Consider the following 54,499-nt stretch of genomic DNA (forward strand, 5'->3'; position numbering starts at 1 on the left):
CACGACACGGGCCCGATCGCCCTGCGCTACCCGCGCGGCGAGGGGGTGGGCGTGGACCTGCCCGAGCGCGGGGTCGCGCTGCCGATCGGCAAGGGCCGGATGGTGCGGGCGCCCGAGGGGGCGCGGGTGGCGCTGCTGGCGCTGGGCACACGGATGGCGGAGGCGCTGAAGGCGGCCGACGCGCTGGAGGCGGAGGGCATCGCCGTGAGCGTGGCGGATGCGCGCTTCGCCAAGCCCCTGGACGAGGCCCTGATCCTCGATCTCGCCGGCCGCCACGAGGTCCTGGTGACCCTGGAGGAGGGCTCGGTGGGAGGCTTCGGCGCCATGGTGCTGCATCTGCTCGCCGAGCGGGGCGCGCTGGATGCCGGCCGGGTCCGGGTGCGCACGCTGACGCTGCCCGACACCTACCAGGACCACAACACGCCGGACGCCATGTACGCCGAGGCCGGCCTCGACGCCGCCGGCATCCTGAAAACCGTCAAGGCCGCCCTCCCAGAGCGGAAGGCGCGCGGCGCCAAGCTCGTCAGCGTCGCCCAGAAGTAGGCCTGTCCGGAGATCCCGCGGAGCCGACGGCTCCGCGGGATCGGCCCGATGTCTACTTGATCACCGCGCAGGCGATGCGGGCGCCGGCGCCGCCGATCGGCTGGGTGGAGTGATCGTCCTCGTTGGCGTGGATGATCAGGGCCGAGCCGTCCCCATCCTTCAGGGCGCCCTCGCCCGTCAGCGGCGTCTCGCTCGACACCTCCGCGTTCACCGAACCGTCCGCATTGGCGAAGACGTTGGGCAGGTCGCCCTCGTCCGGGCCCTCGGCGTTGAGCAGGCCGTGCTTGCTCTGGTCGTGGTTCACATGGGCCTTCGACTTCTCGAACTTCGCGGTGTCCGAGCAGTCGCCCACGGCGTGGAAGTGGATGCCGTGCCAGCCGGGGGGGAGGCCGCCGGGCTGGATCGTCACGCGCATGACCAGGGCGCTCGCGCCGTCGCGAATCACGATCTTGCCGATGGGCTCGCCCTTTCCGTTCTGGATGGGGCTCTCGAAGGTCTGCGGGGCCGCGGGGGGCGCCGCCGGAGCCTCGGGCGCCGCCGGGGCGGTCTGCGCGAGGGCGGAATGGGTGGCGAGGGCCGTGCTCGCGGCAAGCGCGAGGACCGACAGAACGCGTCTCATGGAATGGCTCTCCTCTCCACGCCGGGTCGATTGTGGAGCGTCAACGAACATGGTCCCGGGACGATCCACGGCAATGCCGCGTCCGTCCCGGACCTTTCCCACGGGCGACCGCCGGACGCCAGCCGCCGGAGCCCGGAATGGCTCCCCGCACGGTCGGCGCAAGGCCTCGATCCCAGACCTTCGAAGCAATCGCCGGACAGGCGCGGTGTCATGCCCGGCAAGAATCGCCGTGCGTGGACGAACCCGTAAGAATTCCCTAAGGTTCCGGCAGATGAAGCCGAGGCTCGACCGTGATTCGCAGGGTGCGCTCGGCGAGACGGGACACGGCACGGGGTTCGGCGTGGACTGCTCGTTGGAGGTCGTCATGACGTTCGCCGCCCCTCGCCGCCTCGGGGTCGCCGCCTTCGCGCTCGGCCTCCTGCCCGTCCTCGCGCTCCTGCCCGCCTCGGCCGAGACCGCGCCGGCCGGCCGGTCCTGGACCGATCCGCCCCCGCGCGAGTCTCACGAGATCAAGGCAGGCGAGGTTCCGGGACGCGAGACTAAAGACAAGGTCGAGGCCCCAGCCGTGTCCGGCGCGCCGGGTCCCGCGGCCGCGCCGCGCCGGTCGGTCGCCACTGCGGCCCGCTCACGCAAGGTGGCCGCCCGTCCGGCTCCGCGCCGGGTGGCGGTGATCCGGCCCGCCGCTCCGCGCCGGCCCATCGTGGCGGCCCTGCCCCGCACCCGCCTCACGACACCCGCCCCCCGCCCTGCGATCCGTTCGGTGACGATGCGGCCGGCCGTCGCGCCGCCGATGTCCCGCTACGGCTACGCCGTCGAGGCGGCTCCGGATCCCTCCGGCGTGTTCGTCGGCGGGCGGATGTTCGAGGACGACCGGGCGGCCCGGGTGCGTCGGGCCCAGGAGGCCGGGTACATCGTGGTCCGGTCCCGTACCGTCGAGTTTCCGGACGGCCGCCGCCTGCGCACCTACCAGCCCCTCGACGAGGAGGCCGACGATTAGCGCGCAAACGAAAGCCCCCGCCGGGCGCACCGGCGGGGGCTTCTGGACGGGTGATCCGGCGGGGTTTCGATCAGCGCAGGCGGCCGGGGCGGGCCGGCTCGAACACGATGCGGCGGTGGAACGCGCACCAGCTCTTGCCGTCGGGCGCCGGCGCGCCGCAGCAGACCGCGCGGTCGTTCGGCTCGCCGATGATGAACTTGCACACGAAGGCGCCGGACTGCGCGAACGGAACCCGCAATTCGGCGGAGGGCTCGGCGATCGCGTCGGCCTCGCCGACCTGTGACATGCGGACAAGCTGGTTCATGGATCGAATGGCTCGCGGACTGGTTTTTCGCGGGCGAGGGCCCACGGAAAGTTTCGGGTGAGAAGCGCGTCGTGTCCTGGCAGGCCTTCGCCTCACAGGAACCCGGCACGACACCGCGGACATTCGTGAGGCAAAACGTCGACACCGCGGGCATCGAAAGCGCGGCCGAACCAGACGCGACAGCGTCATGCTGCTGTTATATCTGGGGTTTGACCCTTGGGAAACAAGGCATCGCGCATGGGTGTGCTGCAACGCACAGACGGTTGGGCCGTCCAAACCGCCGTTGGCGGGCCGCGCGCGCGGTCCGCGTCAGGCGCTTCAAGGGGATAAGCCCTGGTTTCTTGAGGTCGCGCGGCCTCGGGTGTAGTCGGGGCGCAGGCTCACCCGGTTCGCCACGGCCGCAAGGAACCCCATGCGCGTCTTCGTGACCGGCACCGCCGGCTTTATCGGCTACCACCTCGCGCGGCGCCTCCTCGAGGAGGGGCATACCGTCACGGGTTTCGACGGCTTCAGCGACTATTACGATGTCGGCCTGAAACGGGCGCGCCACGCCGACCTCGCCGGCAATCCCGATTTCACCCCCGTCGAGGCCCGCCTGGAGACGCCGGGTGCGCTGCTGGCGGCGGTCGGTCGGGCGCGGCCCGAGATCGTCGTGCATCTCGCGGCCCAGGCCGGTGTGCGCCACAGCCTGGAGAATCCCGGCGCCTACGTGGAGGCCAATCTCGTCGGCACGGCGAACCTCGTCGAGGCGGTGCGGGCGCACCCGGTGCGCCACCTCCTGTTCGCCTCCACGAGCTCGGCCTATGGCGGCAACACCGCCCTGCCGTTCCGCGAGACCGACCCCGCGGTGACGCCGCTGACGCTCTATGCCGCCTCCAAGCTCGCGGGCGAGGCGATGATGCATGCCTACAGCCACCTGTTCGGCATTCCGACCACGGCCTTCCGGTTCTTCACGGTCTACGGCCCCTGGGGCCGGCCCGACATGGCGCTGTTCCTGTTCACGCGGAAGATCCTGGCGGGCGAGCCGATCGCGGTCTTCGCCGGGGGCGCGGCCGAGCGTGACTTCACCTATGTCGATGACCTCGTCGCTGCGATCCGCGGATTGATGGACCGGCCCCCGCCCCGTCCCGGCGACGGAGAAGGCCCGGCCTGCCCCGGCGACACCCTGAGCCCGGTGGCGCCGTTCCGCCTCGTCAATATCGGGGGCGGCCGCCCGGTCCGGGTCGACGCGATGATTGACGCGCTGGAACGCGCCCTCGGCGCCCGCGCCGAGCGCATCCTCCAACCCCTGCCCCCCGGCGACGTGCCCCGCACCGAGGCGAGCACCGACCTCCTGCGGGCGCTGATCGGTGGGGTGCCCGAAACGCCGCTTAGGCTCGGCATTCCCGCCTTCGTGGCGTGGTACCGGGGCTATTACGGGGCTTGATCCGCAAGGCCCCGCTCCGGTGACCCCCTGCCCCAAGACTAATCCCCCTCCGTTCCGACCGAAGCATGTCCCCCCGATGATCTCCAGATCCTTCCCGCCCCGGCGCGCCCGCCGAGACGGCCCGTTCCACGGCGTCCCGGGTGGCCGGCGATGATGGCCCTGCGCTCCACCGCCCTGGCGGCGGCCGGGCTCTTCGCCTTCCTGCTGTTCTGGGAGGCGATGCCGCGCCTCGGCCTCATCAATCCGGCCTTCCTGCCGCCGCCGAGCACGATCCCGGCGGCCTTCCTTAACGAGGTCCGCCTCGGCGTCTGGGGCGAGGCGGTCCTGTCGAGCCTCAGCCACTACGTGACCGGACTCGGGGTCGGCGCGGGCGCGGGCATCGCCCTCGGCCTCCTCAGCGGCATGTTCCGCTGGTTCGAGGCGGCGACCGCCTGGATCGTGCGGCTGCTGCGGCCGATCCCCGGCCTCGCCTGGGTGCCGTTCGCCATCATCTGGTTCGGCGTCCAGCCCGAGGCCGCCGTCTTCATCATCGCCATCGGCGTGTTCTGGATCGTGTTCTTCGCCACCCAAGGGGCGGTGCGCGGCGTCGACCGCGACCTCGTCGAGGTGGCCCAGGCCTTCGGCTTCGGCTCGCCCTGGGCACGGCTCACCAAGATCCTTCTCCCGGCCGCGACGCCCGGCATCCTCGTCGGCCTGCGCACGGCGCTCGGCCAGGCCTGGATGGCGGTGGTGGCCGCCGAGATCTTCGGCGTGCCCGGCGTCGGCGCCCGGATGATGCAGGCCTCGAGCCTGCTCTCCACCGACATCGTCGTCGTCTACATGCTCACCATGGCCGCCCTCTACGGCCTGTTCGACACGGCCTTCGTCGCCCTCCAGGGGTGGCTCCTACGGTGGCGCGCCTGACGATGTCCGAGCCGATCATTTCCATCACGGCCTTGAACCTCGCCTACGAGCGCGCCGGCACCCGGAACGTCATCCTGGCGGATCTCGACCTCGCGGTGGCGCGCGGCGAGTTCCTCGTCATCGTCGGCGAATCCGGGGTCGGCAAGTCCACCGTCCTGCGGGTGCTGATCGGGCTGGCCAAGCCGAGCTCGGGCAATGTGCAGCTTCGCGCCCGCCCGGATTGCCGCACGCCGATGGCCCTGGTGTTCCAGGACGCACGGCTGCTGCCCTGGCGCCGGGTCATCGCCAACGTCGCCTTCGGCCTCGAGGGCAGCGGCCTCTCGAAGGCCGAGCGCCTGGCCAAGGCGCAAGGCATGCTCGACCTCGTGGGCTTGAGCGATCTCGGCCAGCGCTGGCCGCACCAGCTCTCCGGCGGCCAGCGCCAGCGCGTCGCCATCGCGCGGGCGCTCGCGGTCGATCCGGACGTGCTCCTCATGGACGAGCCGTTCTCGGCGCTGGACAGCTTCACCCGCGAGGGTCTGCAGGACGAATTGCAGCGCATCCAGGCGGCGACGGGCAAGACCATCCTGTTCGTGACCCACGACATCGACGAGGCCGTGACGCTCGCCGACCGGGTCGTCGTGCTCGCCGGCAGCCCCGGCCGGCTGGCGGCCGAGATGCCGATCACGGTGCCCCGGCCCCGGCGGCGGCGCGACGCCGCCCTCCAGGAAGCCGCCCGGCAATTGCGGATGGAGCTGTCGAACCGCTCTGCGGAACTCTGAAGGCCGGGGCCGGAACGGATCGCGGCCGGCTGCCGAAAGGGTCGCGGCTGCGGCCGTTGCCATCGCTCGTGCGGGGCTCTACCCCGCTGGTACCCCCGTTCGATTCGAGGATCAGGCCGATGCGCCGTCGCACCCGCTCGCTGATCGGCACCATCGTGATGCTGGCCTTCATCATCGTCTACGCGCCGCTGGCCATGGCGCTGGCCGACAGCCGGATCTCGCAGACGCCGGCCCCCGTGCAGGCGGTGCTCTACGCCCTGCTGGGCATCGCCTGGATCTTCCCCCTGATGCCGCTGATCAGCTGGATGGGCCGGAACGACGGCAGCGACGATGCCGCGAACGGGCCGCCGCAGCCGCGCTGAGGCCGGGGCGCGTGGAATTCCGGGCGCGGCGTCGGTTTTTTGCCGCACTCGGGCGCCAGAACCGCCCCCTGTCATTCGTTCAGAGGCCGTCGTCCCGCTCAATGCCATCCCTGCGCACGCATCTGCTTCTGCTCGGCCTCGTGATCCCGGCTCTGGTCCACCTCGCCTCGGGATCGCCGGCGCAGGCCCAGGGCGCGCCCCGCTCGGTCTCGGATTGCGAGCGCCTGAAGAACGACCTCGCCTACAACCAGTGCCTCGCCATGTTCGGGCCGGCCGCCCGGAACGTCGCCAGCGGTGCCTCCACCAGTACGGCCTCGGCCGATGTCGCCAACGCCCTCGCGGCGATTCCGCAGAGCATCGCGGCGAGTGCGGCGGCCACGGGGGCGGCCATCGCCTCCATCGGGCGGCGCGGACGGCGCGGGCGTTACGCGCGCCACGGCCGCCAGAGCGCCAGCTTCGCCATCGCGGGCAGCGAGAGCCGTTCGTATCGCCGGCACCGCCGTCGGCGCTGAAGCGCCTTACGCGACCGGTCGGCGCTGAAGCGCCTTACCCGACGTTGAGCCTGCGGCCCCGGTTCCACGCCAGGAACGGCACGCCCGAGAGCAGGGCCGCGAGCGCGGCCTCCGTCTGGTGGTGGCCGTTCACCGAGACTCGCGGCAGTGCGTGCAGGTGGTCCGCATGGGGGCCGAAGAGGTGCCCGGGCCGGGTCGTCACAGCCGTGGCGAAGCCGAGTTCGCGGGCGAGGGCGAAGTCGCGCGGGCCGGCCGAGGTCGGGTCGCCCACCGGGTAGGACAGGTGCGTGACCGGGCGCCCGAGTTCGGCCGCGATCCGCGCCCGCCCCGCCTCGATCTCCCGGCGCGCGGCCGTCGCGCCGTGCTTGGCCAGCATCGGGTGGCTGATCGTGTGGGCACCGAAGGTCACGAGCGGGTCGCGGCCGAGGTCCCGCAAGTCTGACCATCCCAGGCAGAGGTCGCCGGCCATGCGCCCGGGCGCGAAGCCGGCCTGCGCGCAGAGATCCGCGATCACCGCCAGGAGGCGCTCCTCCGCCCCGGCCCGGAGGGCGCGGTAGACCGCCTCGAAAGCGCTCGATTTTTCGGCGGCGTCCCGGGCCGGCAGGTCGAGGCCGGCCTCGGGTACCCGCACCCGGTGGAGGCGGGCGATCGCCGCCTCCAGTTCCAGCCACCACAGCCGGCCCCGCCCGTCCGCGAAGTCGCTGGTCACGAACAGCGTCCAGGGCGCCCCGTGACGCCGCAGGATGGGGGCCGCATGCTCGACATTGTCGCGGTAGCCGTCGTCGAAGGTCAGCACGACGAACGGGCGGCCCCCGCCCGCGAGGCGTTCCGGCAGGGCGTCGAGGCCGATGATCTCGAATCCGCGCCGCCGCACCATCGCCAGGGTCCGGTCGAGGAAGTCCGGGGTGATCGCCAGCAGCGTGTTGGGCGCGTAGGCGCCGGGCGCGTCGGGGCGCACGTGGTGGAAGGTTAGGATCAGGCCGCGTCCGCGCGCCAGCGGCCCCAGCCAGAGGTCCGCCCGGGTCGCCGCGATGGCGCGAAAGCCCGCGGCGAAGAGGCGGTGCCGGCGGCTCAAGGACGGAGTTGTGTCGCCCGACATGAAGAATCCTTCCGCGCACGGCCGCAGAAAAGCACGGCAACCGGCAAGGTTTCGTTACCCACGCGCGCAGAGAGACCGGGACCGTCGCCCCCGCGTCACCCGGCGATTAAGGGGTCGGACGGCAGGAAGGACGGACAGGGTCGGCCGGGTGATTCGCTGGCCGCGAGGGAGCATGGCATGGCTGTTCTTGCCCACGAGGGAGTCGGAAGCGGAGTGACGCACGCGCGGCTGCAGGGCGGCTTCAGCGCCGAGGTGTTCGGCGACCTGGCCGCCGTCGAGGCGCTGTGGCGCGGGATGGAGGCGGATGCCGCGGTGATGGCGACGCCCTACCAGCGCTTCGATTGGGTTTCGGCCTTCGCCGCCGCACGGCCCGGCGCCAGCCTCCAGATCTTCGTCCTGCGCGATGCGGGCGGGCGCCCGCGGGTGCTGCTCCCCCTCGCGGTCGCCCGCGAGGGCGGAGTGCGGGTGGCCCGCGTTGTCGGCTGCAAGCACGCCAACTATCACATGCCGCTCTTCGCCTCACGCGAGGCGGCCGCGATGCGGCCGGAGGACCTCGTCGAGCACCTGCGGGTCTTCGGCTGCGGCGCCGGCATCGACGTCTTCGCCCTTGCGCATCAGCCGCGCTTCTGGGACGGGGCCGTCAACCCGCTCGGAGCCCGGGCCGAACGCGCGGCGAGCGACGCCTACGGCCTGATCCTCGGTCCCGACCCGGACGCGACGGTGAGGCGCGTGTTCAGCGGCGATGCGCGCAAGAAGCTGCGCTCGAAGGAGAAGAAGCTCGTCGAGGCCTTCGGGCCCGTGGCCTGCCGGCGCGCCGGCACGGCCGAGGAGGTCGGGCATTACCTGTCCGCCTTCTACGAGCAGAAGGCGCAGCGCTTCGCCGCCATGGGCGTCGCCAACCCCTATGCCGATCCCCTGATCCGGGCGTTCCTGGCGCGCGGCACCGCGCTCGCCGAGGGCACCGATCCCGCCATCGAGGTGACGGCCCTGGTGGCGACCCGGACCGACCGGGTCTTCGCGGTCTTCGCCGGCGCCGTCGATGACCAGCGTTACAGCGGCATGATGACGTCCTTCGACGCCGACCCGGTGGTCAGCCGGTCGAGCCCCGGCGACATCCTGCTGCATCACCTCATCGCCGACCAGACCGCCCGGGGGCGGCGCGCCTTCGACCTCGGCGTCGGCGAGGCCCGCTACAAGGCCAGCATCTGCGACGAGACCATCGAGCTGGGGGAGACCACCATTCCGGTGACCCTGCGCGGCCATCTGTTCGCCCTGCGGGCGGTGGGAACCGCCCGGCTCAAGCGCCGGATCAAGCGCGATCCGCGCCTGATGGCCCTGGCGCGGCGCCTGCGCCGCCGGGCCGTCGCACCGGCGGCCGAGTAGCGGGGGGGCGTCCCCCCGGGATCAGGCCGCCGAGAGGCGCAGGGGCATCGCCTCCGCGTCGTCGAAGTCCGGCCGCGCCGGGGCCCGCACGCCAGCCGCGCGGTCCTGGGCGACCAGGATCTGGCCGGCGCCGGAGGCTTCGGCGAGGCCGTAGAGGTCCACGAGGTCGACATCCTCCGGTTCGCGGTCCGAGGCGATCACGACGCTGCCCATCTGCGGACCCGCCGCCGCCAGGATCTCGCGGGCGAGGCGGGTCTGCGGCGTACCGAGGCGGCACACGACCCAGTCATAGGCCTGGGCCAGGGCGTCGAGGGTGATGGCCAGGGCCTGCGGCTCCTCCGCCAGGATCGCGGCATCGAGGAAGCCCCGCGGGATCGCGTGAAGGCGCGAGCCCGGGATCGACTGGATCACGTCGAGGAAGGCGGCTTCCCCCGCCACGAGGTCGGTGAGGCCGTACGCGTCCTCCGCGCAGGCGGGACCGTTGAGGTCCACCACCACGGCGCTGTCGCGGGCCGCGAGGGTTCCGCCGAGGCTCACCGCGAGGCCGGCGCCCTCGCCGCGGGGCGCGAGGGTCTCGATGATGAGCACGGTGCGTCCCGCGCCCATGGCGGGGGTCGCTCCGGAGCGCAGGCGCCCGATGAGTTGGTCGAGGTCGTAGGGGTCGGCCGGCTGGCCGCCGCGCGCAGGGCTTCGGCGGCGGCCGGCCTCGTATTCGGCGGCGGGCTTCGGGGGGACCGGGGCACGGAACGGCGCCGGGCTCGCGGCCGGGCGCGGATCCTCGGCGGCCGGCGCTTCGGCGTGGCGCGCCAGGGCCAGGGAGGCCTCCGGAAAGGCGAAGGGGCCGGACACCGTCGGCTGCCCCTCGGGGAGCGCGTCCGTCTCCTCCTGCGTGCGCCGGCGCCGGCCCGAACCGTCGGGATCCCGCAGGAGGTGGTGCCCGATGACGCCGCCGATCGAGAACAGAAGCCCGAGCACCGCCGCCAGGACGATGATGGGCAGCTTCTTCGGGAAGGAGGGCGTCTCCGGCGTGATGGCGCGCGAGACCACCCGGGCATCGGCCGGGGTCGCGCTCTCGGCGTCGCGGGCCGAGGCTTCGCGGTAGCGCGAGAGGTAGGATTCGAGCTGCTCGCGCTGGGCCTTGGCCTCGCGCTCCAGGGCCCGCAACTGGACCTCGCTGACATTGCCCTTGGAGACCACGTCGCGCTGGGCGTCGACCGCCGCGCTCAGGCTCTCGACCCGGGCCTCGGCGATGCGGGCGTCGTTCTCCAGTGTGCGGACCACCCGCTCGGCGGTCGCCTTGATCTGGGCGTCGAGGTCCGAGATCTGCGCGGTCAGTTCCTTGATGCGCGGATGGGCCGGCAGCAGGGTGCGGGATTCGAGCGCGAGCTGGTTGCGCAGGGTGATGCGCTGCTCGACCGTGCGACGGATGATCTCGTTGTTGGCGACATCCGGGATCTCGAAGGCGCGGCCGTCCTTGATCATCTCCTTGATCAGCTTGGCCCGGCCGGCGAGATCCGCCTTGGCGGTACGGGCCTGGGAGAGCTGGGTCGACAATTCGCCGAGCTGCTGGGCGCCCAGCGGCTGCCCGGCTGCGCCCCCGGTGGCGATCAGTCCGTTCCGGGCCCGGTAGGCCTCGACCTTGGCCTCGGCCTCGCCCACGCGGGTGCGCAGGGTCTCGATGTTGCCGCCGAGCCAGGTGGAGGCGTAGCGCGCGGTGTCGGTGCGCGCCGCGTCGAGGGAGGCGATGTAGAGTTCGGCGATGGTGTTGGCCGCCTGCGCGGCGAGGTGCGGGTCCTTCGAGCGGAACTCCACGGTGAGGATGCGCGACTTGCCCGCCGGGAACACCGTCAGGCGGTCGAAGTAGGTCTCCAGCATCCGCTCCTCGGGCGGCCGCTCCATCGGGTTTTTGGCCAGCCCGATCATCATCAGGGCGCGCTGGAGCGGGCCGAGGCCGGCGACGCTGGGATCGAACTCGGCGTTGCCGGCCAGCGACAGGCGGCGGATCGCCTCCCGCGCGAGGTCGCGGGACATCACAACCTGCACCTGGCTCGCCACTGCCTGCTCGTCGATGGGCTGGACCTGCTCGCCGCGCTCCTGGGCGCTGCGGGTGAAGGAGGTGTCGCGGCTCTCCAGCAGGATCTTCGCTTCGCCCGTGTAGCGCGGCGACACGACCTGCACGAAGGCGATGGCGCCGATGGTGACGAGGGCGGTGGGAATCACGATCCAGCGCCAGGAGCGGCGCAGCACGCCGGCGAGCTGCGACAGCCCGAGCCCCTCGCCCATGGCGGAAGGGGCGTCGGCGACGGGCTGGAACGGCGAAGAGCGGGGCATGGCTCGATCTTTACGCAAGGCAAGGGCGGCGACCGCGAGGCGGCCGGCTCGTCCACGAATAGAGCGCGTTAAGATTGACCGGACGTTAAGACGAGGGCTCGCGAGATCATGGTCCACGGCCCGTCAGTGTTCGTTAACCATATCACCTTAGGACGCGGTGGATAGATTCCTCACGGCGGCAGTGGTGATGAACCGGCGATCACTCCTCTTAGCACTCTCGTCGAGCCTGGCGCTCGGCGGCTGCCTGCGGCCCGACTTCCGGACCGACCAGCTCGACGCCACCGGCACCGGCTCGATCGGCGCGCGCTACACCCTCTCGGCCGGCGACCGCCTCCGGGTCATCGTCTTCGGCCAGGACAACCTCTCGAACATCTACGCCGTGGACGGGGCCGGCAACATCGCCATGCCCCTCATCGGCCTCGTGAAGGTCGGCGGCCAGCCCACCAGCCAGGCCGCGCGGACCATCGAGGCCAAGCTCTCCGCCGGCTTCGTGCGCGAGCCCCACGTCACCGTCGAGGTCGATGCCTACCGGCCGTTCTACATCCTGGGCGAGGTCACGACCTCGGGCCAGTACCCCTACGTCAACGGCATGGCCGTCGAGACCGCGGTGGCGATCGCGGCCGGGTTCGGTCCCCGCGCGGCCCGCGACTACGCGGTGCTGACCCGCGAGGGCAAGGACGGCCTCGTCTCCGGCATCGTGCCGATGACCTATCCGGTACGCCCGGGCGACACCATCGTGATCAAGGAACGGTTCTTCTGAGTCGCTGAACCCCGGTCTCCCTGAGGTCCGCTGGACGAGAAGAGCTTCGTCGTGCTGGAGCGGCGCTGGATGGTCGAGCGCAGCTTCGGCCGGCTCGGCGATGGGGGCGGCTTGTACTGCGAGCGCGCCAGTCGCCGCGACCCCGCAACGGCATGTCTCGGGCGCATCGCCAGTCCCATGACATGTAACGCCCCCGACAATTCCAGGTGAGACCAGGACTTCGAGCAGGCTCCGAGGCTAGGCTCCCCCCGCGTCTTCATGCAGATCGACTGTCTCAGAAATCGGGGCGTGAGGTTCGTTCGCCGTAACCGGGAATGATCGGTATAAGTCGAACGCTCTCAGCAAAACCGCTGGATTTCACCCGACGAGGATCAATAATCGGCCTGCCGAATCGCCAGGGAGGTCTCGATGTCGACGAAGAGCATCAAGGACATTCAAAATGCATTGATCGCCGCGGGTTACGATGTCGGTGTGCACGGTGCCGATGGCGATTTCGGCCGAGACACGATCGGAGCCGTCAAGGCCTTTCAGCGCGCAAAGGGTCTCGACGGTTCAGGTGTGGTTGGTGCCAAGACGCTGGCGCTACTTTTTCCAGGCGAACAGGCGCGCGTGGATTCGATACCTCCTTGGTACGCCAACTTGATGGCCAAGCGGGGCTTGCACGAAAATCTCGACAATAAAGAATTGACGGATTACCTGAAAAGTGACGGCCAAGCATTGGGTGATCCAAGCAAGCTTCCCTGGTGCGGAGACGCAGTTCAGACGGCCATCGCCCTGACACTGCCAGATGAAATCCTGCCTTCAAACCCCTACTGGGCCTTGAATTGGGTCAAATTCGGTGTCGCTCTGAGCGAGCCCTCGCTGGGAGCTGTTCTTGTGTTCCAGCGACCGGGTGGTGGTCACGTCGGCTTCTATGCTGGCGAGAATGCCAAGAACTACTTCGTTCTCGGCGGAAATCAGAAGAACAGCATATCCATTGCCCCTGTGGCGAAGGCACAATGCAAAGGCATCCGCTGGCCGCGGACGGTTCCACTGCCTCGCAGCGGCAAAATTGAAGTTACATCGGCGCAGGAAGCCCTCGACAATCACGCGATGGTCTGACCAAACATCACGCCATACGATATCGGATAACGCGCGCATCGATCGCGGTGCTGCGCTTCTCGTCTCGGAGGGGCGGGCTCGAGGTTTGCCCTGCCCTCCCTTCGAGGAAGCGGAGGCCGCCACGCACGCGGCGACACTTCGAATGAGAGCGTCGCGGCGCGTCTTCACGGGCGCGACAGCATGCGGGCTTTCAGGATCGCGGGCCCTCTGGCGTGGAATCCAGCCTGCCGTGTCCGCACGCGATGCGGGCAATCCTCCCGCGGACATTAGGGATCGCCTAACCGCGATGCGAACTATCGGCGCGTTCGGGGCATCCCGCCGGCGACCGGCGCAACCCGCTTAACGGTCCTCCCACCTCTCCGGGCCAGTGTCCCGCAACGGCCGAGCGTTCCGACCGCCCGTCCAGCGTTGCGTGGAGAAGCCCGTCGTGCCTGCGTCCGCCCTCGAACCCGCCGTGCCCGGTCCCGTCCCCCCGCTGGCTGCCTCCGGCGGCCTGCCGCCCCAGCGCATCCTGCACGTATTCCGCGCGCCCGTGGGCGGGCTCTTCCGTCACGTCGTCGATCTCGCCCGCCTTCAGGCGGCGGCGGGCCACCGGGTGGGCCTCGTCTGCGACGCCAATACCGGGGGCGAGCGCGCCGACCGGGCCCTGGCCGACCTCGCGCCCTGCCTCGCCCTGGGCATCACCCGGCTGCCGATGCGGCGCAACCCGCATCCCTCCGATCTCCTGGCCTTGCGGGCCATCGCCCGCCGCGCCGCTACGGTCGAGGCCGACGTGCTGCACGGCCACGGCGCCAAGGGCGGCGTCTACGCTCGCCTCGCCCCAGTGCGGGGGTGCGCGCCGATCCGGGCCTATACGCCGCACGGCGGCAGCTACAATTACAAGCCCGGCACCCTGCGCCACCGCTTCTACATGGGCATCGAGCGCGGCCTCGCCCTGCGCACGGACGTGTTCCTGTTCGAGAGCGAGTACGTCGCCGGCCGCCACCGGGCCTATGCGGGCGATCCCCGCCGCATCACCCGCATCGTCCACAACGGGATCGGCGAGGCGGAATTCGACCCCATCGTTCCGGCAGAAGACCGCTACGACCTGCTCTATATCGGCGAGCTGCGCGACGCGAAGGGGGTGCCCTTCCTCCTCGACGCCCTCCTGCGCCTGCGGGCCGAGGGACGTGCCCTGCGCCTCCTCATGGTCGGGTCGGGCCCCGACGCCGACATCCTCGCTGACCGCGTGGTGGCGATGGGGCTCGGCGACGCGGTGGCCTTCGAGCCGCCCCAGTCCATCCGGGCGGTGCTCGCCCGCGGGCGGATGATGGTTGTGCCCTCGCTCGCCGAATCCCTCCCCTACGTGGTGCTGGAGGCCGCCGCCGCCCGCCATCCCCTGGTGGCCACCAATGTGGGCGGCATCCCCGAGATCTTCGGGCCCGCCGCCGGGCAACTGGTGCCGCCCCGAGACGGGAAGGCCCTGGCGGCCGCCATCGCGCGGGTCCTCGACGAGGAGCCCGAGGCCTGCCGCCTGCGCTTCGAGGGGCTCGCCGCCTCGGTCAAGGCGCGCTTCTCGATGACCCGGATGGGGTCCGACGTGCTGTCGGGCTACGCCTCGGCCCTGCGGGCCAGGGCCGAGGCCGCCCGCCCGGCGATCGCCCCCACGGCCCCGTAATCCCGCCCCTTCGCAACTCCAACCTCGCGCGCCCAGAAGAATTCGGAAAGCTGCCATGAGCGCCTTCGACGTCCGTGATCTCCTGGAGGCGGCCGGCCGCTCCGGCGGCCACCGTCCCGGTTCCGACCATCCGGGCGGCCGCGTCGCCGCCCTGCCGGCGATGCCCCCCGCCGAGGCCCTGGCGCCCCCGAGCCCGCCGGCCTTCCTGTCGCCGGTGGTGCTGGCGGGCTGCGTCCGCGTCGTCGAGTTCGGCCTGATCGCGGCCATCGGCGTCGGCGTCCATGCGGCGCAGCTCACCGGGATCGTGCCCCTGTCGCCCCGCTACCTCACGGCCACCCTCGGAATCGCGGCGCTGGCGGTGCTGCTGCTCCAGGCCGCCGGGGCCTACCGGATGACCGCCTTCCGCGCGCTCACCAACGGGGCCTTCCGGCTGCTCGGCGCCTGGTGCCTGGCCTTCCTGCTGGTGGCCACCGTCATGGTCTTCGCCAAGGTCGCGGATCACTACTCGCGCATCTGGCTGGCGACCTTCTTCGCCGGGGGCCTCGTCGCCCTGGCGCTGGAGCGTTTCGCCCTCGTCGCCCTGGTGGGCGCGCAGATGCAGAAGGGGCATTTCGACCGGCGCACGGCCATCGTCGGTGGCGGCCCGGTGGCGGAGGAGCTCATCCGTGCCCTCGACGCGCAGGCGGAATCCGGCGTCCGCATCGTCGGGGTGTTCGACGATCGCGGCGACACGCGCTCCGACACGGTGGTGGCCGGCTACCCGAAGCTCGGCAGCGTGAACGACCTCGTCGCCTATGCGCGGACCACGCGGCTCGACCTCATCATCTTCACGATCCCGATCACCGCCGAGGACCGCATCCTGCAGATGCTGGCCAAGCTCTGGGTGCTGCCGATCGACATCCGCCTCTCGGCCCAGGCCTCGAAGCTGCGCCTGCGTCCGCGCGCCTATTCCTACCTCGGGAGCGTCCCCGTCCTCGACGTGTTCGACAAGCCGATGGCCGACTGGGACATCATCGCCAAGAGCCTGTTCGACCGCGTGGTCGGCCTGGCGATGCTCGTGGCCCTCGCCCCCGTCATGCTCGGGGTGGCGCTCGCCGTGCGCCTCACCTCCCTCGGCCCGGTCCTGTTCCGGCAGAAGCGCTACGGCTTCAACAACGAGCTGATCGAGGTCTACAAGTTCCGCTCGATGTACGTGAACCAGAGCGATGCGGGCGCCGCCAAGCTGGTGACGCGCGACGATCCCCGCGTGACGCCGGTGGGCCGCTTCATCCGCCGCACCTCCCTCGACGAGCTGCCGCAGCTCTTCAACGTCATCAAGGGCGAACTCTCCCTCGTCGGCCCCCGCCCCCACGCCCTCCAGGCCAAGGCCGCCAACACCCTCTACGACCAGGTGGTCGACGGCTACTTCGCCCGGCACAAGGTCAAGCCCGGCATCACCGGCTGGGCCCAGGTCAACGGCTGGCGCGGCGAGACGGACACCAGCGACAAGATCCAGAAGCGCGTCGAGCACGACCTGCACTACATCGAGAACTGGTCGATCCTGCTCGACATCAAGATTATGCTCGCGACCCCGGTCTCGCTGTTCCGCACCAAGAACGCGTATTGAGGGCGCGGGCCGGCGGGGTGGGGCGCCCCGCCGCCTCGAGCCCGACGCCGATCGGTTTCAACGAAGAAGGCCGCGCTCCGTGAGGAGCGCGGCCTTCGTGGTTTTCGCGCGGCGATGGCGCGGTGCGGTTCGCGGGTGCGCGCGCCGCGCCGGCGCAAGCGCCCTACGGCAGGGCGCCGGCCTTCTTCTTGGCCTCCGTCATCGTGTCCTCGCAGCCCTTCATGTCGCCGCCCTTGTCCTGGGCGCGGGCCTTCTTGATCAGGTCGCGGGCTTCCGCGACGCCGCCGGCGCTCGCCGTGGTCGACGGATCGGTCGGCTTGCCCTTCGGCGCGTGGTCGAGGGCCTTGTCGGAGTGCGAGGAGGTCGGGCCGCCGGGCGGCTCCTTGCCCGTCACCTGCTCGGCGCCGGCACTGTCGAGGCGGCGCTCGATGGTGGCGATCTGCTCGGAGCAGGAGGAGGCGAGGGCCGGCCCGGCGGCGCCGAGGAGGACGAGGGCGGCCGGCAGGACGAGGGTGATCCGCATGGATGGAACGCTCCGTTCGGGGGGCCGCCCCCGATGGGCGGCCTTACTTCAGCAGGGTCGCCAGGGAAGCGCCGGCCGGCGACGAGAGTTCCTTCGCGTCGATGGTCCCCTCGGCATCCGGGTCTGCGGCCTTAAAGCGCGCTGCCACCACGGCGAGGTATTCCTTCTTGTCGAGGGTGCCGTCGCCGTCCGGGTCGGCGGCCTTGAGCTCGGCGGCGGTGAGGAGGCCGTTCAGCTCCTTGGCATCGAGGGTGCCGTCCTTGTCCGGGTCGAGCATGTCGAACTTCTTCGCGGCGGCCGCCTGCGCCTCGGCCAGATCGATGGTGCCATCCTTGTCGGGATCGAAGGCGGAGACGTCGGCCGCGAGGACGGGGGCGGTGAAGCCAAGCAGGACGGCGAGGATCGCGGCGGCGGACAGGCGAGACGACATACTGGACACTCCGAAGATCAGTTTGAAGAACCATCGGGTTCTTCAGGAGAGAGTCGTGACATAGGCGAGTCTGCCCGAGTCACGGCGAGTCGAGTCGGCGACTCGACTTGTCACTCACTAGAAGAATCGGGAGAATCCGGCAACCCCTATCGGGATAATTCGGGATCTATGCCGGGTAATAGCCGCACGGTCACCGATTCGTGAGGTCCGGGCGCGGTTCCACCTGGAGGATGCCCGGTCCGCCAACGAAGAACGGCGCGGATCCGGGGATCCGCGCCGTTCAGGTCTTTGCGAGGGAGCGCGTTCAGTACTTGCGGATGACCGGCTCGGCCATCGGCACCGGGTCCGCCCCGAAGGAGTAGCGCAGGCCGCCGTAGATCGAGAGCGGCTGAGCCAGCGTCGTGGTGCGCACGTCGCTCACGGGATAGCGGTTGGCGACGAGGCCCGGCTCGAAGAACGTGCCGAAGGTCGTGTAGCGGTTGTTGGTCAGGTTGGTGACGAGGCCGAAGACCTGCAGCTTGGGCGTGATCTGGTAGCTCGTGTTGAGGCCGAGCACGTAATAGGCCGGCAGCTTGCGGTTCAGGTTCGACTCGTCGCCCCGGTAGTAGGACGAGGAGAAGGCCTGCAGGTTCATGCCGACCCGCCAGCCCGGCAGGACCATGTACTCGAAGCCGACCTTGAACTGGTGATCGGGGATCAGCGGGACCTTCTTACCGGGTGTCACCAGGATCTCGCCGGGATTGCCGTCGGCGTCGGGCACGGAGAAGGGGTTGTTCGGGGAGGACAGGGTGCCGGTGAAGCGGAAGGTCGCGTCGATCAGGGCGTAGTTGGCGTAGACCGAGAGGTCGCCGCGGGTGAACTCGCCGCCGACCTCGACGCCCTGGCGCCGGGTCGCCGGCACGTTGACGAAGTAGCCGCGGGCCGCGTTGCCGGGGGTCGCGAGCTGCAGGATGTCGTTGGCGAGGTCGTTGCGGAAGGCCGAGACCTTGTAGGTGAGCAGGCCGCCGTCATAGAAATTCGGGATCGCGCCGCGGATGCCGACCTCGTAGTTCTGGGCGGTGACCTGCTTCAGCGGCGGGTCGGCGACCAGGGAGTTCGGCAGCAGGCAGGGGCGGTCGGGGTTCGCGCAGGCCAGTTCGAGCGGCGTCGGCGCGCGGTTCGACTCCGAGTAGCTGCCGTAGAGCGAGAAGTTCGGGGTGAACCGGTAGGTCAGGCCCGCCAGCGGGTTGATCTTGGTGAAGTAGTGCGTCCCGTTCACGTCGGGCGAGAAACCGGTCTGGTCCTGCGTCGAGACGCGGGCGAAGTTCAGCCGGGCGCCTGCCGTCAGCGAGAGCTGGTCGGTGAGGTCGATCGTGTCGGTGGTGTAGAGGCCCATGTAGAGGTTCGAGCCGAGCACCGCGCTCGGCGCGATGCCGAGCGCCCCGTCCGTGCGCAGCTGCGAGGTGCCGAGGCCCGGGATGAACCCGTAGTTCGGGTTGTTCGGATCGATGGTGACCGAGAGGTCCGGATTGATCACCCCGAGGGTGCTCGACGACTTGTAGCTGTAATCCGCGACATCGATGCTGCCGCCGACGACGAAGCTGTTGTTGAACCCGAAGACGCGGTCGCGGTTGGCCGCCTGCAGCGAGCCGCCGTAGCCGGTCGCCTCCGTCTTCGTCGTGTCGAGGGTGCCGTAGGGCACGCCGGCGGTGCGGGGGATCAGCTGGCCGTTGGCGCCGCGCAGGCGCAACTGGTCGAAGTTGACGTTGGGGAAGCCGTCGTCGTCGAAGCGCAGCACGTCGGGCGTCGAGCATTGCCGGCCGCAGCGCTCGAACTCGGCGTCGTTGCCGTCGATGTATTGCTGGCTGAAGCGGCGGAAATAGGCGTTTCCGGCGAGATCCCAGGTCGGCGAGATGTCGACCCGTCCCGTCACCTGCAGGGTGCCGAGCTGGGTGGTGGTGGTCTGCGGGTAGGTGAAGATCGCCCGCGGATCGAGGTGGGTGAAGTCGACCGGCGTCGCGGCGGCGGCGCCGAAGAAGGTCCGGGCGAAGTTGCCGATGATGTGGAATTCGGAATCGAGGGTGCGGTAGCCGAGGTCGGTGTAGACGCGCCCGATCGTGGTCGGCGACTGGTAGCGCCAGCCGCGGTCGTTGAGCCCGTCGCCGTTGAAGTAGAAGCTCCAGGGTCCGATGACCTTGCCGTATTCGAGGCCCCCCGCGATGCGCCCGTCCGACCCGCCGAGGAGCGTGACGTCGGTGCCCTGCCAGGTGAAGCCGTTCTTCATCTGGATGTTGATCGCGCCGCCGAGCGCGTTGAGGCCGAAGACCGGGTTGCTGGTGACCACGTCGATCCGCTGGATGGCGGAGGGCGGGATCAGGTCGAGGTTGACGGTGTCGCCGAAGGCCTCGTTGATGCGCACGCCGTTCTGGTAGACCGCCAGCCCCTGCGGCACGCCGGTGACCGGCGAGGCCTGGAAGCCGCGATAGTTGATGTCGACGCGGTTGTTGTTGCCCTGCGAGTCAGAGAGGTTGAGCCCGGGCGTTTTGCGCGCGAGCGTGGCCACGGCGTTGAACGTGCCGCGGTCGACGTCGAGGTCGGCCGCCGTCACCGTCTCGACGGTGCTGGGGATCTTGTAGAGGGGCTGGGCGCCGCCGCGCAGGCGCGGCTCGGACACCACCGGCAACTGCCCGGCCGGCGCCTGCGCGGCGGAGATGCCGGAGAGGGAATCGCCCACCGCGCCCACGGGCGTCGTCGCCACGACGCTGAGTTCGTCGAGCCGCACCGACGCCTGGCCGCCCGCGCCCTGCGCCCAGGCCGTGCCGGGCACCAGCGCCACCGATAGGAGCAGGCTGCCTCGCAGCGTCCGCTTCGTCATCCCCAGACCCTCGATCGAATTCGTGTCCATGCCCCTTGCCGAGGCTTCGAACACACTTCTGAGAGGATCGCGGGGGAAGGACAATCGGCGCCTCGAGCCGATTCCGCCTTTTTGCGGCCTCAAACTCCGCTTGGCCCGGTTGCGTGGCCCTCCGGACACATTTCTGCGTCTGATTTCAAAGATTTAGGGAGAGTTCAGCAAGACGCCCGGGATAAAGTGGCAATCCGGCGATCGGTCTCCGGAATCAGAGGCGGGCCTGGATGCGTCGGGCGATCTCGCCGAGGCGCTGCTCCAGCAGGGTCGGGACCTCGCAGACATAGGTCAGGGACTGGCTGCGCTCCTGGAAGATGCGACGGTCCCAGGTAAACTTGGTCTCCAGCTCCGAGGCGTCCTTGGGGATGTCGCGGGCATCCTGGGCGCTCGGCGCATCCTTGGTGGCGCTGATCTGGTCGGCCTCCTCGCGGATGCGCTCGGCCATGCGGCGCTGGCCCTGCGCGTAGCGGCCGATGCCGGCGACGACCTTGTTGCGCTCGCCGTTGATGACCTCGAACACGCCGGCGAAGACCCGGGTGAGGCGCTTGTCCTTGTCGGCTCCGGCCTTGTCGGCGAACGCGTCCAGCAGGGGATCGACCTCCGCCAGGGGCGTGCGGCGCGAGGCGATCTTCTGGGCCAGGGCCGCGGCCTCGAAATCGTCGCCCCAGGGGCCGGCGGCCTCGAGGTCCGGCCCGGTCCAGACCGTCCCGGGGCTGAGCGTCGAGACCTTGCGCTGGACGCAGGGCCAGTCCGGATCGGATTTCGGCTGGGCCAGGACCGGGCCGGTGCCGAGGGTCAGGAGAGCGAGGCCCGTGAGGGCCCGGAGGGTCAGCGTGCGAGAGGTCATCAGGAATTGTCTCCGGCCGGGCCGCCGCGCCGGGCCATGATGCCACGGCCGGGATCGTAGGCCACGACGGCGAGGGTGAAGAAGGCGAGCGTGGTGCCCACGACCACCGCGCAGGCGATCGGCTCGAACTGCCCGTAGAGGGCGAAGCGCACGAGCTGCACCGCGTGGGAGAAGGGGTTGGCCTGGCAGATCCAGTACAGGGTCTCGGAAGATTCGCGGATGCGCCAGAGCGGGTAGAGCGCCGAGGACGCGAAGAACATCGGGAAGATCACGAAGTTCATCACGCTGGCGAAGTTCTCGAGCTGCTTGACCATGGAGGAGAGCAGCAGGCCGATGGCGCCGAGCATCAGCCCCGAGGCGATGAAGGCCGGCAGCGCCGCCACGTAGCCTATGGCCGGGATGTCGAGCTCCCAGAACCACGCGATCGCGAGGAAGGCGTAGGCCTGGACCACCGAGACGGTGACGCCGGCGATGAGCTTGGCCAGCAGCAGCAGCCAGCGCGGATAGGGGCTCGTCAGCAGCACCTTCATCGAGCCGACCTCGCGGTCGTAGACCATCGAGAGCGAGGATTGCATGCCGTTGAAGAGCTGGATCATCACGGCGAGACCCGGCACCACGTAGACCTCGTAGAGCACGTAGGTCTGGTAGGGCGGCTCGATCGAGACGCCGAGCGTGTTGCGGAAGCCCGCCGCGAAGATGAACAGCCAAACCAGGGGCCGGACCAGGGCCGAGAAGAAGCGTTCCTTCTGGTTGAAGAAGCGCAGCAATTCGCGCCGCACGATGCCGCCGAGGCAGATCAGGTAGCCGACCGCGTCGAGGCGCCCGAGATGGGGCGCGGAGCGTTCCGCTAAGCCGGGTGTCGCCGGAGCCGAAAGGGTGGGCGGTGTCGTCACGGGAGGCGTCATCGGGCAAACCGCTCGGTCTGGAAGGACGCGACGCGCTCCCTCTCCTGGAAGGAGAGGGTTGGGGTGAGGTGCGTGACCTCTCCGGAGATGGACCACACCTCACCCTGTCCCTCTCCTTCCAGGAGAGGGAACCCGCGCTCGATGAAATGCGATGAGCGATCAAACATCATGCGGCCTGCCGTGCGGGTTCGGCGACGAGGCGGCGGAAGGCCGCCTCCAGGGTCTCGTCGCCCTGCGCGATGGAGCCGGCGGTGCCGCGGGCGACGATGCGGCCCCGGTGCAGCACCACCGCGTCGTCGGACGCGTCGATCTCCTCGAAGATATGGGTGGCCCAGAGCACCGACAGTCCCTCCTCCCGCACCAGGGCGCGGACGATGGCGACGATGTCGGCGCGCGATTCGAGATCGAGGCCGACGGTGGGCTCGTCGAGGAGGAGAAGACGGGGCTCGTGCACCAGGGAGCGGGCGATCTCGATGCGCCGGGACTGGCCGCCCGACAGGGTGCGGACCTTGTCGTCGCGCCGGTCGGCGAGGCCGACGCGGTCGAGGAGCGCGGCGATCCGCGCCTTGGCGGCCTTGCGGGGAATGCCGTGCAGGCTGGCGTGGTAGAGGAGGTTCTGCGCGACGGTGAGGTCGGTGTCGAGGGTGCGGGCCTGGAACACCACGCCCAGGCGGGCGAGCGCCCGGCTCGGCTCCCGGTCCAGCGCGTGGCCGAGGATCGAGACCCGCCCGTCCTGGTTCGAGTAGAGGCGGGTGATCACCGAGAACAGGGTCGTCTTGCCGGCCCCGTTCGGCCCGAGGAGCGCGGTGAAGCGCCCGCGCGCCACGCTCAAAGAGACATCGGACAGGGCCGCGCGCGCGCCGAAGCGGTGGCTGACCTGCGCGACCTCGAGGGCGGGGCTGGTGCCCATGCCGGGGTTCGTCACTTGAGGGCCCGCTTGGCGTCGCCGACCGCGTCCAGGCACTCGTCGAACTCGCCCTCCCCCAGCTCGCGCTCGGCCACCCGCAGGGCTTTCTTCAGCTTGGGCTGGACCGCCTCCGGAGCGGGCTTGGCGAGTTCGGCTCGGATCATCGCGATGCCCTCCACGCAGGCGGCCTTGTCGTCCGCGCGGGCGGCGACGCTCCCGAGGGCGAGGAGGACGGAAAGGGCGAGAATCGTTGGAGCGCGCATCGACGGAAATCCTACTTCACGATGAACTTACTTCACGATGAACTTGCCGGTCATGCCCTTGGCTTCCAGGCCGCGGGCTGACCAGGGATACTCGCCGGGCTTGATCGCCACGAACTCGATGGCGATCTCGCCCGGGTCGTCGAATTCGAGATGGTCCGGCGGCCCGCTGCCGTGGATCTCCAGGTGCTGGATCACGATCTGGTTGAACCAGATGTTGCGGAAGAACTCGGTGGCGTAGAACTTGTACTCCTGCCGGCCCTTGGCGACGATGCGCAGGCGGTAGGCCTTGCCTGATTCGAGCTCGATCTCCCGGTTCTCGACGACGAAGTCGTTGCCCTCCTCGTTGCCGAGGACGAGGTCCGGCAGATTCTGGCGCTTCTTCGTCAGGTCGAGGGCCAGGGCCGGAATCGCAGACCCGGTGGCGAGGATCGCCGCCAGGGCGAGGGCGGTGCACCGCATCGTCCGCTTCATTCGTCGTCCTCCCGTTTGCCGCCTCGTGGCGGTCATCGCTTTGATTCTCGCGGGGCTCTCCTCCCCCTGGTGGGGAGGAGTTGGAGGTGGGGGCGGCTGGGTGACCCTCCGGCCCCTGAGGCCAGCGGCGCTACCCCCACTCCTAACCTCTCCCCACAAGGGGGAGAGGGACGCCAGCTTCCGGAAACGTGGATGAGCCAATCCGGAAGTGTTTCCGAGGGGAAGCTCTCTAGTTCGGTGACACCGCGACCCCCCAGGGCAGCAGCCCGACGGGGATACTCTTGACCACCTTCTCGGCCGCCACGTCCACGACCGAGATGTCGTTCGAGGAGCCGTTGGTGGAGAACAGCAGCTTCTGGTCCGGGGTGAAGGCGAGCTGCCAGACGCGTTGGCCCACGGGGAGATACTTCTCCACCGCGTGGGTCTTGGCATCGATCACCGCGATGCGGTTGGCGGGTCCCAGGGCCACGAAGGCCTTGGCGCCGTCCCGGGTGATGCGGATGCCCACGGGCTGGATCGCCTCGTCGTTCACGCCCGGGATCTTGAAGGTGATCTTCTTGACGACCCGGCGGGCGGCGACGTCGATGACGCTGATGGTGCCGCCGACCTCGGCCGAGACCCACAGGAACTTCCCGTCCGCCGTGAACTCCGCGAAGCGCGGGCGGGCGTCGACGAGGACGTTGTCGATCACCGCGAACGTCGTGGTGTCGATGAAGTGGGCCATGTTGGTGGTCTCGGAGGTGTTCACCAGGATCTTGCCGTCCGGCGACAGGCCCATGCCCTCGGGCTCGACGCCCACCGGCACCTCGGCCATGACCTTGTTCTTCTCGACGTCGATGACGGTGACCTGGCTGTCGTCCTCGTTGGCGACGTAGAGCAGGTTGCCTTGCGGGCCGAGGATGAACTGCTCCGGATCGGGACCGGAGCGGAGCGAGCGCACGACCTTGCCGGTGGCGGTGTCGAGCACGTCGATGCGGTCGTCGTCGCTGGCGCAGACGAACAGTTCCTTGCCGTCCTTGCTGGTGGTGACGCCGCGTGGGCGCCGGCCCACCTTCCAGGTGCCGGTCACGGCCATCGTCTCGGTGTCGATGACGCTGACCGAGTTGCCCTTCTCGTTGGTGACGTAGACCGTGTAGGCCTGGGCCGGACCGGCCAACGACAGGCTGGCCAATGACGTGCCTGCCAGCAGCGCCAGGCCCAGGATCGTTCCGGACGCGTCTGCCCTGAAGCCGCGGCTCATGGGGTTCCTCCTCGGGGCCATCGCTGTGTCGTGCGCGATTGATTGGGCGTTACTATAGTGCAGCCCCCTCTCACGGGGAGCTTGGGATCGCAAGCGGGCGGGGGACCGCGTTGCCGCAGGTAGCCCGGACCGCGAGGGACCCGGACGGCCCTGGGCTCGCGTGAACGTGACGGGATCAGTCGGGAAACTTGCAGGCGGTCTCCGGCAGGTCGATGCCGAGGGTGTCCAGCGGCGTGCGCTGGTGCGTGAACCCCTGTTCCGGGGCCACCGAGACCATGGCTTTCGGCTGCACCACGATGATGGGCTGGCGCAGCTGGTGGTCCCAGGGCCGGTAGGTCAGGGAGACGCCCTTGTAGGCCGGCAGGCTGAAGGCCGGGTCCGCGAAGTAGGGGCGAAGCACCGCCGGGTCGGCGGTCTTCTTCTGGGTCGCCGCTTCCCCCACCGAGCGCACGGCCGCCCAGGCCTGGTAGTCGAGGGGCCGCATCAGCCGGCCCGATTGCCGCCGGAAGCGGTTCTGCGCCTGGGCCGCGCCCCAGGTCTCCAGCATCGGGTGCCAGGTGGTGGCGATCAGCCCCTGCGTGCCGGCCACGGGCCGCGGGTCGACGGTGCGGAACGGAACGTAGTCGCCCCAGTCGCCGGCCTCGTCGGCCACCACCGCGATGTCGTAGTCGAGCCCACGGGTGAAGACCATCGCCTCGGAGCGGGTGGGCGTGTCGCCCCGCGCCTTGGCCAGCGGCCCGAAGGTCCAGGGCTTCTCGGCGTTGATCTTCAGGTTGAACTTCTTGGCCGAGGTCTTGAAGGCGTCGGCGTAGAGCCGGTCGTTCTCCTGAGGGCCGACGATGAGGAACATCTTGCGCCAGCGCATGAGGGTGAAGAACTGCGCCAGGGCGTCCGTCTGCATCGCCCGGCTCGGCAGGACGTGGAAGACGTTGGACCGGCAATCGGCCCCGCGCAGGCGGTCGTCGGGGGCGGCGATGTTGAAGATCGTGACGCCCTGCCCCTTCAGCGCGTCCGCGATCGCGAGCAGTTCGGCCGCCGGCAACGCCACCACGAGGTAGCGGATGCCCCGCCCCGCGAGGTCCCGCGCCGCATCCACCGCGCTCGCCTGCGCATCGAGGGCGACTTCATTCAGGACGTAGGTCTGCTTGGTGAAGCGGCCGGTGTTGTTGTTGTCCTTGACCGCCATCCGGGCGCCGGCGACGCCCTCGTCCTCCGGTACCGCCTCGGCGTCGTAGGAGGAGGGCGCGGGCTCGGGCCGGTAGATCAGGCCGATCTGCGTCTCGCTCGGGGGAATCGCCGACGCGACCGCGGAGGATGCCGGTTCCTGAGCCGAGGCCGGGGCGAGACCGTACAGCCCGAGGCTGAGGGCGAGCGGGGCGAGGAGGAGGCGTGCGGGGCTGAGCATGTGGGGGTGAGGCTAACAACATTGCGCCGCCGCGCTCAATCGCGGATTGCTAAGCGGTTCCTAAGGGCGCCCGGCGGACACCTTGACCGCATCCCCGCGACGGCGCGGCGGCATTTGCGCACCGGCCCGATTCCGGGCAGATCTCGGGGAACTGATGAAGCCGGCGGGATCGTGCGGGCATCCGGCGCGTTCCCGTGGTCCCTCCTGGTCCCGCCTCCAGCGGAGAACTTCGCCCATGGCCCCGTCTCCGGTCCGCTCAGCGCTCGGGCTCGCCGCCCTCCTCGCCGCCGGCACCCTCGCGGGCCCCGCCCGGGCAGCACCCGAGAAGGCTGCGATCTTCGGGGTCGAGCTGTTCGATCCTGGCGTGGTCGGCGGCCGCAAGGCCCGGCCGGATGAGGTCCGGCGCCTCGGCCTCGTCACGGACGAGCTGCGCAAGGCGCTGGCCGACAGCGTCGAGCCCGTGGACGTCGCCCCCCAGGCGGCCGAGATCGCCAAGCAGGCGCCCCTCTACAAGTGCGACGGCTGCGCCGCCGCCATCGCCAAGACCCTCGGGGCCGACCTCGCAGTGAGCGGCTACGTCGAGAAGGGCTCCAACCAGATCTTCAACCTCACCGTCACCATCGCGGAGGCCGCCACCGGCAAGGTCATCCGGGGCGGGCGCGTGGTGATCCGCGCCGACACCGACGACACCTGGGCGCACGCCATGCGCTGGGTGGTGAAGAACCGCCTCCTCACCGAGCCCCTGCCGAACCGGTCCTGACCGGCCGGCGTTTCTCCGGGCGGGGGTTTCCCTTATCCCCGCCCATGCGCTAGGCCCGCGTTCCGGCCGACTGCCTCCGCCTCTGGCCGAACTTGCCCCGGCCGCGCCATCACGGGCGCGGCGCTTCCCGACCCGGGCGTCGTCGATGGTCTCCCCCGAGGCCCCGAGCAACCGAAACCCGCGCTGATGTCCCTGCCCCGCGTGTCCCGACCCTTCGATCTGCGGTCCCTCGACGGCGACGCCTCCGCCCCGCGGCTCCTCGTGAGCGTGCGGGACGCGGATGAGGCGGCCCTCGCCGCCCGGGCCGGGACCGACCTCGTCGATGCCAAGGATCCCGATCGCGGTGCGCTGGGCGCCCTCCCCGCCGGGACCGTCCGCGCCATCGTGGCGCTCGTGGATGGCCGGACCCTGACGAGCGCCGTGGCGGGCGAGCCGGACCGGTCGTCCCTGGTTCCTGCCATCGCCGACATGGCGGAGACCGGCGTCGACGTCGTGAAGGTGGCGGTGCGCGGCGATTGGTCCGAGGATGACCTCGCCCGGGCCGCGGCCGCCGCCTCCGGCCGCCTGATCGCTGTGCTGTTCGCGGAAGCCGGCGACGCCCCCGGCCTCGTGCCGCGCCTGCGCCGGGCCGGCTTCTTCGGCGCCATGATCGACACCGCCGGCAAGGACGGGCGCCGGCTCACCGACCATCTGCCCCGGCCGGTGCTGGCGGCCTTCACCCGCACCTGCCGCGACCACGGCCTGGTCTCGGGTCTCGCCGGCTCCCTGGCGCTCGCCGACATCGCCGAACTTGCGCCTCTCGGCCCGCACTATCTCGGGTTCCGCGGCGGCCTCTGCGTGGCCGGCGACCGCCGCCAGGGCCTCGATTCCTCCCGGGTCGCCGAGGCCGTGCGCCTGATCCGGGCCTCGGCCCGGCGGGACGCCGCATGATGCACCATCCGGTCGCCGCAACCGTGGTGAAGCTCGGCGGCAGCCTCGTCGCCGATGCGCCCCGGCTCCGGGCCTGCCTCGCGCGCCTCGCCGGGGGCGCCGAGGGCCCCTGCGTCGTCGTTCCCGGCGGCGGACCCCTCGCCGAGGCGGTGCGGACGGCCCAGGCCGCCCTCGGCTTCTCCGACGCCCTCGCCCACCGCCTCGCCCTCGACGCCATGGGCCGCATGGCCGCGATTCTGTCGGACCTGGAGCCGCGCCTCGTACCCGCCCGGGACCCGGAGGCCATCGCCGCTGTCCTGGCGTCCGGCCGGGTCTCGGTCTGGAACCCGGTCGCCCTGCGGGACGGCCATCCCGACATCCCCGAGACCTGGGACGTCACCTCCGACAGCCTCGCCCTCTGGCTCGCCGCCGCGATCGGCGCGCCGCGCTGCCTCCTGGTGAAGTCCGCCGACCGGCCGGCGGGGACGGACTGGGCGGATCTCGCCCGGAGCGGCCTCGTCGACGCGGCCTTCCCGGCCTTCGCGGCGCGCTATGCCGGCCGCATCGAGATCCTTGGTCCCGGCGCCGCTTATCCGCCCGGCCTCGATTCTGCGCGGGCCGCCGCATGAGCGCGCCCGAGCATCTGGTCTTCATCACCGGCCGCATGGCCAAGGCGCGCCTGGAGAAGGTCGCCGCCACCCTGCCGCCGGAGCGCTTCGCCTGGAGCATCGCGGATGCCGGCGTGAAGGTCGCCGCCCTGATGACGGAGGAGATCATCCGGCGCCGGGTGACGATTCCGGACGGCGCGACCCGCATCGTCCTGCCCGGGCGGTGTCGCGCCAACCCGGAGGCCCTGGCCGCGCATTTCGGCCTGCCGGTGGAGCGCGGCCCCGACGAGATCGTCGACCTGCCGGCCTATCTCGGCCTCGCCGGCCGCACGGTCGATCTCTCCCGCCACGACCTGCGCATCTTCTCCGAGATCGTCGACGCCTCGAAGATGACGCCCGACCAGATCCTGGCCAAGGGCCTCGACCTCGCCCGGCGCGGGGCGGACGTGATCGACCTCGGCGGCCTGCCGGACACCGATTTCCCGCATCTCGAGGACTGCGTGCGCCTCCTGAAGGGCGCCGGACTCAAGGTCAGCGTCGATTCCTTCTCCCTCGACGAGTTGACCCGTGGGGCCCGGGCGGGGGCCGACTACCTGCTGAGCCTCAACGAGCAGACCCTGGACTTGGCCTTCGAGACCGACGCGGTGCCGGTGCTGGTGCCGGTGCGCCCCGACGACCTGCCTTCCCTCGACCGCGCCATTGAACAGATGGAGAAGGCGGGACGCCCATACATGGCCGATCCGATCTTGGAGCCAATCCATTTCGGCTTCGTGGACTCGATCACCCGCTACCACGAGACGCGCAAGCGCTGGCCCGGCATCGAGATGATGATGGGCACCGGCAACCTCACCGAGCTCACCGAGGCCGACAGCCTCGGCGTCACCGCCCTGCTGGTCGGCATGTGCTCGGAACTCGCCATCCGCAACGTGCTCATCGTCCAGGTCTCGAACCACACCCGCCGGACCGTGGAGGAGCACGACGCCGCCCGCCGGGTGATGTTCGCCGCGAAAGCCGATTCGGCCCTGCCCAAGGGCTATGGTCGGAGCCTGCTGGCCCTCCACGACAAGCGGCCCTATGTGCAGACCCCGGACGAGGTCGCGGCCCAGGCGGCCGAGGTGAAGGACCCGAATTACCGCATCGCGGTGGCGCAGGACGGCATCCACCTCTTCAACCGCGACCTCCACGCGATCGGCACCGATGCGATGGCCTTCTTCTCCGACCTCCAGAGGACCGGCAACGTGGCGAGCGACGGCGCCCACGCCTTCTATCTCGGTGGCGAGCTGACCAAGGCCGAGACCGCCTGGCGTCTCGGCAAGCGCTACGTGCAGGACGAGGCTCTGGTCTGGGGGGCGGCGGCCGATGCCGAGGCGGAGGACACCACCGCCTTCAAGAAGGCCGGGCACACGAAGCATTCCGGCCCCGCCGCCGCCGCGATCGCGGCCCGCGACGCGATACCGCCCGAGGCCGGCGCGGCGGCCCCCGAGACGACGGGCCCTGGCGAGACCCGGGCCGCCGACGCGATCTCGGAGACGCCCGCCGAGGGCGGCGGCCGCATCGTCTGCGGCAAGTTCGTCCTCGACGAACCCGCTCCGGCGGACCGGTCCGCCTCCGCAGGGAAGGCCTGATCCCGTGCCGCTGATCCTCGAGACCGTCGTCACCACCACCGCCCGCGACGGGGCGCTACACCTCGTGCCGTTCGGGCTGATCCAGGACGGCGCGGACTGGATCCTGGCGCCGTTCCGGCCCTCCCCCACCATCCTCAACCTCGCCGACAATCCGGTCTTCGCCGCCTCCAGCCCCAGCGACGTCCGGGTGATCGCCGGCGCCGTCACGGGGCGGCGCGACTGGGCGACCCTGCCCTGCGAGCGGATCGCCGGGCGACGCCTCGCCGAGAGCTTCGGCCATGCCGAATTCGAGGTGGCGGCGATCGAGGACGATCCCGTGCGACCCCGTTACCGGGGACGGATGGTCCACGCGGCGGCGCACATGCCTTTCATCGGCTACAACAGGGCGCAGGCGGCGGTGCTGGAGGCGGCGATCCTCTCCACCCGCCTGCACATGCTGGAGCCCGACAAGATCCTGACCGAGATGCGCTATCACGCCATCGCGATCGCTAAGACCGCCGGGCCCGCCGAGCGCGAGGCCTGGGACTGGATCGAGGACAAGGTCGCCGCGGCGCTGGGCCGCGACGACCGCATCCTCGAAGCTTCCCCCCCAGCACCGTAGAATGTGCATTCCCGAGGAGACGAAGACCCGATGAAGTTTCTTACCCTGACGACCGTGGCGGCCTTCGCCCTGGTGTCGTTCGGCGCCCAGGCGCACGGCCCGACCCGCAAGAAGGTCGAGGAGACCGTCGAGATCAACGCGGCCCCGGACAAGGTCTGGGCCGTGATCGGCAACTTCCAGGACATGAGCTGGCTGCCCCCGGTGGAGAAGACCGAGGGCAAGGGCGGCAACGAGATCAAGGCCACCCGCACGCTGACCCTCAAGGGCGGCGCCACGGTGGACGAGGAGCTGTACAAGTACTCCGCCGAGAAGATGAGCTACTCGTACCGGATCACCAAGGTCGACGTGAAGACCCTGCCGGTGAACGACTACTCCTCCACGATCAAGGTCGAGGATGCCGGCGGCGGCAAGTCCAAGGTCGCCTGGGACGGCGCCTTCTACCGCGGCTACATGAACAACGATCCGCCGCCCGAGCTGAACGACGAGGCCTCCCAGAAGGCCGTGCGCGGCCTCTACCGCACGGGCCTCGACGCCCTGAAGGCCAAGATCGAGAAGAGCGGTTCTTGATCGCTCGCCACCTGAGAACGGGGACGGGCCGGCGTTTCGCCGGCCCTCTCCTCCTGGGGCTGACGCTGCTCTGCGTCCCGGTGTCGGCCCGCGCCGACGAGGCCCTCGTCACCGCGCAGGGTGCCAACACCCTGGCGATCGTCGACCTCGAGGCCGGCACGGTGGCCGCGCAGGTGCCGATCGACGGCGCGCCCGCCGGCATCGCCCTCTCGCCCGACCGCCGGACCGCGTTCGTCACCCGCCCCGAGGGCCCGGGCCTCGCCGTGGTCGACCTCGCCACCCGCACGGTCACCGGCACCCTCGCGCTGCCCGGCGGGCCGCTGGGCATCGCGGTCAACCCGAAATCCGGCGCGGTCTACGTCGCCGACTGGTACGGCAGCCGCATCTTCGTGGTCTCGCCCGATGGCACGCGCCTCGACACCGAGATCCAGGTCGGCGCCTCGCCCTCCGGCATCGCCGTGACCCCCGACGGCTCCACGATCCTGGTGGCCAACCGCGAGGGCGATTCGGTCTCGGTGGTGGATGTCGCGAGCGCGACCGAGACGCAGAAGATACCGGTCGGCCGGCACCCGTTCGGCATCACCCTCGATGCCGAGGGCACCCGCGCCTACACCGCCAACGTGACCTCGAACGACGTTTCGGTGATCGATGTGCCCGGCCGGCACGAGATCGGCCGGGTGACCACGGGGGAGCGCCCCTACGTGGTGGCTCTGGCCGGGCCGCGCGGCTTCGTCACCGACCAGTACTCGGGCACCGTCACGGTGTTCAACCTGAAGACCCTCACCAACGTCGCGGCGATCGAGGTCGGCGACCACCCGGAGGGCATCGCCGCCTCCCGCGACGGCCGCACCCTCACGGTGGCGAACTGGGGCTCCAACACCTTGAGCGTGATCGACGCGACGACGTTGAAGGTGACGAACGAGATCAAGGTCCCGGACGGGCCTCGCGCATTCGGGGATTTCCTCCGGTAGGACGCAGGCCTCAGGCCGCCGCGGGCGGCTCCGGGGCGTCGGGCTCCTCCGGCGAGTTCAGGATGTCCTCCAACTCGTCCACCAGCATGTCGATCTGGTCCTGTGTCGCCAGCACCCGCAGGGTCTGGCCGGACTCGGTGGCGATTGCCAGCTCGATGCCGCCGCCGGAGCGGGTGGCGAGGATGCGGGCGAGTTTCTGCGGCAAGCTCATGCGCGGGGCCTCTCTACCAAGACTTTAGGATGGATCGGCGGCCAAGAGCGCCACCGCGACGGCGGGGCCGCAGGTGGAGGCCCAGTCGGCCCCGTCCTCTGCGATGTGGCCCGCGAGGAGGTCCGTGAGCGCGAGGGCCGGCCGTCCGAGGCGGGCGGCCAGGCGCTCGGCGAGGAAGCGGCCGGCGCCGCACACCACCACGGGCGCGTCCTCCGGCAGCATCCGGCGGGAGAGCACCAGGGCGGCCGCATCGTGAAGCAGCCGGAGCTGCCGTTCCGCGAAATGCGCCGCCAGGGCGTGCCACTCGGCGGCGCTGCCCTCGTCGCGGTCGCGGCCGATGATGCGGGCGAGGCGGGTTTCGCTCTCGGGAATCGACTTGCCCTTGAGGTCGACGCTGTGCTGCTGGTCCGCGCCCTCCGGCAGATCGCCGAGGATGCGGTGGATGTCGGCCGCCGTGGCGAAGGTCTCGGCCATCAGCCCCGTCCGGCGGCCCCGGAACGGGGCGTGGTCGGCGAGCGCCACGAGGTGCGAGCGCACCACGCCGGTATAGACGAGCTCCCCCGTCTCCAGGCGCTCGGCGTCGCTGTAGCCGGCCGCCACCGGTGCGCCGCCCGCGATGGGGATGAGGTCGGCCGTGGTGGAACCGACATCGACGAGGAGCCCGTCGGCGACGTGGCGGCCGATCAGTGCGGCGGTGGCGTGCCAGTTCGCCGAGGCGATGTCGGCGGCGTGCGCGGCGGCCGCTTCGGGCGCGAGGAGGCCGGAGCGGCCGCCATAGATCCGCACCCGGCCGGCGAAATGCGCCGCGGCCCAGGCGGAGATCTGCCGCACGCCGTCTGTGCGGCCGGCAAAGCAGTCGGTGAGTTCCCCCGTCATGGTGACGACGTGGTCGGCCGTCCCGCGCGCCCAGTCGGGCAGCTGCGCCAGGGTCTCGTCGAGGGCGGGAAGGCCGCGCCAGAGGCGGCACGGCGCCTGGACCACGGCGGCCACGCGGCCGTCGCGGACCAGGGCCGCCTTGACATGGACCCCGCCGAGATCCCAGCCGATCACCGGCGTGTCAGGGGATGCGGCAGGGTATCCAGAGTCGGGAGATCCAGATGGCGCTGTCACGGGCGGGCCTGAACGTGGGAGGAAGCTGGATGGCGGACGAATTCGAGATCATCCCGGTGATCGACCTGCGCCACGGAGCCGTGGTGCGGGCCCGGGCCGGGGACCGCGCCTCCTATGCCCCGATCGTCACGCCCTTGGCAAAGGGATCGGCACCGGCGGACGTGGCCCGCGGGCTCCTGGGCGCCGTGCCGGCCCGGATTCTCTACGTGGCCGACCTCGACGCGATCATCGACGGGGCGCCGCCCGACACGGCGAGCCTCGACGCCATCGCGGCGGCCTGCCCCGGCACCAGCCTCTGGGTCGATGCGGGATTCGCCGACGCGGCCGGGCTCGAAGCCTTCCTCGCGGCCGGGCTCGGGCGGCCGGTGATCGGCAGCGAGAGCCAGGCGGATGCCGGCCTAGTGCGCGCCCTGGGGGACCGGGCGGTGTTCTCCCTCGACACGCGGGACGGCGAGCGGCTCGGACCCGCCGCGTTGCACGAAACGCCGGCCCACTGGCCGCGCGACGTCATCGTGATGACGCTGGGGCGGATCGGCGTCGGGGCCGGGCCGGACCTCGATCGCCTGGCGGCGGTGGCGTCCTCAAGCCCGGCGACGCGCCTCTACGCGGCGGGCGGGGTGCGGGGTCCGGCGGACATCGCGGCCTTGCGGCGCCATGGCGTGGCCGGCGCACTCGTGGCCTCCGCGATCCATGACGGGACGCTGCGCGGCTGAGAGCCTGCGCAAAAAAGAGGGGCGGCCCGAAGGCCGCCCCGTATCGAGTTCATCGTCCGAGGAAGATGGAAGCCAGTCGCTGGAGCAGGCCCCGCGGTGCGGGCGGAGGCGCGCTCTGCCCAGGACTGTCCCCGATCTAAGCGTTCGACGCGAAGGGGTGCGAGGCGGAGTTGCGCTGCTCGGTGACGACAGCGGCGGTGGGCTCGCCCTTGACGGCGCGCTCGATGGAGAGCTTCACGGCGTCGTAGTTGTACTTCTGGATCTTGGCGTCGTCGGCCGCTTCCCAGTGGATGAACACGCCGACCAGGATGAACAGGTCGTCGGCCTCGTCGGCGGGGATCGTGCCCTCGGCCACGCAATCCTGCACGGCCTTGGCGACACCGTGCTGGGCAGGGCCGAACATCTGGACGGCCTGACGGGCGTCGTTGATGGTGACCTTGTTGAACATCAGGGTGTTCGGCTTGCAGGGCAGGTTCGGCGCGATGACCGCGAGCAGGCTGGTGAAGCCGTGCTTGTTGTTCACGAGGCCGTTGCAGAACGCGGCTTCGGCCGGCGAACCGCGCGGTCCGATGATGAGATCGATGTGGGCGACCTCGTTGCCATCGCCGACGAGCGCTTCGCCGACCAGAACCTTGTTGATCTTCGCCATGTGGGGTTTCTCCCAGAGTCTTGAAAAGACGTGACCGCCCCCGAGCTTCAGGTGCGGCCGGCAGCTATCCTTGTTCACGGCGTCCAGTCCATCGAGGGACCGGACCGGTTAGCCCGGATCGCGGCGCGGACCCTACTCTGGGGCCTTGCCCGGAACAACCCTGTGCGTGACCTGGAGTTTGGCAATTTATTCATCGCCGGCCGGAACCTCCGTTTGAGGCCGTGAAATCATCGCCGGCTCGATTCAGGCTTCGGCCTCGAGGAGGCGAGCGAGGAACAGGGTGGCCACCGTGAAGTCCGCGCTGGTGCCGGGGTTGAGGCGGGCCGCCTTCCAGGCCCGGTCCCGGTCGAGCAGGGCGTCCACGGGAGCCGCGGCGAGGTCGAGGGCGAGCAGTGTCTCCGCCTCGGCGCGCAGGGCCTCCGCCTGCGCCGCGCCGTGCTTGCGCGCCACGTGGCTGTCCGGCACCCGGGCGAGATAGGCGAGGTAGAGGGCGGTGGTGCACCAGGGCGGCGCCAGGCCCCGCGCCCGGGCCGCCGCCAGGGCCGGCAGGCCGATGGCGAACAGGTCGGCGAATCCGGTGACGTAGGCCCGCGCGATGGCGTCGCGCGGGGCGGCCTCCGCCATGGCGGCCCCGAGGGAGGTGGGGGCCGCCGAATCGGTGACGTCGTGGCGCTCGGCCCGGCCGAGGCCGCCCGGATTGGCCCGGCGGATCGCCGCGAAGACGTCGCGGGCGTCCTGCGCGTCGAAGCCGTTGAGCACCGCCGCGAGGGCGGGGCGCAGGGGCAGGCCCGCCTCGGCCGCCCGGGCGAGGGGGGCGCAGAGGAGCAGGATGCCGAGGTTGGTATTCTGGCCGACCCGATCCATCGTCGCCTCGACCGCCCGGAGCACCCGTTGGCCGACCGGCGCGCCGGTCTCGGCGAGGGCGGGGGCCGAGATCTCTGCGCTCGCCACGAAATCCGCCACCGCCATGCGGTGGCCGTCCGCGAAGGCGTGGACGTTGCCGGGCTTGAGGGCGTCGAGCTCGTCGAGGCAGCTCGCCCGGTAGGCGGCGGCGATGACCTCGGACGCTCTCATCCGAGCGCCGCGACGAGGCGGGGCGGACGGGCGGCCCGCACCGCGTTGAGGAAACCGCGGGCGACGGCGAGCGCGATGTCGACGTCGGTGACTTGCTGCAACCCGGACCAGGCCGGCATCGAGTTCACCTCCAGCACGAGGTAGCCCCCCTGCCCGTCCTCGACGAGGTCGATGCCCGAATAATCGACGCCGACCGCGGCGGCCGCCCGCTCGGCGAGTTCCGCGGCGGCCGGCGGCATCACCCAGGCCAGGGGGCGGCCCCCGCGATGGACGTTGGTGATCCAGCCGTCGCCCTCGCGGATCATGCCCGCGATGGCGCGGCCCTCGCAGACGAAGACCCGGTAGTCGCGCCAGAGGCCGTCTGTGCGGGCGATGTAGCGCTGGAGGTAGTAGACCCGGGACACCGCCTCCTCGTCGGGCAGGTCCTCCGGGCGCTCGATCAGCTGGAGGCCCTCCCCCTGCGAGCCGAAGAGCGGCTTCAGCACCAGGGGACGCCCGGGCCGGGCCTCCCGCGCCACGATGTCGGCGGCGGCCTCGCGCTTCGAGAGCACGTAGGTTTCCGGGGTCGGCAGGCCAACGCGGTCGATGAGCAGGCTCGTCATCGCCTTGTCGACGGAGCGCTCGATGGCGCCGGGGGAATTCCAAACGATGGTGCCGGCAGAGACCAGGGCGTGCAGCACGCCGAGGCGCATGGTGGTCGCCTCGAAGGTGCCGCCCGCGATGGTGCGGAGCAGAACGCCGTCCGGCAGGGTCGCGAAGCCGGGCACCCGCAGGGGCTCGGGCCCCCCCGTCACCACCGCGACGTCGGCCATCGAGAACAGCACCGGCTCGGCGCCGAGCTGTTCGAGGGCGGCCTTCAGGCGCGCCTTGTGCCAGTTGCCGTTGTCGGCCGCGAGCCCGATCCGCATGGTCTTCAGCAAACCTCGACGTGAATTTCTTCTCCCCTCCGTGGGGGAAGGTGGCCCGCGAGCCAAGTCGGATGAGGGGAGCACCGTATCCGGAGAGGTCGTTCCCTCTCCCGCCTGCTCCGCAGGCACCCTCCCCCACCTCAAGTCGGGCCTGCCCGACTTGAGCACTCGAAGGCAGACCACGGGCAAGCCCGAGGTCTGCGGGGGAGAGTTCGAGCGCTATTCCTACCGGAACGACGCTTCCACCAGCTCCGGCATCAGCTTGCCACCGCGGAAGCTCTTGCCGGTGGTGACGGAGGTGACGATGACCTCGGCGGGGCTGAAGAGGGCGCCGTCGATCTTGTAGAAGTCGCCGTTCACCCGGGAGAAGATGTCGGCGAAGGGTGCGCCGTGGTCGGCCGAGTTCGACGAGGGCACCTGCTCGGCGAGCTGCTGCGCGTCGGCGTCGTCGGCCTCGACGAAGAGCTGCACGCGGCCGCCGTAGATGATGGCGTCGTTGGTGCGGCCCATAGCCTGGATGAAGTCCGGGTGCTGCGGCGAGAGTGGGGCGGAGCCGATGCCGTCCACGATTCTGTGGAGGTCGAAGCCGACGGTATGGGCCTTGTGCAGGGCGACTTCGAGGACGCGGGCGACGACCTGGGTGGAGCCGGCGAGACTCTGGGTCGGGGCGTAGATGAAGGTCAGCTGCTCAGGGCTCAGGCCCGTGGCCTCGGCCACCTTGGCGATGACGGAGGCCGGCGGGCCGCCGGCCGCTTCCAGCACCAGGGCGGTCTGGGTCGCGGAATCCCTGTAGCCGAGCTCGCCGTAGAGGTCCTCTACCACCGCGACGGCGCGGCCGGGGCCGGAGCCGAGGGCGAAGAAGCCGGAATCCCCGGTCTCGTCGGCCAGCGACCAGCCGGCATACTGGCTGCCGAGGCAGGCGATGACCGGATCGGCGGCGTGCACGATCACCGAGTAGGGCCAGGACGCGATCGGGCCGGAGGGCGCGATCGAGACGGTGCCGAGGCCGCCGAGGCAGATCTCGGCGATGCGGCGTCCGGCCTCAATGGAGCCGCGCACGTTGGCGCCGGCATCGACCATGCGGGCGCCGTTCTCGGTGGTCACGGACAGGCGCAGGGCCGCGGCATCGGCGACCAGCCGCTCCACCAGGGGGGCGGTCAGGGCGTTGACGCTCGGAAACGGGAATTTCGCGCCGCTCGGGCTGGTGGTCATGGGTGTCCCTCCGTCAGGTCGAGCAGGGTCCGCAGTTCGGCGGCCCGGCCTCGCAACATCGCTCTCGTGGCGGCCGAGTCCGGCCCCGTGACGAACAGGGTGCACAGCGGCGCGTCGCGCGCCACCGTGGTGCCGGGTCTTGGGCGGTCGCGCACGAAATCCGGCCAGGAGATCGGCGGCATCGGCGCGTAGCCGCTGGCCGCGTAGCAGATTTCCGTGGCCGCCGCATCCACCGGTGCGGGCTCCGGATCGGGCAAGTGGCCCAGGCTCGCGGCGATATGCTGGGTGAGGAGGGGCGTCGGGCGCCGGTCGAGGACGTCGAGGGTGGCGCCCGGGCGCGGGTTGATCTCGGTGAGCCACCAATCCGGCCCGTCCACGAGGCAGTCCGCGCTGGCGAGCCCGGTGAGGCCGGTGGCTGCCGCGAGGCGCCCGACCCCGGCCGCGATCGCCGCCGACAGCCCCGGTGCGAGGGAGGGCGGCTCGTGGCGCGCCCGTTCCAGGGCACCGGCATAGCGGAAGGGCCGCAGGGGGGATGGGGCGCTCCACTGCTCGGTGACGCCCACGACCCGGATCGCGGCGCCGTCGGACAGAAACGACAGGGACACGGCCCGGCCCGGCACCCGGGCCTGGAAATAGGCTCCCCTCGGCGCGGGCCCGCCGGGCGCGGCGCGGATATGCGCGCCGCCCGACCCCCCGGCCTGCTTCAGGAGCCAGGCGGCCCGATCGGACACGGGCTCGCGGGTGACGGCGGGGTGCGGCACGCCATGCTTTCGGCAGAGGGCCGCGAAGGCGAAGGGGTCTTTGAGGCGCCCCATGCAATCCGGTCCGGCGCCGAGTAGGCGGTAGCGCCCCGCGATGACCCGCATCAGGTCGGGGGCGGCCTCGAAGCCGCTGCCGAGGACGAGGCCGATGGGCTCGCCCGGCCCCTCGGCCGCGAGGGCGTCGAGCTGGTCGATGACGGCCTCGTCCCCGAGGCGCCCTCCCCCGAATCGTCCTCCGGCCTGGCGATAGCCCACGGTGAGGGCGCGGGTGTCTGCGTCACCGAAGAGGTCGAGGACGAGAGGGCTCAGGCCCGCCCGCCGGGCCGCCTGGGCGAGGGCGCGGCCGGACTGGGCGGCGATGAGGAGGGTTCGACCGGCCGGTGCCGACGCTGGGAGGCCGGGCGTCAGCCCGCCACCTCGACCGCCAGCGCGTAGGCATCGCGGAAATCGAGGCAGAGCGGCTCGTCGGCGTCCAGCATGCGACGGAACAGGCGGGATTCCGTCTGGTACTTCACGTTGCCGACCGCGAGCGCGCCGATGCCGACGCCCCGGCCCGTGGGCAGGGGCACGTCGACGGCGTTGACGTCGATTCCCGCGATGCCGGCGGGCGGCACGGCGTTGACGTCCGAGGCCACAAGGAGCTTCGGGGCGCTTTCGAGATCCTCCGCCGTGAGAATCGGGATACCGGCGGGGCCGGCCGACAGGATGACGTCGGCCTGCCCGATGGCGGCGCGGCGGGCGGCGGGGGTGGTTCCGTCCACCGCCTCGACCTCCACGCCGAAGCGCCAGCGCATGGTGTTGGCGATCTTGCTCACCCGCTCCTCGCCGTCATGGCCGACGATCACCGCCTTGGCGCCGTTCAGCGCGCCGATCACGGCGGCCACGTAGGCGACCACGCCGGCGCCCCCGAAGATGACGATGCGCTTGTCCGCGAGGCCGGTGTCGAACTTGGTGCGCAGCGCGCGCGTCACCTCGGCGACCATGGCTGCCCCCGTGGTGAAGGAACCGGCCGGATCGGCGAAGATGTGGTTGGCGAAGGGTGGCACCAGGGCCTTCTTGGCCCGGTCCATCATGTCGAGGGCGTCCTCGGCGTTCTTGCCGCCGATGAAGATCCCGGTGCGAACGCCGTCCTGGGGGCTGCGCGAGAAGATCGAATCCTGGACGAGCGTCGTCACGTCGGCGAGCGTCGCGTTCGCGTAGGTGGCGATGGTCTCGAAGCCCGCATCCACGGCCATGTTCACGTCGAACGGGCTCATGTGCTTCAGGGGCGTGATCATGTGCAGGATCGAGCGGGCCATCGTCGGTCTCCCTTCATGCTGTGACGCGGCCCGATCGTGCGCCGAGGCGTCGAATTGTCAAAACCGATCCGAAGGCGGCGGTTTGAGGATCGTTATCTACAGGTCCGCGTCTTAAAGCGCCGTGACCGAGGCGCCGGTGTTGCGGCCCCGCGCGATGAGGAACCTGAGCGGACCGGGCCGCTCCAGGCTCGCGACGAGGGCGCGGGCTTGCGCCTCCGAGGGCACCAGGGCGAAGCCGGTCGGCCCCCAGGAGCTCTGGCCGTAGCCGGCGATGCCCTGCGCGGCGACGGCGGCGAGGGCCTCGGCCACGGCGGGGCTGGCGAAGCGTCCGCCCTGGTGGGGTGCGAAGTGGTCGCCGATCAGTTGCTGGATGCGGGTGATGCCGGCGCCGAACCCCTCCGGCTCGGCGGTGACCACGGCGGGCAGCACCTGCATCAGCACGATGCGGCAGATCTCGGCGGCTTGCGGTTCCGGAAAGCGCGGCAGATCGCGGAAGGCCGCGACCTCGCGGGTGCCGTGGACGCCGGTCATGCCGGTGTCGAGGATCAGCACCACGCGCCAAGCCTCCGGGTAGGCGAGACGCGCGATCACCGGCGGCGGGTTTCCCTCGGGATCGCGCCCGCCATCGACGATGAGGCCCCCTTGGGTGAACGCCGCCAGCCCGACGCCCGAGCGATTGCCCCGGTCGAGGGCGTCGGCGAAGTCCTCCGGCGCGAAGGGCCGTCCGGCGAGACCCGCCAGGGCCGCCGCCACGCTCAGCGCCAGCTGCGTGCCGGAGCCGAAGCCCGCATGGGCCGGAATCGCGGATTCGATGGTGAGGGCAGCGTGGCCCGCGATGCCGAGATGTCCGGCGGCGGCGAGCGCATAGGCGGCGGCGCGGCGCGCCTCGGGCCCGGTCACGTCGAGGCGCTCGGCCGGCCGGGCGGTCAGGGTCACGGCGGGGGCGTCGAGGGCGAGGCCGATGCTGCCGAAGCGCCGGCCGAGGCCGCCATGCAGGTCGAGGAAGCCGAAATGCAGGCGGGCGGGCGCGTGGACGCGGAGGCCGGCGGGGGCGGCGGTCTCACCCGGACCCCCCGGGATCCGCAGCACGTCGATCCCTTCCATCGTGACAGGTCCTCGTTCGACGCGCTCGTTCCACGCGGCCTCGCGCCGCCGGCTTCTCCCACGGAGCGCGGACCACTCGCAAGCGTGGCCGTCAAATCTCGCGTCCCGGCATTGCACTCGGATCTTCACGGCGGGACTCAGGGGGGTTGCCTGCCACGCGGCGGCGATGCAAACGTGCCGCCCCAACGACATGGACTGGCTCAGTCCCGCCGCGCGCGACGCCGAATACGGTGCGCGCCGGGCCCTCGATTTTCCAAGGTGCAACGCATGGCGGCCTGGGTGAAGGGTGGTGCGACGGATGCGGATGCGGCGGTGGAGGCCGCCGCCACGCTCCTCGCCTCAGCGCGGAATGCCGTCCTGGCAGGCCTCTGCGCCGAGTTGAGCGCGGTGCGCGCGGCCTACCACCTCGCCGACGCCCTCGGCGCCTCCGTCGATCCCGTGGCCGGCCCGAGCCTCTATGCCGAGCTCGGCCCCTTGAGCCGCACCGGCGCGATGACGACGACGCCGGCCGAGGCGATCGGTCGGGCCGACGCGATCCTCATCGTCGGCAACGCCCCCTGGGACCGCGCCATCGTCGGCGACATCGCCGGCTCGCAGGCGACCCGCGGTCGTGCCGCCGGTTCGGAGCGGGTGATCCTGTCGCTGGGCGGCCCCCGCAACGGCGCCACCCGGCACGTGGCCTACCCCGCGGAGGCTGGCGGCCTCGCGGTCTCGATCGCGCACCTGCGCGCCTTCCTGAAGGGCAACCTCGCCGGGGAAGCGGCCTATGCCGACCTCGCCAAGCGCCTGAGCTCCGCGCAGTACGGTGTCGTCCTCTACGACCCGGCCGAGATCGGTGAACTCGGCGTCGAGATGCTCATGGGGCTCATCAAGGACCTCAACGAGGCCACGCGCTTCTTCGGCCTGAGCCTCGCGGACCCGTTCCAGGGCCGCGCGCTCCTCCAGCTCGCCGCCTGGACCACCGGTCAGGCGCCCCGCGTCGGCTTCGGCCGCCACGTGCCCGAGCACGATCCCTGGCGCTTCGACAGCACCCGCCAGATCGCCGCCGGCGAGGCCGATGCCGCCCTCTGGCTCGCCTCCCTCCCCGCCCCCCGGCCCGACTGGCTCGGGACCCTGCCGAGCGTCGCCATCGTGGGCGTCGGCAGCCCGGATGCCAGTGGCGACGTCGCCGACGTGGTCTTCGCGGTCGGCGTCCCCGGCGAGAGTGCCGGCGGGAGCCTGTGGGACGAGCGCCGCGCCGCCATCGCCTATGCGCCGGCCTCCGGTCAGACGGCGGAGCTGAGCGCGGCCGGCATCCTCACCGCCATCCAAGAACGCCTCACGCAGAAGAAGGCCGCCGCATGCTGATCCGGATTCACGGGGGCCGGGTCGTCGACCCGACGGCCGGCCGCGACGCGGTCGGCGAGGTCTGGATCGAGGACGGCCGCGTGGTGGCCCCTAGCGACCGGGCGCCCGACCGCACTATCGACGCCACCGGCTGCGTGGTGATGGCCGGCGGCGTCGAGGTGCATTCGCACATCGCCGGCGGCAACGTGGTGATGAGCCGCCTGCTCCTGCCCGACCTCTACGTCAGCGAGGCCGCCCCCGAGGGCCATCCCTTCGCTCATGCGGGCGGCTCGGCCGCGTGGATCGGCGCGAATTACGCGCGGATGGGCTACACGCTCGCCGTCGAACCCGCGATGCCGCCCGCCAACGCGCTCGCGACCCAGCTCGAACTCGCCGATATCCCGCTCCTCGACCGCGGGGCGCTCACCGTGATGGGCAACGACGACCACCTGCTCCAGCTCCTGCGGGCGCGCGAGGGCAAGGCGGCGGTGCGCGACCTCGTCGCCCTCTCGGTGGCGACCTCGCGGGGGCTCGGCGTCAAGTGCATCAACGCGGGCGGCGCCTCGGCCTTCAAGGACGGGATGCTGAAGCTCAGCCTCGACGACGAGATCCCGGTCTACGGCCTCTCCACCCGCAAGATCATGGGCGCGCTCCTCGACGCGGTGGAGGAGATCGGCGTTCCGCATCCGCTGCACGTCCACTGCAACAACCTCGGCATCCCGGGCGCCGACGAGTCCTTCGTGGCCACCCTGGAGGCGGCGGAAGGCCGGCGCATCCACTTCGCCCATGCCCAGTTCTACGGCTACGGCGTCGCCGACCCGGAGAACCCGCTCACCGGCGGCTTCCGCTCGGCGGCCGAGCGGATCACGGAGGCGATGGAGGCACACCCCAACGCCACCTACGATGTCGGCCAGGTCGCCTTCGGGCAGACCGTGACGATCTCGCTCGACATCCTGCGCCAGTTCGCCGGCCGCAAGGGCGCCAACCCGAAGAAGTGGATCCTCAACGCGGGCGACGCGGAGGGCGGCGGCGTGGTGCCGTTCCTCTACAAGCCGCGTGGGCCCGTCAGCTCCCTGCAATGGGCCATCGGCCTCGAGCTTATGCTGCTCTCGAAGGAGCCGGAGCGCACGATCCTGACGACGGACCACCCCAATGGCGGCCCGTTCACGGATTACCCGCACATCATCCACCTGCTGATGGACAAGGAGAAGCGCGACCGCGAGATCGCCGGCCTCCACAAGGTCATCGCCGAGCGCTCCGGCCTCTGCGCCATCGAGCGCGAATACAGCTTCTCGGAAATCGCCCAGCTCACCCGCTCGGGGCCGGCCAAGCTCCTCGGGCTGGCCGATCGCGGTCACCTGCGCGAGGGGGCCCGGGCCGACGTCGCGATCTATCGCGATGACCCCGACCGCACCGCCATGTTCGCCCGCGCCAGGCTGGTGCTCAAGGACGGCGAGACCATCGTGGAGGACGGCGAGGTCGTGGCCTGGCGCTCCGGCCGAACCCTGGAGCTCGCCGTCGAGTCCGACAAGGCGATGGTGGCCCGCTCCGAGACCTACCTGCAGGACCGCTTCGGCACCGGCCTCAAGAGCTTCGCGGTGCCCGACGATGCCTTCCCGAAGCCGGACGTGTTCGCGGAGGTCGCATGTCGTTCGTGAGGATGCCGGGCGTGAAAAAGATGCGTCGCGTGGGGACGGGTGACTGAGATGACGGACCTCACCCTCAACGGCATCCCGGTGATCGACACGTTCGCGGAGGCGTTCGACGTCGCCGGGACCGCGATCGTCATCACCAACGACACGGCGAAATGGGCGATGATCGCCGCCGTCACCATGACGGGGTTCGCCACCTCGGTGATCGGCTGCGGCGCCGAGGCCGGGATCGACTGCGAACTGTCCCCCGACGAGACGCCGGACGGACGCCCCGGCGTGCGCGTGCTGCTGTTCGGCTTCGAGCCGAACGGCCTCAAGGACCAGCTTTTGAAGCGGGTCGGCCAGTGCATCCTCACCTGCCCGGGTACGGCGTGTTATGCCGGCGTGGACGGCCCCACCAAGATCAAGCTCGGGGGCGCCATCCGCTACTTCGGCGACGGCTTCGCCGTGGCGAAACGCCTGACCGATCCCGTCACCGGCAAGGCCCGGCGCTATTGGCGGATCCCCGTCATGGACGGCGAGTTCCTGTGCGAGGACTTCGTCCGCGCCGTGGACGGCGCGGTCGGCGGCGGTAACCTCCTGTTCCTGGGGCGCAAGCACGCCGACACCCTCAAGGTCGCCGAGATCGCGGTCGAGGCCGCCCGCGCGGTGTCGGGCGCGATCCTGCCCTTCCCCGGCGGCATCGTCCGCTCCGGCTCGAAGGTGGGCGCCCGCACCAAGGGCATGATGGCTTCCACCAACGACGCCTATTGCCCGACCCTCAAAGGTCGGGCCGGCACCGAACTCTCGGCCGAGGTCGGCGTCGTGCTGGAGATCGTCATCGACGCGCTGACCTCCGACGCGGTGGCCGAATCCATGCGCGCCGCCCTGCACGCGGCGACTGAGGCCGGCGCGGCGCACGGTCTCGTCGCGGTCACCGCCGGCAATTACGGCGGCAATCTCGGCCGCCACCATTATCACCTGAAGAACCTGCTCTCGAAGGAGCCGGGCAGCAGCGAGGCCGGAGCCGCATGAGCACCCTGACCCTGCGCCAGGAGCCGCCGGAGCGGCTCGACCTCCTGCACGTCACCCCACTCTCGCTCAGCGGTCTCAGCGAGGCCGAGGCGGCCCGGCTCCCCGTCGGCACCAGCCGGCACGGTCTGACCCTGGGCGACTGCTTCACCCTCGCCCTCGACGGCTCGGAGGAGCTCGTGATCGAGGGCGGCTCGTCGCGCCTCGACCGGGTCGGTGCCTCGCTGAGCGGCGGCCGAATCCGTGTCGTCGGCGATGTCGGCCAGCGCCTCGGGGCGGGCATGCAGTCGGGCTCTGTCACCGTGACGGGCTCTGCTGGCCCCTTCGCGGGCTCGGGCGCCACCGGCGGCACGATCACGATCGAGGGCGATGCCGGGGATCATGCCGGCGGCGCGATCTATGCGGCCAAGGCCGGGCTCGACGGCGCCACCCTGGTGATCCACGGATCGGCCGGCGACCATCTCGGCGACCGCATGCGTCGCGGCCTCATCCTGGTGGGCCAAGCCGGCGCCCATGCGGGCGCGCGGATGATCGCCGGCACCATCGCGGCAACGTCCCTCGGCGACCATCCGGGCTACGGCATGCGCCGGGGCACCATCCTGGCCGGCGCGGTCGGAGCCCTGGCCCCGAGCTTCGTCGAGACCGGCACGCACGATCTCGTGTTCCTGCGCCTGCTGGCCCGTTCGCTCCGGCCGCTCAGTCCGGTGCATGCCGACCTCGCGGCCGGTGCGCTCAAGCGCTACTCGGGCGACCTCGCGACCCTGGGCAAGGGCGAATTGTGGGTGGCGGCGGCCTGAGGCGCGACGAAACCCTCCTTGGCCTTGTGGGGAGGCGTCCCTTCGACGGTTGCGGCGGCTGGCGGAACCACCCCCGCTCCCGCCCTCCCCACCAGGGGAGAGGCGTTCGTTCCGCCTCGACGAACCCAGGGCCCCATCCCACCCCACTTGCACAATCCTCCCGATCGGACGACCATCTTCGCCCGCGGGGCGGCACCATAGTGCCGGATGCCCCGCGCTTCCCCCGCGCGAACCTGGCGTCACCGAATGCTCATCCTGCTTTCGATCTGTCTCCTGTCGGAGCCCGCGCAATGCCGCGAGGACAAGATCGACCTGTCCTTCGAGGCCCGCAGCCCGACCGTCTGCCTGCGCAACTCCCAGAGCGCCATCGCCAAGTGGCAGGCCGAGCATCCGGAATGGCACGTCACCAAGTGGCGCTGCGCCGTTCGGGGCAGCCAGCCGCGCGACCTGTGAGGGCCGGCGCTCCGCGTCGACGCCACCCTTGCAACGACGGCAGGCCCGAGCCTAGAGATCTTGCCCGCGTCACGGTGATCGCAAGATCGCCGGAACAGACGGGAGGATCAGGCAAGCACGGGTGCCACGCCGCCTGAGTGTAGGCCCGAAGCAATGTCGGGAAGAACTGGCAAGACCATGCCGGCCACGTCGAACCAGATCCGGTCGCGCACCGGGGATAGCCCGATCGCGCCGCGTTCCCTTTCCCGGATGGGGAGCCTGCGCCAGGATTTCGAGCGGTGCCGGTCGATTCCCCTCCGGCCGGGACGCGGGCCGCACGTGCCGGCAGGCGCACCCGCCGCATCGGACCCCTTCTTTTCAGACCGGTTCCTGGCGGGCCCATGCGCTCGCTGAAGGTCCGGTTCGCGCTGCTCCTCGGCGGCACCGCCCTCCTCGTCATCCTGGCGGCTCTCGGCGTGCTCGCCTCGATCGGCGCCGCAGAGCGCACCATCGACCGGACGCTGGCGGCGCAGGGGCGCCTCGAACTCCTCGTCGAGCTGTCCGGGCGCATGACGCAGTACGGCCTCGCGGCCCTGGAGGCGGTGAGCAACCCGGACGCGCAGCCCGAGGGGCTGGCGGTGGCCCGCGCCAACGTCGACCGCGCCCTGGTGGCGGTGGACGAGGCCCTGGGGCGTTCCATCGCGGTCAGCAACGATCCCCTCGACCGGACGCAGTACGCTGCGCGCACCCGGCCCCTCGCGCAGCTGCGCTCCGCCCGCGCGGTGCTCGACCGGCAGGTGTCGCAGGTGCTGCGCCAATCCGAGGACGAGTCGCGCAAGGCGGCGATCCGGGGGGCTCTCAACGGCTTCGGAGCGATGACGGGGCAGCCCCTCTCCTTCCTGATCGAGGTCGAGCGTCGATCGATGATCGCGGGCTCCGACGCGGCGCGGGACCTGTCCGGCACCCTGCGCATCGCCTCCCTGGCGGCCGTGGCCTTCGCGCTCGCCGTCGTGCTGCTGCTCTACCGGGTGGTGACCCGCCCGGTGCTGGCGCGCATCGAGACCGTGCGCCGTGCCGCCGGGGCGGTCGGCCGGGGCGAGCTCGACACCCGCCTCTCGGTGGCGACGCGGGACGAGCTCGGCCTGCTGGTGGCGAACTTCAACCGCATGGCCGCCCGCCTTGCCCGTCGCGAGGGCCGGCTGGCCGCTGACCGCGCTGCCCTGGAGGACACCGTGGCGGCCCGGACCCTGGACCTGCGCGCCGCCAACGCCCAGCTCGAGGCGGTGGACCGCTCGCGCCGACGCTTCTTCGCCGATGTCAGCCATGAGCTGCGCACGCCGCTGACCGTCATCCTGGGCGAGTGCGACATCGCCGCCCGCTCGGCCGGGCGGCAGGTCGTTTCCGGGCCCGGCGTCGATTTCGGGCCCGTCTTCGCCACCATCCGCAAGCGCGCCCTGCGCCTGCAGCGCCGGGTGGAGGACCTCTTGCGCGTCGCCCGCTCCGAATCCGGCCAGATCGAACTCGACCGGCGCCCCGTCAACGCGTTGCCGATCCTAGCCGACGCCGTGGACGGCATGGCCTCGGAGGCCGCACGCCGGCGCGTGGCGCTCGGTCTCGCGCCCGCCACCGACGACCCGATGCTGCTCGCCGACCGGGAATGGCTGCGGCAGGTGATCGAGAGCCTGATCGACAACGCCCTGCGGCACGCCGCTGGCCTCACCGGTGTGAGTGTGGTCTTGGTGCAGCCGGCCCCCGGACGGGTGGAGATCACCGTCACCGATGACGGGCCGGGCTTTCCCGGTTCGGGCGAGGACCTGTTCGAGCGTTTCCGCCGCGAGAGCCCTTCCGGCGAGGCCGGGTTCGGCATCGGCCTCGCCCTGGCGCGCTGGGTGGTGGAGCGCCATGATGGGGTGATCCGCCTGCGGAGCGGGCCCGGCGGCCGGGGCGCCCAGGTCGCCCTCGAACTGCCGGTGCTGGGCTCGCCCGAGGCCGCGCCGAAACCCGCGATACGGCAGGACGATCCGGACGGGGTCGCCAAGGAGAGTGTGGCATGACGCGCGTACTGATCGTCGAGGATGACAGCGACATCCGCGCCATGCTCGCCCGTGGCCTGGAGGCGGAAGGCTTCTCGGTCGGTGTCGCCGGCTGCGTCGACGACGCCCTGGCCGCCGCCCAGGCCGATTCGCCGGAGGCCGTGGTGCTCGACATCACCCTGCCGGACGGCTCGGGCCACGACGTCTGCCGTTCCTTACGCGAGGGCGGCTATCCGGGCCCGATTCTCTTCCTCTCGGCCCGGGACGAGGTCCGCGACCGCGCCGAGGGGCTGGCGCTGGGTGCCGATGACTACATCGTGAAGCCCTTCGTCTTCGACGAATTGCTGGCCCGCCTGCAGACCCATCTCCTGCGCCGGAAGGCGGCGGACGCGCCCCGCACCATCGTCACGGCGGGCAAGCTCGTGCTGGACCTGAACATCCGGCAGGTCGGTTTCGCGGATGCGACGGCGCGCCTCACCCCCCGCGAGGCGGAACTCCTCGCCCTCCTGATGGACAACGCCAACCAGCCGGTGACGCGGGGCGACATCTTCGACAAGCTCTGGGCGGGCCAGGGCGGCCTCTCGCTGAATGTCGTCGATGTCTACGTGGGTTACCTGCGAACCAAGCTCTCGGATTTCGTCCGCCTCGGCGGTCCGGTGATCGTCACGGTGCGCGGGCGGGGCTTCATGCTCGATCTCAAGGGCCAGGATTTCCGGCACTGAGGCAGGGTGCGGGCGGGCGGGGTTGGCACCCTGCGTTAACGCCGACCCGCATTTCGCGGGGTCATACGGGAGGAACCGGCAATTTAGCGCTTGAACTGCCGAGCCAAATTGTCGATATCACTCCGGCGACAGAAACCACTGCGCCGTCAGTGTCTTACGATCTTCTTATGTGGGATCGGGATGCTGCTGACGTTGAGAAGAAACCTTCAGGAGAAACACCATGACCTGGGCTGCCCCCGTCGTTTCCGAGATCTGTGTCGGCATGGAAGTCACCAGCTACGAGTCCGCTGAGATCGACACCTTCAACTGAGTTTTCGTCGAGCCCGAGGGTCCCAAGGCGGCGTCGGTTCAACCATGCATGTCCTGATCCTCGGCTCGGCTGCGGGCGGCGGCCTTCCCCAGTGGAATTGCCGCTGCCCCATCTGCTCCCTCGCTCGCACGGACGAGACCCGTGTCAGGCCACGGACCCAGTCGAGCATCGCCGTCTCCCCCGATGGGGAACGCTGGCTCCTGGTGAACGCCTCCCCCGATATCCGCCAGCAGCTGTTCGACAATCCGGCGATGCATCCGCGCACGGGTTTGCGGCACTCGCCGATCCACGCCGTGCTGCTGACCAACGGCGACGTGGACCACGTCGCCGGGCTGCTGACGCTGCGCGAGGGCCAGCCCTTCACGCTCTACGCCACCAGCGGCATCCTCGACTCGGTCAACGCCAATCGGGTGTTCGACGTGATGGCCGCGGGCGTGGTCGCCCGCGAGCCGATCGCCCTCGACCGTGCCTTCGAGCCGGTGCCGGGCCTGCGCGTCACCCTGTTCTCCGTGCCGGGCAAGGTGCCCCTGTGGCTGGAGGAAGAGACCCTGGAACTCGGCGCCGAGACCGAGACCACGGTGGGGGCCATGATCGAGGCTGGCGGCCGACGCCTCGCCTACATTCCCGGCTGCGCCCGCGTCACCGATGGCCTCAAGGACCGGATCGCCGGGGTCGACGCCCTGCTGTTCGACGGCACCGTGCTTCTCGACGACGACATGATCCGCGCCGGCGTCGGCACCAAGACCGGCTGGCGCATGGGCCACGTGCCGATGACCGGAGAGGGCGGCTCCATCGCGGCCCTCGCGGATGTCGATATCGGCCGGCGCGTCTTCGTTCACATCAACAACACCAACCCGGTGCTGGTGGAGGGCTCGGACGAGCGCCGGCAGGTCGAGGCTGCGGGCTGGACCGTGGCCCATGACGGCCTGACACTCGACCTTTCCTAGGGCGCCCGACTGGCAACTTAGTGCCGGCGCCATACATTGTGTCCGATTGAATTGCGCCTCTGAGCCCGGACTCTTCCCGGCGCGGCGCGCGATTGATAAGAAAAGTTCAGAAAACCGATCCTCCACCGCGAGCCACGCCATGACCGCGCCCTTCCCGACCCCGAAGACCGACGAGGCCCAGCGCCTGCTCTCGCCCGAGGAGTTGGAGGCCGCCCTTCGCGACATCGGCGCGCGCCGCTACCACAACCTGCACCCGTTCCACCGCCTGCTGCACGACGGCAAGCTGAACAAGGATCAGGTCCGGGCCTGGGCGCTGAACCGGTACTACTACCAGGCCATGATCCCGGTGAAGGACGCCGCCGTGCTCGCACGGATGACCGACGCCTCGCTGCGCCGGGTCTGGCGCCAGCGCATCGTCGACCACGACGGCGACGCGCCCGGCGACGGCGGCATCGAGCGCTGGCTCAAGCTCGCAGAGGGCGTGGGCTTCGCCCGGACTTACGTGGAATCGACGCAGGGCATCCTGTCGGCGACCCGGTTCTCAGTGGACGCCTACGTGCACTTCGTGAAGGAGCGCTCGCTCCTGGAGGCGATCGCCTCGTCGCTGACCGAGATGTTCTCGCCGACCATCATCTCCGAGCGCGTCGCCGGGATGCTGAAGAACTACGACTTCATCACCAAGGACACCCTGGCCTATTTCGACAAGCGCCTGACCCAGGCCCCGCGCGACGCGGACTTCGCCATCGCCTACGTCAAGGAGCACGCCACCACGCCGGCCCTGCAGCGCCAAGCCATGGATGCGCTGACCTTCAAGTGCAACGTGCTCTGGACGCAGCTCGACGCCCTGTACTTCGCCTACGTGGCCCCCGGTCTGATCCCGCCGGATGCCTGGACGCCCGGCACCGGGCTGGTGCCCGAACCGGCCGTGGCCCAGGCAGCGGGCACCGGCACCCTCACGGCGCACGACGTCCCGCGCCTGCCCCGCGGCGTGCGCCTGCGCCACGACGCCGTGCGTGACCAGCACGTCCTCCTGGCGCCCGAGCGCACCTTCGATCTCGACGCCAACGCGGTCATGGTCCTCGAACTGGTCGACGGGCAACGCAGCGTGCGCGACATCGCCGGGGTGCTGGCCGAGAAATTCACGGCGGACGCGTCCGTGATCGAAGCCGACATCCTCGCGATGCTGAACGATCTGGCCACCAAACGGGTTCTGGAGCGATGAACGCGATCACGCCGAACGCCACCGCCATCCCGGCGCCCGTCGGGCTGCTGGCCGAGCTCACCCATCGCTGCCCCCTGCGCTGTCCCTACTGCTCGAACCCGCTCGAACTCGACCGGCGCTCCGGCGAACTCGACACCGCGACGTGGCAGCGGGTGCTGACGGAAGCGGCGGCGCTCGGCGTGCTGCACGTCCATCTCTCGGGCGGCGAGCCCACGGCGCGCAACGACATCGTCGAGATCACGAAGACCTGCGCGACGCTGGGCCTGTATTCCAACCTCATCACGTCGGGCGTCGGGGGCGCCTTGCAAAAACTCGACGCGCTCTACGACGCCGGCCTCGACCACGTGCAGCTCTCGGTGCAGGGCGTGGACGCGGCCAATGCCGAGAAGATCGGCGGCCTGAAGAACGCGCAGCCGCAGAAATTCGCCTTCGCCGAGCGGGTCACCCAACTCGGCCTGCCGCTGACGCTGAATTCGGTGATCCACCGGGGCAACATCCACGAGGTCGAGGGCTTCATCGATCTGGCGGTCAAGCTCGGCGCCAAGCGCCTGGAGGTCGCCCACACCCAGTATTACGGCTGGGCCTACGTGAACCGCGCCGCCCTGATGCCGAACAAGGCCGAGGTCGACCGCTCGATCCGCATCGTCGAGGCGGCCCGCGAGCGCCTGAAGGGCCAGCTCGTCATCGACCTCGTCGTGCCGGACTACTACGCGAAGTACCCCAAGGCCTGCGCGGGCGGCTGGGGCCGCAAGCTCATGAACGTGACCCCGCAGGGCAAGGTACTGCCCTGCCATGCGGCCGAGACGATTCCGAACCTCGAATTCTGGTACGTGTCCGACCATTCGCTCGCCGACATCTGGGCGAATGCGCCGGCCTTCACGGCCTATCGCGGCACGGACTGGATGAAGGAGCCCTGCCGCTCCTGCGACCGGCGCGAGAAGGACTGGGGCGGCTGCCGCTGCCAGGCCCTGGCGCTTGCCGGCGACGCGGCGGCCACCGACCCGGCCTGCTCGCTCTCGCCCCTCCACGCCAAGGTGCGCGATCTCGCCGCCGAGGAGGCGGCCGAGACGCCGCCGGATTACATCTATCGGACCATCGGCAGTAACGTGCAGCCGAATGTGCGTACGCCGTTGAATGAGGAAGCGCCGCTTTGAAGCCCGTCACACTTGCCGCGTTCGTGTTGTTCGCGAGCGCCCCCGCGTTCGCCCAGACCGCGCCCGCCGCGCCTCAGGCCCCGGAGGCGCCGGCCGTCACGAAGGCCAACACCGCGACCGCCCCGAACGCCTCGGATCTGCTCTTCGAACAGCCGCAGATGAAGAACGTGCCCCCGGGCGCGACCCTGACCTACACCTACCTGCGCCGTAGCGGCATCTCGAAGGGTCCGTTCGGCCCGCCCCTCGACGACACCATCAAGCTCGGCATCGAGCCCGGCAAGACCGCCGAAAGCCGCGATATCCGCGTCCAGATGTTCTCCGGCGCCAACCGCTTCCCGGCCGGGCCCTTCGAGGACATGCCCGGCAACCCGGTGATGACGCTCTTCCTCGAGCATCACCTCATCGACCTCGCCCGCGTGCTGATGGCCAATCCGCGCTACATCAAGAACGCCATCCGCAAAGGTCTGCGCGACAACGCCACCGTGACGCCGACGCAGATCGACTACAAGGGCCGCAAGGTCGATGCCTGGCGCATCGAGACCAAGCCCTTCATCGACGACAAGATGAAGGAGCGCATGCGTGGCTTCGAGAACCTGACCTACACCTTCGTCACGTCCGAGGCCGTACCCGGCGAACTCGTCTCGATCGAAGCGAGCTCCAAGAACGCTGAGGGCGGCGAACTCCTACAAGAGAACCTGACCTATGATCCGAACGCTGGTTAAGCGGCTCCCGCGCCTCGCGGCCGGCGCCTGCGCCGCGGCTCTCCTGGCCGGTGCGGCGGCCGCAGCCGAGCCCGAGAACGACTACCCCACCGAGGCGCGGGCCGATTACATCTTCGGCTGCATGGCGGCCAACGGCCAGTCGCGCGAATCCCTGTCGCGCTGCTCGTGCTCCCTCGATGCGCTCGCCGCGTTGCTGCCCTACGACAAGTACGTCCAGGCCAGCACCGTGCTCTCCATCCGCCAGGGCATCGGCCAGCGGACCGCCCAGTTTAAGACGACCAAGGTGTTCGACGATCAGGTCGCCGAACTCCGGCGCGCCCAGGCCGAGGCGGAGATCCGCTGCTATCGTGGCGGGACCTGAGCCGACCGTTCGAGCCCCCTAGCGCCGCCGCCGGGAGCGGCGGCGCGGCACGCGGTTTCGTCCCGCCCCGGCATGGGCGTTGCTCCGACCCGGCATTGCGTTCAAAGACAGCGGCATCCCGGCCGAGAACGCGCCCGCCTTCGAACCCGAGCATCCCGTGCCCCCAGACCTGCCGGCCCCGCTGACGACGCTCTTGCCCGATCTCGGGCGGCGCGTGCTCGTGATGGGCATTCTCAACGTCACGCCCGATTCCTTCTCGGATGGCGGTCGCTTCACGAATCGCGACGCCGCCCGCGCCCAGGCCGAGGCCCTGGTGGCGGAGGGGGCGGCGCTGGTGGATATCGGCGGCGAGTCCACCCGGCCCGGCCACGTGCCGGTCTCGGCCGAGGAGGAGCAGGCCCGCATCCTGCCGGTGATCCGCGACCTCGCGCCCCGTCTGCCCGTTCCGATCTCGGTGGACACCTACAAAGCCTCGACCGCGCGGGTG

57 protein-coding genes (1 of these 57 cut by a window edge) are annotated in these 54,499 nt (G+C 70.8%); 34 read left to right on the top strand and 23 right to left on the bottom strand.

Annotated elements, in window-relative coordinates:
* Nucleotides 1-543 (top strand): transketolase C-terminal domain-containing protein (locus MKK58_RS02030; protein ID WP_279578182.1); only part of this gene is annotated, 543 nt, incomplete at its 5' end.
* Between the two features lie 52 nt (nucleotides 544-595).
* On the opposite strand, the gene MKK58_RS02035 is transcribed toward MKK58_RS02030, so the two are convergent.
* The gene (locus tag MKK58_RS02035) at nucleotides 596-1,162 is read right to left on the bottom strand and encodes a superoxide dismutase family protein (RefSeq protein ID WP_243910519.1); all 567 of its coding nucleotides are present in this window, start codon (nucleotides 1,160-1,162) and stop codon (nucleotides 596-598) included.
* 271 nt (nucleotides 1,163-1,433) lie between these two features.
* On the opposite strand from MKK58_RS02035, the gene MKK58_RS02040 reads away from it, so the two are divergent.
* A complete protein-coding gene (locus MKK58_RS02040) occupies nucleotides 1,434-2,159 on the top strand; it encodes a hypothetical protein (protein ID WP_243910520.1) in 726 nt (241 codons plus the stop codon).
* Between the two features lie 70 nt (nucleotides 2,160-2,229).
* On the opposite strand, the gene MKK58_RS02045 is transcribed toward MKK58_RS02040, so the two are convergent.
* A complete protein-coding gene (locus MKK58_RS02045) occupies nucleotides 2,230-2,652 on the bottom strand; it encodes a GcrA family cell cycle regulator (RefSeq protein WP_313899262.1) in 423 nt (140 codons plus the stop codon).
* A gap of 223 nt (nucleotides 2,653-2,875) precedes the next feature.
* Here MKK58_RS02045 and MKK58_RS02050 point away from each other — a divergent pair, with 223 nt between their 5' ends.
* The 5 genes from MKK58_RS02050 (at nucleotide 2,876) to MKK58_RS02070 (ending at nucleotide 6,427) form a co-directional block, all read left to right on the top strand.
* Nucleotides 2,876-3,889, top strand: coding sequence for an NAD-dependent epimerase/dehydratase family protein (locus MKK58_RS02050; RefSeq protein ID WP_243910521.1), 1,014 nt, complete (start codon nucleotides 2,876-2,878; stop codon nucleotides 3,887-3,889).
* A gap of 150 nt (nucleotides 3,890-4,039) precedes the next feature.
* Nucleotides 4,040-4,792: an ABC transporter permease gene (locus tag MKK58_RS02055; RefSeq protein ID WP_238277836.1), complete on the top strand. Its 753-nt coding sequence runs from the start codon at nucleotides 4,040-4,042 to the stop codon at nucleotides 4,790-4,792.
* A gap of 2 nt (nucleotides 4,793-4,794) precedes the next feature.
* A complete protein-coding gene (locus tag MKK58_RS02060; RefSeq protein WP_243910522.1) occupies nucleotides 4,795-5,553 on the top strand; it encodes an ABC transporter ATP-binding protein in 759 nt (252 codons plus the stop codon).
* Nucleotides 5,554-5,672: 119 nt separating this feature from the next.
* A complete protein-coding gene (locus MKK58_RS02065) occupies nucleotides 5,673-5,915 on the top strand; it encodes a DUF2842 domain-containing protein (protein WP_243910523.1) in 243 nt (80 codons plus the stop codon).
* Between the two features lie 101 nt (nucleotides 5,916-6,016).
* Nucleotides 6,017-6,427 (top strand): hypothetical protein, encoded by a 411-nt coding sequence (locus MKK58_RS02070; protein ID WP_243910524.1) that lies wholly within the window; start codon nucleotides 6,017-6,019, stop codon nucleotides 6,425-6,427.
* Between the two features lie 34 nt (nucleotides 6,428-6,461).
* Here the strand turns inward: MKK58_RS02070 and MKK58_RS02075 are convergent, their stop codons facing one another.
* Nucleotides 6,462-7,526 (bottom strand): polysaccharide deacetylase family protein, encoded by a 1,065-nt coding sequence (locus MKK58_RS02075; protein WP_243910525.1) that lies wholly within the window; start codon nucleotides 7,524-7,526, stop codon nucleotides 6,462-6,464.
* Nucleotides 7,527-7,703: 177 nt separating this feature from the next.
* On the opposite strand from MKK58_RS02075, the gene MKK58_RS02080 reads away from it, so the two are divergent.
* On the top strand, nucleotides 7,704-8,909 hold the full coding sequence (locus MKK58_RS02080) for a GNAT family N-acetyltransferase (RefSeq protein WP_243910526.1): 1,206 nt from the start codon (nucleotides 7,704-7,706) through the stop codon (nucleotides 8,907-8,909).
* Nucleotides 8,910-8,930: 21 nt separating this feature from the next.
* Here the strand turns inward: MKK58_RS02080 and MKK58_RS02085 are convergent, their stop codons facing one another.
* Nucleotides 8,931-11,240 (bottom strand): GumC family protein, encoded by a 2,310-nt coding sequence (locus tag MKK58_RS02085; protein WP_243910527.1) that lies wholly within the window; start codon nucleotides 11,238-11,240, stop codon nucleotides 8,931-8,933.
* Between the two features lie 187 nt (nucleotides 11,241-11,427).
* On the opposite strand from MKK58_RS02085, the gene MKK58_RS02090 reads away from it, so the two are divergent.
* From MKK58_RS02090 to MKK58_RS02105, 4 genes are all read left to right on the top strand, one after another.
* Nucleotides 11,428-12,000 (top strand): polysaccharide biosynthesis/export family protein, encoded by a 573-nt coding sequence (locus MKK58_RS02090; protein ID WP_243910575.1) that lies wholly within the window; start codon nucleotides 11,428-11,430, stop codon nucleotides 11,998-12,000.
* 408 nt (nucleotides 12,001-12,408) lie between these two features.
* Nucleotides 12,409-13,101: a peptidoglycan-binding protein gene (locus MKK58_RS02095; RefSeq protein ID WP_243910528.1), complete on the top strand. Its 693-nt coding sequence runs from the start codon at nucleotides 12,409-12,411 to the stop codon at nucleotides 13,099-13,101.
* Between the two features lie 454 nt (nucleotides 13,102-13,555).
* Nucleotides 13,556-14,758, top strand: coding sequence for a glycosyltransferase family 4 protein (locus tag MKK58_RS02100; protein WP_243910576.1), 1,203 nt, complete (start codon nucleotides 13,556-13,558; stop codon nucleotides 14,756-14,758).
* Between the two features lie 55 nt (nucleotides 14,759-14,813).
* Nucleotides 14,814-16,364 (top strand): undecaprenyl-phosphate glucose phosphotransferase, encoded by a 1,551-nt coding sequence (locus tag MKK58_RS02105; protein ID WP_243910529.1) that lies wholly within the window; start codon nucleotides 14,814-14,816, stop codon nucleotides 16,362-16,364.
* A 163-nt stretch (nucleotides 16,365-16,527) separates the two neighbouring features.
* Here MKK58_RS02105 and MKK58_RS02110 read toward each other — a convergent pair whose 3' ends face one another.
* The 10 genes from MKK58_RS02110 to MKK58_RS02155 all read right to left on the bottom strand — a co-directional run bounded on the left by MKK58_RS02110 (nucleotide 16,528) and on the right by MKK58_RS02155 (nucleotide 26,242).
* Nucleotides 16,528-16,887, bottom strand: coding sequence for a hypothetical protein (locus MKK58_RS02110; RefSeq protein WP_243910530.1), 360 nt, complete (start codon nucleotides 16,885-16,887; stop codon nucleotides 16,528-16,530).
* 43 nt (nucleotides 16,888-16,930) lie between these two features.
* The gene (locus MKK58_RS02115; RefSeq protein ID WP_243910531.1) at nucleotides 16,931-17,317 is read right to left on the bottom strand and encodes an EF-hand domain-containing protein; all 387 of its coding nucleotides are present in this window, start codon (nucleotides 17,315-17,317) and stop codon (nucleotides 16,931-16,933) included.
* Nucleotides 17,318-17,621: 304 nt separating this feature from the next.
* Entirely contained in the window at nucleotides 17,622-20,171 is a 2,550-nt protein-coding gene (locus MKK58_RS02120; protein WP_243910577.1) for a TonB-dependent receptor, read from the bottom strand.
* Between the two features lie 244 nt (nucleotides 20,172-20,415).
* Nucleotides 20,416-21,051, bottom strand: a complete 636-nt coding sequence (locus tag MKK58_RS02125; protein ID WP_243910532.1) for a hypothetical protein — start codon at nucleotides 21,049-21,051, stop codon at nucleotides 20,416-20,418.
* Nucleotides 21,051-21,956 carry an ABC transporter permease gene (locus tag MKK58_RS02130; protein ID WP_243910533.1) on the bottom strand — a complete coding sequence of 302 codons (906 nt, stop codon included), beginning with the start codon at nucleotides 21,954-21,956 and terminating at the stop codon, nucleotides 21,051-21,053. The genes MKK58_RS02125 and MKK58_RS02130 overlap by 1 nt, the downstream gene beginning before the upstream one ends.
* Before the next feature lie 166 nt (nucleotides 21,957-22,122).
* Entirely contained in the window at nucleotides 22,123-22,866 is a 744-nt protein-coding gene (locus MKK58_RS02135) for an ABC transporter ATP-binding protein (RefSeq protein WP_243910534.1), read from the bottom strand.
* Nucleotides 22,867-22,877: 11 nt separating this feature from the next.
* Entirely contained in the window at nucleotides 22,878-23,126 is a 249-nt protein-coding gene (locus MKK58_RS02140; RefSeq protein WP_243910535.1) for a hypothetical protein, read from the bottom strand.
* A 27-nt stretch (nucleotides 23,127-23,153) separates the two neighbouring features.
* Nucleotides 23,154-23,597 (bottom strand): hypothetical protein, encoded by a 444-nt coding sequence (locus MKK58_RS02145; protein WP_243910536.1) that lies wholly within the window; start codon nucleotides 23,595-23,597, stop codon nucleotides 23,154-23,156.
* A gap of 229 nt (nucleotides 23,598-23,826) precedes the next feature.
* Nucleotides 23,827-24,837, bottom strand: a complete 1,011-nt coding sequence (locus MKK58_RS02150; RefSeq protein WP_243910537.1) for a YVTN family beta-propeller repeat protein — start codon at nucleotides 24,835-24,837, stop codon at nucleotides 23,827-23,829.
* Nucleotides 24,838-25,012: 175 nt separating this feature from the next.
* Nucleotides 25,013-26,242 (bottom strand): ABC transporter substrate-binding protein, encoded by a 1,230-nt coding sequence (locus MKK58_RS02155; RefSeq protein WP_243910538.1) that lies wholly within the window; start codon nucleotides 26,240-26,242, stop codon nucleotides 25,013-25,015.
* A gap of 235 nt (nucleotides 26,243-26,477) precedes the next feature.
* Between MKK58_RS02155 and MKK58_RS02160 the strand changes: the two genes are divergently transcribed.
* The 7 genes from MKK58_RS02160 to MKK58_RS02190 all read left to right on the top strand — a co-directional run bounded on the left by MKK58_RS02160 (nucleotide 26,478) and on the right by MKK58_RS02190 (nucleotide 32,283).
* A complete protein-coding gene (locus MKK58_RS02160) occupies nucleotides 26,478-27,002 on the top strand; it encodes a DUF3280 domain-containing protein (RefSeq protein ID WP_243910539.1) in 525 nt (174 codons plus the stop codon).
* A 186-nt stretch (nucleotides 27,003-27,188) separates the two neighbouring features.
* Nucleotides 27,189-27,932, top strand: coding sequence for a (5-formylfuran-3-yl)methyl phosphate synthase (locus tag MKK58_RS02165; RefSeq protein ID WP_243910540.1), 744 nt, complete (start codon nucleotides 27,189-27,191; stop codon nucleotides 27,930-27,932).
* Entirely contained in the window at nucleotides 27,929-28,540 is a 612-nt protein-coding gene (locus MKK58_RS02170) for a uridylate kinase (protein WP_409565166.1), read from the top strand. The genes MKK58_RS02165 and MKK58_RS02170 overlap by 4 nt, the downstream gene beginning before the upstream one ends.
* The gene (locus MKK58_RS02175; RefSeq protein WP_243910541.1) at nucleotides 28,537-30,144 is read left to right on the top strand and encodes a DUF6513 domain-containing protein; all 1,608 of its coding nucleotides are present in this window, start codon (nucleotides 28,537-28,539) and stop codon (nucleotides 30,142-30,144) included. The genes MKK58_RS02170 and MKK58_RS02175 overlap by 4 nt, the downstream gene beginning before the upstream one ends.
* Before the next feature lie 4 nt (nucleotides 30,145-30,148).
* Complete coding sequence (locus MKK58_RS02180; protein WP_243910542.1) at nucleotides 30,149-30,745, top strand: DUF447 domain-containing protein; 597 nt, start codon at nucleotides 30,149-30,151, stop codon at nucleotides 30,743-30,745.
* Nucleotides 30,746-30,775: 30 nt separating this feature from the next.
* A complete protein-coding gene (locus MKK58_RS02185; RefSeq protein ID WP_243910543.1) occupies nucleotides 30,776-31,312 on the top strand; it encodes an SRPBCC family protein in 537 nt (178 codons plus the stop codon).
* Nucleotides 31,309-32,283, top strand: a complete 975-nt coding sequence (locus tag MKK58_RS02190; protein ID WP_409565167.1) for a beta-propeller fold lactonase family protein — start codon at nucleotides 31,309-31,311, stop codon at nucleotides 32,281-32,283. Before MKK58_RS02185 ends, MKK58_RS02190 begins: the two co-directional genes overlap by 4 nt.
* A gap of 10 nt (nucleotides 32,284-32,293) precedes the next feature.
* On the opposite strand, the gene MKK58_RS02195 is transcribed toward MKK58_RS02190, so the two are convergent.
* Nucleotides 32,294-32,494, bottom strand: a complete 201-nt coding sequence (locus MKK58_RS02195; RefSeq protein WP_243910544.1) for a hypothetical protein — start codon at nucleotides 32,492-32,494, stop codon at nucleotides 32,294-32,296.
* 24 nt (nucleotides 32,495-32,518) lie between these two features.
* Nucleotides 32,519-33,544 (bottom strand): hydantoinase/oxoprolinase family protein, encoded by a 1,026-nt coding sequence (locus MKK58_RS02200; protein WP_243910545.1) that lies wholly within the window; start codon nucleotides 33,542-33,544, stop codon nucleotides 32,519-32,521.
* A gap of 89 nt (nucleotides 33,545-33,633) precedes the next feature.
* Here MKK58_RS02200 and MKK58_RS02205 point away from each other — a divergent pair, with 89 nt between their 5' ends.
* A complete protein-coding gene (locus tag MKK58_RS02205) occupies nucleotides 33,634-34,317 on the top strand; it encodes a HisA/HisF-related TIM barrel protein (protein WP_243910580.1) in 684 nt (227 codons plus the stop codon).
* A gap of 136 nt (nucleotides 34,318-34,453) precedes the next feature.
* On the opposite strand, the gene fae is transcribed toward MKK58_RS02205, so the two are convergent.
* The 7 genes from fae to MKK58_RS02240 form a co-directional block, all read right to left on the bottom strand.
* The gene (gene fae, locus MKK58_RS02210; protein ID WP_056220318.1) at nucleotides 34,454-34,966 is read right to left on the bottom strand and encodes a formaldehyde-activating enzyme; all 513 of its coding nucleotides are present in this window, start codon (nucleotides 34,964-34,966) and stop codon (nucleotides 34,454-34,456) included.
* Nucleotides 34,967-35,209: 243 nt separating this feature from the next.
* Nucleotides 35,210-36,040 carry a triphosphoribosyl-dephospho-CoA synthase gene (locus MKK58_RS02215; protein ID WP_243910546.1) on the bottom strand — a complete coding sequence of 277 codons (831 nt, stop codon included), beginning with the start codon at nucleotides 36,038-36,040 and terminating at the stop codon, nucleotides 35,210-35,212.
* The gene (locus tag MKK58_RS02220; protein ID WP_243910581.1) at nucleotides 36,037-36,948 is read right to left on the bottom strand and encodes a RimK family alpha-L-glutamate ligase; all 912 of its coding nucleotides are present in this window, start codon (nucleotides 36,946-36,948) and stop codon (nucleotides 36,037-36,039) included. The genes MKK58_RS02215 and MKK58_RS02220 overlap by 4 nt, the downstream gene beginning before the upstream one ends.
* 225 nt (nucleotides 36,949-37,173) lie before the next feature.
* On the bottom strand, nucleotides 37,174-38,160 hold the full coding sequence (gene mch / locus MKK58_RS02225; RefSeq protein WP_243910547.1) for a methenyltetrahydromethanopterin cyclohydrolase: 987 nt from the start codon (nucleotides 38,158-38,160) through the stop codon (nucleotides 37,174-37,176).
* Complete coding sequence (locus MKK58_RS02230) at nucleotides 38,157-39,176, bottom strand: ATP-grasp domain-containing protein (protein WP_313899263.1); 1,020 nt, start codon at nucleotides 39,174-39,176, stop codon at nucleotides 38,157-38,159. The genes mch and MKK58_RS02230 overlap by 4 nt, the downstream gene beginning before the upstream one ends.
* A 149-nt stretch (nucleotides 39,177-39,325) precedes the next feature.
* Entirely contained in the window at nucleotides 39,326-40,219 is an 894-nt protein-coding gene (locus MKK58_RS02235) for an NAD(P)-dependent methylenetetrahydromethanopterin dehydrogenase (protein ID WP_243910548.1), read from the bottom strand.
* A gap of 111 nt (nucleotides 40,220-40,330) precedes the next feature.
* Nucleotides 40,331-41,323, bottom strand: a complete 993-nt coding sequence (locus MKK58_RS02240; protein ID WP_243910549.1) for a beta-ribofuranosylaminobenzene 5'-phosphate synthase family protein — start codon at nucleotides 41,321-41,323, stop codon at nucleotides 40,331-40,333.
* Nucleotides 41,324-41,590: 267 nt separating this feature from the next.
* On the opposite strand from MKK58_RS02240, the gene MKK58_RS02245 reads away from it, so the two are divergent.
* From MKK58_RS02245 to folP, 14 genes are all read left to right on the top strand, one after another.
* Nucleotides 41,591-42,670, top strand: coding sequence for a formyltransferase (locus MKK58_RS02245; protein ID WP_243910550.1), 1,080 nt, complete (start codon nucleotides 41,591-41,593; stop codon nucleotides 42,668-42,670).
* Nucleotides 42,664-44,307, top strand: a complete 1,644-nt coding sequence (locus MKK58_RS02250; RefSeq protein ID WP_243910551.1) for a formylmethanofuran dehydrogenase subunit A — start codon at nucleotides 42,664-42,666, stop codon at nucleotides 44,305-44,307. Before MKK58_RS02245 ends, MKK58_RS02250 begins: the two co-directional genes overlap by 7 nt.
* A 48-nt stretch (nucleotides 44,308-44,355) precedes the next feature.
* On the top strand, nucleotides 44,356-45,315 hold the full coding sequence (gene fhcD / locus MKK58_RS02255; RefSeq protein WP_243910552.1) for a formylmethanofuran--tetrahydromethanopterin N-formyltransferase: 960 nt from the start codon (nucleotides 44,356-44,358) through the stop codon (nucleotides 45,313-45,315).
* The gene (locus MKK58_RS02260) at nucleotides 45,312-46,109 is read left to right on the top strand and encodes a formylmethanofuran dehydrogenase subunit C (RefSeq protein WP_243910553.1); all 798 of its coding nucleotides are present in this window, start codon (nucleotides 45,312-45,314) and stop codon (nucleotides 46,107-46,109) included. Before fhcD ends, MKK58_RS02260 begins: the two co-directional genes overlap by 4 nt.
* A 246-nt stretch (nucleotides 46,110-46,355) precedes the next feature.
* Nucleotides 46,356-46,562, top strand: a complete 207-nt coding sequence (locus MKK58_RS02265; protein ID WP_243910554.1) for a hypothetical protein — start codon at nucleotides 46,356-46,358, stop codon at nucleotides 46,560-46,562.
* 380 nt (nucleotides 46,563-46,942) lie between these two features.
* Nucleotides 46,943-48,595, top strand: coding sequence for a sensor histidine kinase (locus tag MKK58_RS02270; RefSeq protein WP_243910555.1), 1,653 nt, complete (start codon nucleotides 46,943-46,945; stop codon nucleotides 48,593-48,595).
* The gene (locus tag MKK58_RS02275; protein ID WP_243910556.1) at nucleotides 48,592-49,296 is read left to right on the top strand and encodes a response regulator transcription factor; all 705 of its coding nucleotides are present in this window, start codon (nucleotides 48,592-48,594) and stop codon (nucleotides 49,294-49,296) included. The genes MKK58_RS02270 and MKK58_RS02275 overlap by 4 nt, the downstream gene beginning before the upstream one ends.
* A 220-nt stretch (nucleotides 49,297-49,516) precedes the next feature.
* The gene (pqqA, locus tag MKK58_RS02280; RefSeq protein ID WP_018043604.1) at nucleotides 49,517-49,606 is read left to right on the top strand and encodes a pyrroloquinoline quinone precursor peptide PqqA; all 90 of its coding nucleotides are present in this window, start codon (nucleotides 49,517-49,519) and stop codon (nucleotides 49,604-49,606) included.
* Nucleotides 49,607-49,650: 44 nt separating this feature from the next.
* On the top strand, nucleotides 49,651-50,553 hold the full coding sequence (pqqB, locus tag MKK58_RS02285) for a pyrroloquinoline quinone biosynthesis protein PqqB (protein WP_243910557.1): 903 nt from the start codon (nucleotides 49,651-49,653) through the stop codon (nucleotides 50,551-50,553).
* A gap of 139 nt (nucleotides 50,554-50,692) precedes the next feature.
* Nucleotides 50,693-51,775: a pyrroloquinoline-quinone synthase PqqC gene (gene pqqC / locus MKK58_RS02290; RefSeq protein ID WP_243910558.1), complete on the top strand. Its 1,083-nt coding sequence runs from the start codon at nucleotides 50,693-50,695 to the stop codon at nucleotides 51,773-51,775.
* Nucleotides 51,772-52,929: a pyrroloquinoline quinone biosynthesis protein PqqE gene (pqqE, locus tag MKK58_RS02295; RefSeq protein ID WP_243910559.1), complete on the top strand. Its 1,158-nt coding sequence runs from the start codon at nucleotides 51,772-51,774 to the stop codon at nucleotides 52,927-52,929. The genes pqqC and pqqE overlap by 4 nt, the downstream gene beginning before the upstream one ends.
* A complete protein-coding gene (locus tag MKK58_RS02300) occupies nucleotides 52,926-53,651 on the top strand; it encodes a hypothetical protein (protein ID WP_243910560.1) in 726 nt (241 codons plus the stop codon). Before pqqE ends, MKK58_RS02300 begins: the two co-directional genes overlap by 4 nt.
* Nucleotides 53,632-54,012, top strand: a complete 381-nt coding sequence (locus tag MKK58_RS02305; protein ID WP_243910561.1) for a hypothetical protein — start codon at nucleotides 53,632-53,634, stop codon at nucleotides 54,010-54,012. The genes MKK58_RS02300 and MKK58_RS02305 overlap by 20 nt, the downstream gene beginning before the upstream one ends.
* Before the next feature lie 223 nt (nucleotides 54,013-54,235).
* Nucleotides 54,236-54,499, top strand: the beginning of a protein-coding gene (folP, locus tag MKK58_RS02310) for a dihydropteroate synthase (protein ID WP_243910583.1). The gene runs 510 nt beyond the window's last position; the window shows 264 of its 774 coding nt (coding positions 1-264); the start codon lies at nucleotides 54,236-54,238; its stop codon lies beyond the right edge, outside the window.

The organism is Methylobacterium sp. J-078, from assembly GCF_022829285.1.
Classification (GTDB): Bacteria; Pseudomonadota; Alphaproteobacteria; order Rhizobiales; family Beijerinckiaceae; genus Methylobacterium.

Excerpts from the sequence above, each read along its gene's own strand:
- MKK58_RS02035 (WP_243910519.1), bottom strand. The coding sequence starts at position 1,162 with ATGAGACGCGTTCTGTCGGTCCTCGCGCTTGCCGCGAGCACGGCCCTC.
- MKK58_RS02040 (WP_243910520.1), top strand. The coding sequence starts at position 1,434 with ATGAAGCCGAGGCTCGACCGTGATTCGCAGGGTGCGCTCGGCGAGACG.
- MKK58_RS02045 (WP_313899262.1), bottom strand. The coding sequence starts at position 2,652 with ATGACGCTGTCGCGTCTGGTTCGGCCGCGCTTTCGATGCCCGCGGTGT.
- MKK58_RS02050 (WP_243910521.1), top strand. The coding sequence starts at position 2,876 with ATGCGCGTCTTCGTGACCGGCACCGCCGGCTTTATCGGCTACCACCTC.
- MKK58_RS02055 (WP_238277836.1), top strand. The coding sequence starts at position 4,040 with ATGATGGCCCTGCGCTCCACCGCCCTGGCGGCGGCCGGGCTCTTCGCC.
- MKK58_RS02060 (WP_243910522.1), top strand. The coding sequence starts at position 4,795 with ATGTCCGAGCCGATCATTTCCATCACGGCCTTGAACCTCGCCTACGAG.
- MKK58_RS02065 (WP_243910523.1), top strand. The coding sequence starts at position 5,673 with ATGCGCCGTCGCACCCGCTCGCTGATCGGCACCATCGTGATGCTGGCC.
- MKK58_RS02070 (WP_243910524.1), top strand. The coding sequence starts at position 6,017 with ATGCCATCCCTGCGCACGCATCTGCTTCTGCTCGGCCTCGTGATCCCG.
- MKK58_RS02075 (WP_243910525.1), bottom strand. The coding sequence starts at position 7,526 with ATGTCGGGCGACACAACTCCGTCCTTGAGCCGCCGGCACCGCCTCTTC.
- MKK58_RS02080 (WP_243910526.1), top strand. The coding sequence starts at position 7,704 with ATGGCTGTTCTTGCCCACGAGGGAGTCGGAAGCGGAGTGACGCACGCG.
- MKK58_RS02085 (WP_243910527.1), bottom strand. The coding sequence starts at position 11,240 with ATGCCCCGCTCTTCGCCGTTCCAGCCCGTCGCCGACGCCCCTTCCGCC.
- MKK58_RS02090 (WP_243910575.1), top strand. The coding sequence starts at position 11,428 with ATGAACCGGCGATCACTCCTCTTAGCACTCTCGTCGAGCCTGGCGCTC.
- MKK58_RS02095 (WP_243910528.1), top strand. The coding sequence starts at position 12,409 with ATGTCGACGAAGAGCATCAAGGACATTCAAAATGCATTGATCGCCGCG.
- MKK58_RS02105 (WP_243910529.1), top strand. The coding sequence starts at position 14,814 with ATGAGCGCCTTCGACGTCCGTGATCTCCTGGAGGCGGCCGGCCGCTCC.
- MKK58_RS02110 (WP_243910530.1), bottom strand. The coding sequence starts at position 16,887 with ATGCGGATCACCCTCGTCCTGCCGGCCGCCCTCGTCCTCCTCGGCGCC.
- MKK58_RS02115 (WP_243910531.1), bottom strand. The coding sequence starts at position 17,317 with ATGTCGTCTCGCCTGTCCGCCGCCGCGATCCTCGCCGTCCTGCTTGGC.
- MKK58_RS02120 (WP_243910577.1), bottom strand. The coding sequence starts at position 20,171 with ATGACGAAGCGGACGCTGCGAGGCAGCCTGCTCCTATCGGTGGCGCTG.
- MKK58_RS02125 (WP_243910532.1), bottom strand. The coding sequence starts at position 21,051 with ATGACCTCTCGCACGCTGACCCTCCGGGCCCTCACGGGCCTCGCTCTC.
- MKK58_RS02130 (WP_243910533.1), bottom strand. The coding sequence starts at position 21,956 with ATGACGCCTCCCGTGACGACACCGCCCACCCTTTCGGCTCCGGCGACA.
- MKK58_RS02135 (WP_243910534.1), bottom strand. The coding sequence starts at position 22,866 with ATGGGCACCAGCCCCGCCCTCGAGGTCGCGCAGGTCAGCCACCGCTTC.
- MKK58_RS02140 (WP_243910535.1), bottom strand. The coding sequence starts at position 23,126 with ATGCGCGCTCCAACGATTCTCGCCCTTTCCGTCCTCCTCGCCCTCGGG.
- MKK58_RS02145 (WP_243910536.1), bottom strand. The coding sequence starts at position 23,597 with ATGAAGCGGACGATGCGGTGCACCGCCCTCGCCCTGGCGGCGATCCTC.
- MKK58_RS02150 (WP_243910537.1), bottom strand. The coding sequence starts at position 24,837 with ATGAGCCGCGGCTTCAGGGCAGACGCGTCCGGAACGATCCTGGGCCTG.
- MKK58_RS02155 (WP_243910538.1), bottom strand. The coding sequence starts at position 26,242 with ATGCTCAGCCCCGCACGCCTCCTCCTCGCCCCGCTCGCCCTCAGCCTC.
- MKK58_RS02160 (WP_243910539.1), top strand. The coding sequence starts at position 26,478 with ATGGCCCCGTCTCCGGTCCGCTCAGCGCTCGGGCTCGCCGCCCTCCTC.
- MKK58_RS02165 (WP_243910540.1), top strand. The coding sequence starts at position 27,189 with ATGTCCCTGCCCCGCGTGTCCCGACCCTTCGATCTGCGGTCCCTCGAC.
- MKK58_RS02170 (WP_409565166.1), top strand. The coding sequence starts at position 27,929 with ATGATGCACCATCCGGTCGCCGCAACCGTGGTGAAGCTCGGCGGCAGC.
- MKK58_RS02175 (WP_243910541.1), top strand. The coding sequence starts at position 28,537 with ATGAGCGCGCCCGAGCATCTGGTCTTCATCACCGGCCGCATGGCCAAG.
- MKK58_RS02185 (WP_243910543.1), top strand. The coding sequence starts at position 30,776 with ATGAAGTTTCTTACCCTGACGACCGTGGCGGCCTTCGCCCTGGTGTCG.
- MKK58_RS02195 (WP_243910544.1), bottom strand. The coding sequence starts at position 32,494 with ATGAGCTTGCCGCAGAAACTCGCCCGCATCCTCGCCACCCGCTCCGGC.
- MKK58_RS02205 (WP_243910580.1), top strand. The coding sequence starts at position 33,634 with ATGGCGGACGAATTCGAGATCATCCCGGTGATCGACCTGCGCCACGGA.
- fae (WP_056220318.1), bottom strand. The coding sequence starts at position 34,966 with ATGGCGAAGATCAACAAGGTTCTGGTCGGCGAAGCGCTCGTCGGCGAT.
- MKK58_RS02215 (WP_243910546.1), bottom strand. The coding sequence starts at position 36,040 with ATGAGAGCGTCCGAGGTCATCGCCGCCGCCTACCGGGCGAGCTGCCTC.
- MKK58_RS02220 (WP_243910581.1), bottom strand. The coding sequence starts at position 36,948 with ATGCGGATCGGGCTCGCGGCCGACAACGGCAACTGGCACAAGGCGCGC.
- mch (WP_243910547.1), bottom strand. The coding sequence starts at position 38,160 with ATGACCACCAGCCCGAGCGGCGCGAAATTCCCGTTTCCGAGCGTCAAC.
- MKK58_RS02235 (WP_243910548.1), bottom strand. The coding sequence starts at position 40,219 with ATGGCCCGCTCGATCCTGCACATGATCACGCCCCTGAAGCACATGAGC.
- MKK58_RS02240 (WP_243910549.1), bottom strand. The coding sequence starts at position 41,323 with ATGGAAGGGATCGACGTGCTGCGGATCCCGGGGGGTCCGGGTGAGACC.
- MKK58_RS02245 (WP_243910550.1), top strand. The coding sequence starts at position 41,591 with ATGGCGGCCTGGGTGAAGGGTGGTGCGACGGATGCGGATGCGGCGGTG.
- MKK58_RS02250 (WP_243910551.1), top strand. The coding sequence starts at position 42,664 with ATGCTGATCCGGATTCACGGGGGCCGGGTCGTCGACCCGACGGCCGGC.
- fhcD (WP_243910552.1), top strand. The coding sequence starts at position 44,356 with ATGACGGACCTCACCCTCAACGGCATCCCGGTGATCGACACGTTCGCG.
- MKK58_RS02260 (WP_243910553.1), top strand. The coding sequence starts at position 45,312 with ATGAGCACCCTGACCCTGCGCCAGGAGCCGCCGGAGCGGCTCGACCTC.
- MKK58_RS02265 (WP_243910554.1), top strand. The coding sequence starts at position 46,356 with ATGCTCATCCTGCTTTCGATCTGTCTCCTGTCGGAGCCCGCGCAATGC.
- MKK58_RS02270 (WP_243910555.1), top strand. The coding sequence starts at position 46,943 with ATGCGCTCGCTGAAGGTCCGGTTCGCGCTGCTCCTCGGCGGCACCGCC.
- MKK58_RS02275 (WP_243910556.1), top strand. The coding sequence starts at position 48,592 with ATGACGCGCGTACTGATCGTCGAGGATGACAGCGACATCCGCGCCATG.
- pqqA (WP_018043604.1), top strand. The coding sequence starts at position 49,517 with ATGACCTGGGCTGCCCCCGTCGTTTCCGAGATCTGTGTCGGCATGGAA.
- pqqB (WP_243910557.1), top strand. The coding sequence starts at position 49,651 with ATGCATGTCCTGATCCTCGGCTCGGCTGCGGGCGGCGGCCTTCCCCAG.
- pqqC (WP_243910558.1), top strand. The coding sequence starts at position 50,693 with ATGACCGCGCCCTTCCCGACCCCGAAGACCGACGAGGCCCAGCGCCTG.
- pqqE (WP_243910559.1), top strand. The coding sequence starts at position 51,772 with ATGAACGCGATCACGCCGAACGCCACCGCCATCCCGGCGCCCGTCGGG.
- MKK58_RS02305 (WP_243910561.1), top strand. The coding sequence starts at position 53,632 with ATGATCCGAACGCTGGTTAAGCGGCTCCCGCGCCTCGCGGCCGGCGCC.